The sequence below is a fragment of the Caballeronia sp. LZ008 genome (assembly GCF_031451435.1).
In the GTDB taxonomy this organism is placed as follows: Bacteria; Pseudomonadota; Gammaproteobacteria; order Burkholderiales; family Burkholderiaceae; genus Caballeronia; species Caballeronia zhejiangensis.
In genome coordinates this window covers 502,504-558,127 of the sequence record NZ_JARUXK010000002.1, presented here as the reverse complement: position 1 = coordinate 558,127, position 55,624 = coordinate 502,504, and the positions used below count along the sequence as shown (strand labels likewise).

55 protein-coding genes and 1 pseudogene (2 of these 56 running past the window's edge) are annotated in these 55,624 nt (G+C 63.8%); 31 read left to right on the top strand and 25 right to left on the bottom strand.

All coding sequences use genetic code 11. From position 1 onward, the window contains the following. From QCE49_RS16965 to QCE49_RS16945, 5 genes are all read right to left on the bottom strand, one after another. Window positions 1–542 carry the 5' portion of a hypothetical protein gene (locus QCE49_RS16965; RefSeq protein ID WP_250456970.1) on the bottom strand. It extends 262 nt beyond the left edge of the window, so only the first 542 of its 804 coding nucleotides appear in the window; the start codon lies at window positions 540–542; its stop codon lies off the left edge, out of view. 56 nt (window positions 543–598) lie between these two features. Beyond that, on the bottom strand, window positions 599–1,387 hold the full coding sequence (locus QCE49_RS16960; protein WP_175981577.1) for a MetQ/NlpA family ABC transporter substrate-binding protein: 789 nt from the start codon (window positions 1,385–1,387) through the stop codon (window positions 599–601). Next, window positions 1,387–2,427, bottom strand: a complete 1,041-nt coding sequence (locus QCE49_RS16955) for a formylglycine-generating enzyme family protein (protein WP_250456969.1) — start codon at window positions 2,425–2,427, stop codon at window positions 1,387–1,389. Before QCE49_RS16955 ends, QCE49_RS16960 begins: the two co-directional genes overlap by 1 nt. Window positions 2,428–2,434: 7 nt before the next feature. Further along, window positions 2,435–4,375, bottom strand: a complete 1,941-nt coding sequence (locus QCE49_RS16950; protein WP_250482025.1) for an arylsulfatase — start codon at window positions 4,373–4,375, stop codon at window positions 2,435–2,437. 288 nt (window positions 4,376–4,663) lie between these two features. After that, entirely contained in the window at window positions 4,664–5,857 is a 1,194-nt protein-coding gene (locus QCE49_RS16945; RefSeq protein ID WP_250456967.1) for a porin, read from the bottom strand. Between the two features lie 288 nt (window positions 5,858–6,145). On the opposite strand from QCE49_RS16945, the gene QCE49_RS16940 reads away from it, so the two are divergent. The 8 genes from QCE49_RS16940 (at window position 6,146) to QCE49_RS16905 (ending at window position 13,341) form a co-directional block, all read left to right on the top strand. After that, window positions 6,146–6,613, top strand: a complete 468-nt coding sequence (locus tag QCE49_RS16940) for a RidA family protein (RefSeq protein WP_008346786.1) — start codon at window positions 6,146–6,148, stop codon at window positions 6,611–6,613. 243 nt (window positions 6,614–6,856) lie between these two features. Then, on the top strand, window positions 6,857–8,077 hold the full coding sequence (soxC, locus tag QCE49_RS16935) for a sulfite dehydrogenase (RefSeq protein WP_250457055.1): 1,221 nt from the start codon (window positions 6,857–6,859) through the stop codon (window positions 8,075–8,077). Window positions 8,078–8,102: 25 nt separating this feature from the next. Beyond that, on the top strand, window positions 8,103–8,687 hold the full coding sequence (locus QCE49_RS16930) for a cytochrome c (RefSeq protein WP_250456966.1): 585 nt from the start codon (window positions 8,103–8,105) through the stop codon (window positions 8,685–8,687). A 141-nt stretch (window positions 8,688–8,828) separates the two neighbouring features. Further along, window positions 8,829–9,050, top strand: coding sequence for a hypothetical protein (locus tag QCE49_RS16925; protein WP_033535802.1), 222 nt, complete (start codon window positions 8,829–8,831; stop codon window positions 9,048–9,050). Window positions 9,051–9,215: 165 nt separating this feature from the next. Continuing rightward, window positions 9,216–9,566, top strand: coding sequence for a DUF3088 domain-containing protein (locus QCE49_RS16920; protein ID WP_250456965.1), 351 nt, complete (start codon window positions 9,216–9,218; stop codon window positions 9,564–9,566). Window positions 9,567–9,590: 24 nt separating this feature from the next. Next, window positions 9,591–10,919, top strand: a complete 1,329-nt coding sequence (locus QCE49_RS16915; protein WP_008346780.1) for an LLM class flavin-dependent oxidoreductase — start codon at window positions 9,591–9,593, stop codon at window positions 10,917–10,919. Continuing rightward, window positions 10,919–11,872, top strand: coding sequence for an aliphatic sulfonate ABC transporter substrate-binding protein (locus tag QCE49_RS16910; protein ID WP_250437304.1), 954 nt, complete (start codon window positions 10,919–10,921; stop codon window positions 11,870–11,872). The genes QCE49_RS16915 and QCE49_RS16910 overlap by 1 nt, the downstream gene beginning before the upstream one ends. A gap of 131 nt (window positions 11,873–12,003) precedes the next feature. Next, a complete protein-coding gene (locus QCE49_RS16905; RefSeq protein WP_250456964.1) occupies window positions 12,004–13,341 on the top strand; it encodes an LLM class flavin-dependent oxidoreductase in 1,338 nt (445 codons plus the stop codon). 42 nt (window positions 13,342–13,383) lie between these two features. Here the strand turns inward: QCE49_RS16905 and QCE49_RS16900 are convergent, their stop codons facing one another. The 3 genes from QCE49_RS16900 to QCE49_RS16890 are packed head-to-tail and all read right to left on the bottom strand — an operon-like array spanning window position 13,384 to window position 15,003. Beyond that, complete coding sequence (locus QCE49_RS16900) at window positions 13,384–13,824, bottom strand: OmpA family protein (RefSeq protein ID WP_160172872.1); 441 nt, start codon at window positions 13,822–13,824, stop codon at window positions 13,384–13,386. Continuing rightward, window positions 13,805–14,455: a M35 family metallo-endopeptidase gene (locus tag QCE49_RS16895; protein WP_175981589.1), complete on the bottom strand. Its 651-nt coding sequence runs from the start codon at window positions 14,453–14,455 to the stop codon at window positions 13,805–13,807. Before QCE49_RS16895 ends, QCE49_RS16900 begins: the two co-directional genes overlap by 20 nt. Beyond that, window positions 14,455–15,003 carry a PAAR domain-containing protein gene (locus QCE49_RS16890; protein WP_250456963.1) on the bottom strand — a complete coding sequence of 183 codons (549 nt, stop codon included), beginning with the start codon at window positions 15,001–15,003 and terminating at the stop codon, window positions 14,455–14,457. The genes QCE49_RS16895 and QCE49_RS16890 overlap by 1 nt, the downstream gene beginning before the upstream one ends. A gap of 165 nt (window positions 15,004–15,168) precedes the next feature. Between QCE49_RS16890 and QCE49_RS16885 the strand changes: the two are divergent. The 6 genes and pseudogenes from QCE49_RS16885 to QCE49_RS16860 all read left to right on the top strand — a co-directional run. Beyond that, window positions 15,169–15,357 (top strand): annotated as a pseudogene (locus tag QCE49_RS16885) (IS5/IS1182 family transposase); the annotation flags it as partial. A gap of 167 nt (window positions 15,358–15,524) precedes the next feature. After that, window positions 15,525–17,123, top strand: a complete 1,599-nt coding sequence (locus QCE49_RS16880; protein WP_008346773.1) for an ABC transporter substrate-binding protein — start codon at window positions 15,525–15,527, stop codon at window positions 17,121–17,123. Window positions 17,124–17,135: 12 nt separating this feature from the next. Then, window positions 17,136–18,116: an ABC transporter permease gene (locus QCE49_RS16875; protein ID WP_250437299.1), complete on the top strand. Its 981-nt coding sequence runs from the start codon at window positions 17,136–17,138 to the stop codon at window positions 18,114–18,116. A gap of 20 nt (window positions 18,117–18,136) precedes the next feature. Next, window positions 18,137–19,090 carry an ABC transporter permease gene (locus QCE49_RS16870; RefSeq protein ID WP_250456962.1) on the top strand — a complete coding sequence of 318 codons (954 nt, stop codon included), beginning with the start codon at window positions 18,137–18,139 and terminating at the stop codon, window positions 19,088–19,090. Window positions 19,091–19,104: 14 nt separating this feature from the next. Beyond that, window positions 19,105–20,793 carry an ABC transporter ATP-binding protein gene (locus tag QCE49_RS16865; protein ID WP_250456961.1) on the top strand — a complete coding sequence of 563 codons (1,689 nt, stop codon included), beginning with the start codon at window positions 19,105–19,107 and terminating at the stop codon, window positions 20,791–20,793. 34 nt (window positions 20,794–20,827) lie between these two features. After that, the gene (locus tag QCE49_RS16860) at window positions 20,828–22,030 is read left to right on the top strand and encodes an acyl-CoA dehydrogenase family protein (RefSeq protein WP_250456960.1); all 1,203 of its coding nucleotides are present in this window, start codon (window positions 20,828–20,830) and stop codon (window positions 22,028–22,030) included. A gap of 66 nt (window positions 22,031–22,096) precedes the next feature. Here QCE49_RS16860 and QCE49_RS16855 read toward each other — a convergent pair whose 3' ends face one another. Next, window positions 22,097–23,083, bottom strand: coding sequence for a sulfonate ABC transporter substrate-binding protein (locus QCE49_RS16855; RefSeq protein ID WP_250456959.1), 987 nt, complete (start codon window positions 23,081–23,083; stop codon window positions 22,097–22,099). Between the two features lie 266 nt (window positions 23,084–23,349). Between QCE49_RS16855 and QCE49_RS16850 the strand changes: the two genes are divergently transcribed. The 5 genes from QCE49_RS16850 to epsC all read left to right on the top strand — a co-directional run bounded on the left by QCE49_RS16850 (window position 23,350) and on the right by epsC (window position 27,010). Continuing rightward, window positions 23,350–24,171 carry an ABC transporter substrate-binding protein gene (locus tag QCE49_RS16850; protein ID WP_250456958.1) on the top strand — a complete coding sequence of 274 codons (822 nt, stop codon included), beginning with the start codon at window positions 23,350–23,352 and terminating at the stop codon, window positions 24,169–24,171. Between the two features lie 12 nt (window positions 24,172–24,183). Then, complete coding sequence (locus tag QCE49_RS16845; RefSeq protein ID WP_250456957.1) at window positions 24,184–24,915, top strand: amino acid ABC transporter permease; 732 nt, start codon at window positions 24,184–24,186, stop codon at window positions 24,913–24,915. Then, a complete protein-coding gene (locus QCE49_RS16840) occupies window positions 24,912–25,643 on the top strand; it encodes an amino acid ABC transporter permease (RefSeq protein WP_250456956.1) in 732 nt (243 codons plus the stop codon). The genes QCE49_RS16845 and QCE49_RS16840 overlap by 4 nt, the downstream gene beginning before the upstream one ends. A 53-nt stretch (window positions 25,644–25,696) precedes the next feature. Then, a complete protein-coding gene (locus QCE49_RS16835; protein ID WP_008346758.1) occupies window positions 25,697–25,999 on the top strand; it encodes a hypothetical protein in 303 nt (100 codons plus the stop codon). A 75-nt stretch (window positions 26,000–26,074) separates the two neighbouring features. Beyond that, a complete protein-coding gene (gene epsC, locus QCE49_RS16830) occupies window positions 26,075–27,010 on the top strand; it encodes a serine O-acetyltransferase EpsC (protein ID WP_309806199.1) in 936 nt (311 codons plus the stop codon). 83 nt (window positions 27,011–27,093) lie between these two features. Here epsC and QCE49_RS16825 read toward each other — a convergent pair whose 3' ends face one another. Together QCE49_RS16825 and QCE49_RS16820 are read right to left on the bottom strand one after the other, a co-directional pair. Beyond that, the gene (locus QCE49_RS16825; protein WP_008346754.1) at window positions 27,094–28,296 is read right to left on the bottom strand and encodes an acyl-CoA dehydrogenase family protein; all 1,203 of its coding nucleotides are present in this window, start codon (window positions 28,294–28,296) and stop codon (window positions 27,094–27,096) included. A 34-nt stretch (window positions 28,297–28,330) separates the two neighbouring features. After that, window positions 28,331–28,906 (bottom strand): peroxidase-related enzyme, encoded by a 576-nt coding sequence (locus tag QCE49_RS16820; RefSeq protein ID WP_008346752.1) that lies wholly within the window; start codon window positions 28,904–28,906, stop codon window positions 28,331–28,333. A 209-nt stretch (window positions 28,907–29,115) separates the two neighbouring features. Here QCE49_RS16820 and QCE49_RS16815 point away from each other — a divergent pair, with 209 nt between their 5' ends. Then, on the top strand, window positions 29,116–29,757 hold the full coding sequence (locus tag QCE49_RS16815) for a peroxidase-related enzyme (RefSeq protein WP_008346750.1): 642 nt from the start codon (window positions 29,116–29,118) through the stop codon (window positions 29,755–29,757). Window positions 29,758–29,826: 69 nt separating this feature from the next. On the opposite strand, the gene QCE49_RS16810 is transcribed toward QCE49_RS16815, so the two are convergent. Further along, complete coding sequence (locus QCE49_RS16810; RefSeq protein WP_008346747.1) at window positions 29,827–30,654, bottom strand: MetQ/NlpA family lipoprotein; 828 nt, start codon at window positions 30,652–30,654, stop codon at window positions 29,827–29,829. Between the two features lie 183 nt (window positions 30,655–30,837). Between QCE49_RS16810 and QCE49_RS16805 the strand changes: the two genes are divergently transcribed. Then, a complete protein-coding gene (locus tag QCE49_RS16805; RefSeq protein WP_250456955.1) occupies window positions 30,838–32,169 on the top strand; it encodes an LLM class flavin-dependent oxidoreductase in 1,332 nt (443 codons plus the stop codon). Window positions 32,170–32,266: 97 nt separating this feature from the next. Here the strand turns inward: QCE49_RS16805 and QCE49_RS16800 are convergent, their stop codons facing one another. After that, entirely contained in the window at window positions 32,267–32,905 is a 639-nt protein-coding gene (locus QCE49_RS16800) for an NADPH-dependent FMN reductase (RefSeq protein ID WP_033535800.1), read from the bottom strand. A gap of 248 nt (window positions 32,906–33,153) precedes the next feature. Here QCE49_RS16800 and QCE49_RS16795 point away from each other — a divergent pair, with 248 nt between their 5' ends. From QCE49_RS16795 to QCE49_RS16760, 8 genes are all read left to right on the top strand, one after another. After that, the gene (locus QCE49_RS16795; RefSeq protein ID WP_008346743.1) at window positions 33,154–33,741 is read left to right on the top strand and encodes a nitroreductase family protein; all 588 of its coding nucleotides are present in this window, start codon (window positions 33,154–33,156) and stop codon (window positions 33,739–33,741) included. Window positions 33,742–33,877: 136 nt separating this feature from the next. After that, window positions 33,878–34,669, top strand: coding sequence for an EAL domain-containing protein (locus tag QCE49_RS16790; RefSeq protein ID WP_250441472.1), 792 nt, complete (start codon window positions 33,878–33,880; stop codon window positions 34,667–34,669). Window positions 34,670–34,785: 116 nt separating this feature from the next. Beyond that, window positions 34,786–36,285, top strand: coding sequence for an ATPase domain-containing protein (locus tag QCE49_RS16785; RefSeq protein WP_250456954.1), 1,500 nt, complete (start codon window positions 34,786–34,788; stop codon window positions 36,283–36,285). Next, complete coding sequence (locus QCE49_RS16780; RefSeq protein WP_250456953.1) at window positions 36,282–37,952, top strand: ATP-binding protein; 1,671 nt, start codon at window positions 36,282–36,284, stop codon at window positions 37,950–37,952. The genes QCE49_RS16785 and QCE49_RS16780 overlap by 4 nt, the downstream gene beginning before the upstream one ends. Before the next feature lie 170 nt (window positions 37,953–38,122). Next, complete coding sequence (locus QCE49_RS16775; protein WP_008346736.1) at window positions 38,123–39,562, top strand: ATPase domain-containing protein; 1,440 nt, start codon at window positions 38,123–38,125, stop codon at window positions 39,560–39,562. Between the two features lie 13 nt (window positions 39,563–39,575). After that, a complete protein-coding gene (locus QCE49_RS16770) occupies window positions 39,576–39,962 on the top strand; it encodes a response regulator (protein ID WP_250456952.1) in 387 nt (128 codons plus the stop codon). 81 nt (window positions 39,963–40,043) lie between these two features. Next, window positions 40,044–40,424: a response regulator gene (locus tag QCE49_RS16765; RefSeq protein ID WP_008346733.1), complete on the top strand. Its 381-nt coding sequence runs from the start codon at window positions 40,044–40,046 to the stop codon at window positions 40,422–40,424. Window positions 40,425–40,461: 37 nt separating this feature from the next. After that, window positions 40,462–42,039, top strand: a complete 1,578-nt coding sequence (locus QCE49_RS16760; protein ID WP_250456951.1) for a PAS domain-containing sensor histidine kinase — start codon at window positions 40,462–40,464, stop codon at window positions 42,037–42,039. Window positions 42,040–42,062: 23 nt separating this feature from the next. On the opposite strand, the gene QCE49_RS16755 is transcribed toward QCE49_RS16760, so the two are convergent. The 5 genes from QCE49_RS16755 to QCE49_RS16735 form a co-directional block, all read right to left on the bottom strand. Beyond that, entirely contained in the window at window positions 42,063–43,205 is a 1,143-nt protein-coding gene (locus QCE49_RS16755) for an amidase (protein WP_250456950.1), read from the bottom strand. Beyond that, on the bottom strand, window positions 43,202–43,717 hold the full coding sequence (locus QCE49_RS16750) for a nuclear transport factor 2 family protein (protein ID WP_250456949.1): 516 nt from the start codon (window positions 43,715–43,717) through the stop codon (window positions 43,202–43,204). Before QCE49_RS16750 ends, QCE49_RS16755 begins: the two co-directional genes overlap by 4 nt. A 14-nt stretch (window positions 43,718–43,731) precedes the next feature. Beyond that, window positions 43,732–44,106, bottom strand: coding sequence for a tautomerase family protein (locus QCE49_RS16745; protein WP_250456948.1), 375 nt, complete (start codon window positions 44,104–44,106; stop codon window positions 43,732–43,734). A gap of 78 nt (window positions 44,107–44,184) precedes the next feature. Further along, window positions 44,185–44,685 (bottom strand): aromatic-ring-hydroxylating dioxygenase subunit beta, encoded by a 501-nt coding sequence (locus QCE49_RS16740; protein WP_175981619.1) that lies wholly within the window; start codon window positions 44,683–44,685, stop codon window positions 44,185–44,187. Beyond that, window positions 44,682–45,965, bottom strand: a complete 1,284-nt coding sequence (locus QCE49_RS16735) for a Rieske 2Fe-2S domain-containing protein (RefSeq protein ID WP_008346725.1) — start codon at window positions 45,963–45,965, stop codon at window positions 44,682–44,684. The genes QCE49_RS16740 and QCE49_RS16735 overlap by 4 nt, the downstream gene beginning before the upstream one ends. 168 nt (window positions 45,966–46,133) lie before the next feature. On the opposite strand from QCE49_RS16735, the gene QCE49_RS16730 reads away from it, so the two are divergent. Then, window positions 46,134–47,054, top strand: coding sequence for a LysR family transcriptional regulator (locus tag QCE49_RS16730; protein ID WP_008346723.1), 921 nt, complete (start codon window positions 46,134–46,136; stop codon window positions 47,052–47,054). A 6-nt stretch (window positions 47,055–47,060) separates the two neighbouring features. Here QCE49_RS16730 and QCE49_RS16725 read toward each other — a convergent pair whose 3' ends face one another. The 7 genes from QCE49_RS16725 to QCE49_RS16695 all read right to left on the bottom strand — a co-directional run bounded on the left by QCE49_RS16725 (window position 47,061) and on the right by QCE49_RS16695 (window position 54,328). Then, window positions 47,061–48,029 carry a PDR/VanB family oxidoreductase gene (locus QCE49_RS16725; protein WP_008346721.1) on the bottom strand — a complete coding sequence of 323 codons (969 nt, stop codon included), beginning with the start codon at window positions 48,027–48,029 and terminating at the stop codon, window positions 47,061–47,063. A gap of 94 nt (window positions 48,030–48,123) precedes the next feature. Beyond that, window positions 48,124–49,434 carry an MFS transporter gene (locus tag QCE49_RS16720; protein WP_033535799.1) on the bottom strand — a complete coding sequence of 437 codons (1,311 nt, stop codon included), beginning with the start codon at window positions 49,432–49,434 and terminating at the stop codon, window positions 48,124–48,126. Between the two features lie 129 nt (window positions 49,435–49,563). Beyond that, window positions 49,564–50,484: a LysR family transcriptional regulator gene (locus QCE49_RS16715; RefSeq protein WP_033535823.1), complete on the bottom strand. Its 921-nt coding sequence runs from the start codon at window positions 50,482–50,484 to the stop codon at window positions 49,564–49,566. Window positions 50,485–50,528: 44 nt separating this feature from the next. After that, on the bottom strand, window positions 50,529–51,203 hold the full coding sequence (locus QCE49_RS16710) for an ethyl tert-butyl ether degradation protein EthD (protein WP_250456947.1): 675 nt from the start codon (window positions 51,201–51,203) through the stop codon (window positions 50,529–50,531). 2 nt (window positions 51,204–51,205) lie between these two features. Beyond that, window positions 51,206–51,724, bottom strand: coding sequence for a flavin reductase (locus tag QCE49_RS16705; protein WP_250456946.1), 519 nt, complete (start codon window positions 51,722–51,724; stop codon window positions 51,206–51,208). 28 nt (window positions 51,725–51,752) lie between these two features. Beyond that, window positions 51,753–52,943, bottom strand: a complete 1,191-nt coding sequence (locus tag QCE49_RS16700) for an acyl-CoA dehydrogenase family protein (protein ID WP_008346712.1) — start codon at window positions 52,941–52,943, stop codon at window positions 51,753–51,755. A 32-nt stretch (window positions 52,944–52,975) separates the two neighbouring features. Continuing rightward, window positions 52,976–54,328, bottom strand: coding sequence for an MFS transporter (locus QCE49_RS16695; protein WP_250457054.1), 1,353 nt, complete (start codon window positions 54,326–54,328; stop codon window positions 52,976–52,978). A 343-nt stretch (window positions 54,329–54,671) separates the two neighbouring features. Between QCE49_RS16695 and QCE49_RS16690 the strand changes: the two genes are divergently transcribed. After that, window positions 54,672–55,624: the 5' portion of a porin gene (locus QCE49_RS16690; RefSeq protein WP_008346709.1), read on the top strand. Its footprint extends 250 nt past the window's final position; the window shows 953 of its 1,203 coding nt (coding positions 1–953); its start codon is at window positions 54,672–54,674; the stop codon falls past the right edge of the window.

Here is a 55,624-nt window from a genome sequence, read left to right as displayed (position 1 = left end):
ACGCTCGCAATGGTGCGATAACCGTCGGAAGGAAGCATCGCGAGCGCGCGGCGCGGATCGGCGAAATCGCGTCTCAGGACATCGAACAACGGCGCGGCCCATAGCTCGCGCTCGATGCCTAGCGCGTGCCGTCTGCGTTGCACGGCCGCCTTGGCCTCTTCATCCACGATCTCGCCAGCCCTGAGGAGCAACGCACCCGGATGCTCGCCCGGGCGGATGCATTGCGCGCCGATCCATCCCGCGCCATGCGAGCGCTGCGCAAGCACCGCATGTTGCAGGTGATCGGGCACGAGCGGGTCGAGCGGCACCGCGATGCACTGATCCGGCTTGCCCTTTGCATGAAGGCCGCACAACCCGTCATGCGCGAGCGCGGGACAGCGGCCGAGCGACGGGTAATCGAGCGCAAGCGTCGTGATGGTGATGGCACTGGCCTCATCGACGGGAAACGCGTGCAGTGGCGTGTCTGCGCCTCGCGGCATGCGTCCGAGCGCGATGCAGCCGACGAATACGTCGCGGTGTTCGAACAGTTCGCGTAGCGACATCGCCGGCGGACTGTTGCAGCATTTGCCGCACGCGGTGCAGTCGAACGAGTAGCTATTCACCAAGGCCGGCGCACGGAATCCTGATACTGCGTGAGGATGAAATGCGCGACGTCGTCGGAATGAAAGACACGAACGAGTCGCCCGACCCAGGCGGCCTTCGCGTCGCGCGTACGCACGGCGAGAACATGCTGATAAGGCGAGCGCGCATCTTCGATGCCGATGCTGTCGCGGCCCGGCTTCAGCTTGTTGCGCGCGGCGTCGTCGGCGTTCATCGCGACGAAGCTCGCCGTGTCGAGCGCTTCGTAGAGCTTCGCGCGTTCCACCCGGCGGATCTTCAGACCGAAGCGATTGCCGGCGATATCCCCGAGCGTCGGATGAAGGCCCGCGCCGTCCTTCAGCGTGATGAGCGCATAGTTCTGCAGGAGGATCAATGCGCGCGCGGTGCCGGCGGCATCGGCCGGAACGGCGACGGTCGCGCCGCGCGGCAAGTAGGCGATCGATGCGAGCTTGCGCGAGTAGAGCGCCATCGGCAAGGTCACGGTCGCGGCGACGCTTTCGATCGCGTAGCCGTTGCGCGCGCTGCGGGCGGCGAGGCTGGCTTCGTCCTCGAAACTGGCGGCATCGATCGTGCCGTTTGCGAGCGCGGCGTCGATGCGCGCGGCATCGTCGAAAGTCACGACGGCGAGCGGCAAGCCCTGCTTCGCGGCGACTTCACGCACATGCGCGACGATCGTCGCTTCCTCGCCCGGCATCACGCCGATGCGAACCGTCTGCTCCGCGGCATGCGCCGTCGTCACGAAAGAGGCTGCCAGAACCGCCCGCGCGAAAACGAATCGCGCGCGCATCAGCCGTCCCTCAGCACGGTGCGAAAGCCGATATGCGACGCGGGCAAATCCGCTTCCTGCTGCTCGCGCGACGACGCCCGGTAGCGCACGCAATAATCCTGCGCGCACAGGAACGAGCCGCCCTTGATGACCACGGCCGTGTCGTGCTTGCGCGCTGGGATCACCGCCGCCGTGTCGCCGTTCGAATGCGGCTGACGCGGACCGGTGTAAGGATCCTTCGTCCATTCCCATGCGTTGCCGATCATGTCGTACAGCCTGAAATCGTTCGCCGCATAGCAACCGACCGGCGCCAAACCCGCATGGCCGTCTTCGGCGGAGTCGAGCACGGGAAACACGCCTTGCCAGTAATTCGCCGATGGCTTGCCGCGCGCATCGCGCGGAGCGGCGTCGAGCTGCGCGCCTTCCCGCCCGGCCTTGCCCGCGTATTCCCACTCGGCCTCGGTCGGCAGATCGCGGCCGAGCCAGTGCGCGTAGGCGAGGGCGTCGGCGAGCGTCACCATCGTCACCGGACGATTTTCGTGCCCTTTCCATGTGCTCGACGATCCCGTGGGATGCTTCCACGACGCACCTTTCACCCACGACCACCACGCGAGATCGCGTGCGTTCATTTCTTCGCGCGTCGGGACATGGAACACGACAGCGCCGCCCTGACGCTCGGCTTCGGTCACATAGCCCGTCGCGTCGACGAAAGCGGCGAACTGCGCGTTGGTTACATCGGTCTGGTCGATCCAGAAGGCTCCGACCTTCGTCTTGCCATCGCCCACCGGGCGCTCGTCGTCATAACCCAGTGTGCTGCCGAAGACGAATTCGCCGCCGCGCAGGTGCACCATGCCCGCGCGCGGATCGTCGCGCCACTTGGCGGGAATGCCCGAATAGCGTTCGCATTGCTGCTCGGAGCCGAGCGGCGCCAGCGTGCGCGCGAGATTGCGCGGATCGAAGCCGTGCTCCGCGTTCACGGCGAGCGCCCCGCCGAAGCCCGCGCCGAACAACGCGAGCGTCACGGCGCCGGCGCCTGCAACGGATGTCCATCTACGACTCATCGCGCGCTCAATAGTAGCCGCGCGGCCGCAGCGGTTCGACGCCGCCCACCGTGCTCATGTAGCTGTTCCACTGCTGCACGAGACTGTCGATGACGGACGGATTCTGCGCCGATACGTCGTTGTTCTCGCCGCGATCGGCCTGCAGGTCGAAGAGCTGCCAGTGACCGTCGACGGGACCGGTCGGCGGCTCGGTCCAAAGCGCCTTCCAGCGGCCATCGGAGCTGCGCAGATAGCCGCGTCCATAGGCTTCGTCACCGAACGCGGCGGTGTGCACTTCCGCGGTGCCGTCGCCCTTGAGAATCGGGAGCAGCGACTGTCCGGTGACCGGATAGACGTAGCGGTTGTTATAGACCACCTTGCCCTTGTTCGAATCGACGCCCGTAAGCGTATTGATCGAAGCCGGCGCGGGCTGCGTCGGCGGCGTGATCTGTGCGACGGCGAGGAAGGTCGCGGTGTTGTCGGTGACGTGCGTGAAGGCGCGCAAGGTGGGCAACTGCGCCGTCTGTCCGGGCAAATGTGCGATGAGCGGTGTCGATACGCCGCCTTCGCCCGCGTAGCCCTTGGTGAGGCGGAACGGCGTCGCGCTGACTTCGGCCCAGCGCAGGCCGTATTGCAGACGCCGCGCGTTCTGCTGACCGTTGTCGGTGCCGAGCGTCGAATAGACCGCATCGGATGCGTTCGCGGTATCGGTCGCGGTCGGATCCGCGCCCGAGTCGATCGGCCAGCCTTCCGCGCCGTTATCGGACTGAAACAGGATGAACGTGTTGTCGTATTCGCCGATGTCTTTCAGATGCTGGATCAGCAGGCCGATGTTGTGATCGAGATTCTCGACCATGCCGGCATAGATTTCCATGTAGCGCGCTTGCGCCTTCTTCTCGGCGGCGGACAGGCTGTTCCACGACTTGTTGACCGTGCCGGGACCATAGTCGCTGTAGCCTTGCGCGGCGTTGTGCACGGCGCTGATGTATTTCGCGTCAGCGCTGCCATTGTTCGCCGTGGCGGGCGACGAGGTCAGCGTTTCCGGCGCGCCCTGATACGGATTGAAATCGGCGGGAATGATGCCGAGCGCCTTCTGCCGGGCAATCCGCGCATTGCGGATGACGTCGTAACCTGCGTCGTACTTGCCCGCATAGTTGTGCAAGTAAGGCTCGGGCACCTGCAAAGGCCAGTGCGGCGACGTGTAGGCTGCGTAGGCGAAGAAGGGCTTGCCGTCGCCCTTGTTCGAATCGATGTAGGAGATCAAGCGCTGCGTATAGAAGTCGGTCGAATAGAAGACGCTCGGACTGCCGCCTGCGCCGCCTGGCTGGCCGGGCTGTCCCGGCTGAACGTATTGACCGTCTTCCGTGTAGTTTTTCGAGCCTGCGGGTTCGTGCGCGAAGTGATTCGTCGCGGCGCCGCCGAGCAGCGCATAGCTATGCTCGAAGCCCCACTGATCCGGCGTTTGCCCGCCGCCTGTGGTGCTGCCTACGATTCCCGAGCCGATGTGCCACTTGCCCGCCATGTACGTGTGATAACCGCCATCCTTCAGCAACTGCGCGACCGAGAGCGCCCGGTCGTTCAGATAGCCTTCGTATCCCGGCAGGCCCTTGCGTTCGTCGGTTGGCGTGCCCATCGTGCCTTCGCCGACGAGATGGTGGTCGGTGCCTGAGATCAGCATGGCGCGCGTGATCGCGCAGACCGTGCCGGTGTGATGGTTCGTGAGGATGCGGCCCGATGCGACGAGCGCATCGAGATTCGGCGTGTTGATTTCGCCGCCGAACGCGTGGATATCCGAGTAGCCGAGATCGTCGGCCATGATGTACAGGATGTTCGGCCGTTTGGCGGCGGCGACCGGCGCGGTCGTCGGCGAGCTGTCGCTGGAAGAGCCGCACGATGCCAGCGCGAAGAGGCTGGCGACGGCGAGCGCAACGGCGGCGCGGCGGGTAGCGATCGAGCGGTGCAAGGTCATTGTCGTTATGGCGGTCCGTTGAAAGCGAGCGGCGATCTTAGCAACCGGCTCAAGGCCGCCAAAGATCGATTTCTGCTTTGCTTGTCGCCTTCAGAGATTTGAAAGAACCGCGATTGCGCGTCGCGCGAATGCGCTCGGCGACGCTCGAAGCACGAGGCTTCGAGCGTGCCTTCCGGATGCGCCCGATTCGTAAGCGCGTAGGAAAACGGTGTGAGCGCAGCGTATCGAGGGTGTCGTTCCGCGCTTTCGCCGCGGGATTTTCACCGGTTCGATGCGGTTCTTCGCAGCTCAGAAGCGCACGCGCACGCCGCCGAACGCCGCCACTTGCCGGTTCGTCGACGACGGCGTGCCCGCGTCGGCGATAGCCGCGATCTTCTGATAGCCGTTGCCGACGCGCGTCGAGGCATCGCCCGCCGCGAGCTGATAGACGCCGGAGAGATAGAGGTCGGTGCGCTTCGACAATACATAGTCGACGCCGAGCGTGAACTGATGCCAGCGCGGCTTGAGTGTCGCGCCGCCGGTGCCGGGCAGACTGTTGGCGCGGCCATCGGTGAAGGTGTACACGCCGATCAGCGTCGTCGCCGGCGTAATGTTGTAGCGGCCGTTCACATCGTAGTTGTTGAACTTGCGCGACGAGCCATCGTTGTAGTCGAGCTGCGTGTGGCTCCATGCGAAGCCGACTGTCGCGACCGATCCGATCGCGTAGTTGCCGCCCGCGACCGCCACTTGCTGCCGCGCGACGCCGCCGTTCAGGCCATAGAAGAAGGCGCCGCTGTAGTCGTCGCCGGACGTGGTCGATGCACCGCCGACCGCGCCGCTCGTGTTCGACGCGACATTCGGATGATCGAGCAGCAAATAGCCCGCGCCGAGTTGCAACGGCCCGCTGGCGTAGCTCGCCGATACGCCCCAAGCGCGGTTGTTGCCGAAGCCCGCGCCCGCGCCGTTGCTCGCCTGATTGCTGAACCCGTAGAGCGCATCGACAGTCACGCCCGCGAAGGTATCGCTCTTGAACTTCACGGCATTGTTGATGCGGAAGGTCTGATTCAGATTGTCGTTATCGCCGACGTGCGTGGCGGGCGACCAGAATCCCGGCCCCGCGAAGAGCGCAACGAGATCCGTGTTCGGATCGTACTGACGCCCGAGCGTCAGCGTGCCGATGCCCGTCTTCGCCACGCCCACATAAGCTTGCCGCCCGAATTCGCGTCCGCCTTGAGCGAGTGTGCCGTCGTTGACGCGATAGCCGCTCTCGAGCGCGAACAGCGCCTTGTAGCCGCCGCCCAGATCTTCGACGCCTTTGAGGCCCCAGCGGCTGCCGTTGAGCTTGCCGCTCGTCGCCTGCACGTTGGATGCGCCACGCTGATTGTTCGTATAGGCGAGGCCGGCGTCGATGATCCCGTACAAGGTGACGGAACTCTGTGCCTGAACGATGCCCGGAAGGGCGGCCAGTATGCCAGCGGCGCCGGCGAGTGCGACTCGTTTCATTCGCTTCCTTAGGTATTAACCATGAGTTCGAGGAAGCCGGATACTACGGTCGTGCTTACCGAAGTCCAACAAAGGATTTTTCGTTTGTAATGGTCGGAGCGTCTGATTTGGATTCCGGATTACATCGGAGAAGCGATGCAGAAATCGCGAGCAGGCGCGCAACGAACGCTTCGCGCCGCGCGAGGCCGGTCATATCGATATGAGGCTTCGTTGGTTAGCGCGCCGGCCGTTGCTGCATAACATGAGCGGCTGCGCGTGATGTCACGCATTCATACCGACAGGAGCACCATGAGCGCTGACGAAAGACTCGACCGTCTGATCGACCCCGAACGCACTTCGAGCAACCCGAAGGCGAACTATCGCAATGCCACCCGCTGGGGCGATCTCGTGTTCGTGTCGGGCAAGTCGGCGGGCGCCGCCATCGACGGTAAGCCGTCCAAAGGCAGGCTGGGTGACACGCTCACGCTCGAAGACGGCGTTTCGTTCGCACGCGAGGCGGCACTGGAACTGCTGCTCGTGCTGCGCGATGAACTCGGCTCGCTCGAGCGCGTGAAGCAGGTGCTCGACGTGCAGGGCTTCGTGAACGCCGACGCCGCCTTCGAAGACCACGCGAAGGTGCTCGACGGCGCATCGGATCTGCTGGTCGAGGTTCTGGGCGATGCCGGCGTGCACGCGCGCTCGGTGTTCGGCGCCGTGTCGTTGCGCGGCGGGCAGCCGGTGATCCTGCGCGCCGTCGTCGGCGTGAGCGACTCATGATGTCATCGCATTCGCAGGAACGCGTTAGACGATGGCGCTTAAGCAACCCTTGTCATTTGCATAGTCGCAATCGCGATGGGGCATCCCGAAACCGCGACCTATAATCGGGCGCCCGACTGCCTGTCTTCTCTGCCCGACTCATCGAGCATGCCGAAAATCCCGCGTTTCTCATCGTTTTCCGCCACACGGCCCGGCGATCCCGCGAAGCCGGAGCAACACGCTCCCGCGTCGCCGCGACGCCGGATGCTGGGCGGCCTCGCGCTGTCGGCAGCCGTGGCGCCTCACGCGAATGCGGCGTCCGGACTCTTGCAGCCGCTCAGCGTCGAGCCGTGGACGCGCATGCCTGGCGCGCCGATTCTCGATCATCCCTATGGCCTGCCATCCCCGCGCGAATCCGAGGTCGTGCGTCGCGCGGCGCGTGCGTGGCCGGTGCCGGGCGCGGCTTCGTCGCTGACGCCGCTCGCCGATCTGCACGGCGCGATCACACCGAACGGGCTTGTCTACGAACGCCATCACGCCGGTGTGCCGGATATCGACCCGGACCAGCACCGGCTCGTGATTCATGGCCTCGTGCGCGAGCCGAAGCTCTTCACGATGGACGATTTGCTGCGGCTGCCTTCCGAGTCGCGCGTGCACTTTCTCGAATGTTCGGGCAACACCGCGAGCGAATGGAAGGGGCCGAGCGGGCTGCCCGTTCAGCTCACGCACGGGCTTCTGTCGTGCTGCGAGTGGACCGGCGTGCGGCTTTCGACGTTGATCGAGGCGGCCGGCGGGCTCGCTGCGAACGACGGCCACGCGCCGCGCTGGATTCTCGCGGAGGGCGCCGATGCAGCCGCGATGACGCGCAGCCTGCCGCTCGATCGCGTGCTGGATCGCGCGCTCGTCGTGTATGCGCAGAACGGCGAGCGGCTGCGGCCGGAGAACGGCTATCCGCTGCGGCTTCTGGTCCCCGGCTTCGAAGGCAACACCAACGTGAAGTGGCTGCGCAGGCTGAAGCTCGTCGACGCGCCGCTCGAAACGCGAGAGGAAACGTCGAAATACACGAACTTGCTGGCCGATGGTCGCGCGCGCCAGTTCGTGTTCGAGATGGATGCGAAATCGGTCATCACGCGGCCATCGCCCGGGCACAAGTTGACGACTCACGGTTACTACCCGATCGTGGGGCTCGCCTGGTCGGGACGCGGTGCGATCCGTCAGGTCGAAGTATCCGTCGATGGTGGCCGCTCATGGCAAGCGGCGCGGCTCGATGGCACGCCCGGCGATCGCGCGCTCACGCGCTTTCATGCGGGATGGGTGTGGAACGGTGAACCGGCCACGATCCTCTCGCGGGCAACGGATTCGACCGGATACATCCAGCCGACGCGCGAGGCGCTCGTCGCCGCGCGCGGGCTGAACTCGAACTACCACTACAACGGCATTCAGCAATGGCGCGTCGACGCCGATGGCAGCGTGAAAAATGCATAGGGAATCAACTCGACAACTTCGCGCCGTGCGCCCGGTGATCGTGGGTCTGACGGCGCTGTGTCTTACCGCCTGCTCGGGGCCGTGGCGGGACGGGCGCGCGTCGCAGGCCGGGTTGGACGATGCAACGCATCGCGCGGCTGTCGGCACGATCGGCACGATCGGCACGCCCGTGAGCGCGGCGGACATCGCCGCGTGGAACATCGATGTCGCGCCTGACGGTCGCGGCCTGCCCGCGGGCAGCGGCGACGTGGTGACCGGTGCGCGGATCTTCGCGGCCAAGTGCGCCTCGTGTCACGGTGCGAAAGGCGAGGGCGTGCTGGGCGACCGGCTGATCGGCGGGCGTGGCACGCTCGCGAGCGAGAAGCCGGTGCGCACGGTCGGAAGCTACTGGCCGTACGCGACGACACTCTTCGATTACATTCGCCGCGCGATGCCCTATAACGCGCCGCAATCGCTGAGTGCGGACGAGGTGTATGCCGTGAGCGCGTGGATCCTGAATCAGAACGGCATCGTTCCCGACGACGCCCGCCTCGATGCCCATTCGCTTGCCGCCATCCGCATGCCGAATCGCGATGGATTCGTTCCGGACCCGCGACCGGGACGCCTTTGACATGCATGGCATGACGTAATGACGAATCGATGCGGCCGGTGATTTGCAAACGTAAAAGGATTGGTTGGCCATGCGTTCGTCGGCCCCTAGCATGAAGCGGTTCGGGCAATGTTGCCTGAATTTGCCGCGAGGACTCGCTCCATGCAATACAAAGGTTATGAGGTTGCACCCTCCGCTCAGGCCATGCCGAGCGGCTTGTATGCGGCCAACCTGACGATCGAACATCGCCGGTACGCGCACGGTGCGAGCTTCACTTTCGATGCGCTCGATTACTTCTTCGAGCGCGATCATGCGATCGCCTATGCGGCACGCTGGGCGCGGCTGTGGATCGATCAGCGCAGCGCGCGCAAGAAGCGCGGATAACGTCGACGAAGCATCGGATAGCCGCATGAGCTGTCGGTCCGGAAGGCGCCCGCGATCCGTCTTTCGTCATGCGCGCCGCAGATTTGGTTAGCAGATCCAATTCGTTCCAATCTCCGCGCGGGATGGTTACGCTGTGGCGGCTCTCAACCACGCATGACGCCGACCATGACCCAACGCGATCTACTCATTCTGCTGGAACCGGGCTTCACCGATCCGAAGCGCCCGGGCGAAGTGTTCATCTGCCCGGACGGTGCGCCGATCGAAGGTCTGCTCGCAAGCGATCCGGCGCGCAACGCGCGCCTCGATATCCGCCGCGTGCCCTTCGAGCGTCCCCGCAAGGCCGCGGTCGAAGCACTGAGCGATGCGCATCAAAGTCTGCCGGTGCTGGTGCTGGGCGATGCGTACCCCGCGCCGTCCGACGCGCAAACCGTCGGCGAGAAACGCTTCGTCACCGATACGCGCCGCATTCTCGCGTTGCTCGCCGAGCGCCACGGTTTTCCCAAAGTGCATGACTGATCCGGCAAACGAGACTATTCGCTCATGCCCCGACCTATACATCTGAATCTCTTCGTTCACGGACGCGGCCATCATGAAGCAGGCTGGCGTCATTCCGGCGCGACGCGCCAGGCGCTGACCGATATCGACTATTTTCGCGATCTCGCCGTCAGGGCCGAGCAAAGCCTGTTCGATTCCGTGTTTTTCGCCGATGCCCTCGCGCTCGGCGATGGCGCGCAATTCGTCGCGTCCGGCGCGCTCGAACCGATCACCACGCTCGCGGCGCTTTCGCAGGCGACTTCGCGCATCGGACTGATCGCGACGGCATCGACCACGTACACCGAGCCGTTCAATCTCGCGCGTCAGTTCGCTTCGCTGGATCACATTTCGCGCGGGCGCATCGGCTGGAACATCGTGACCTCGTGGGTCGGCGGCGCGGGGCCGAACTTCGGCTACGAGCAGCAGATCGAGCATGCGGAGCGCTACGCACGCGCGCACGAGTTTCTCGAAGTCGTCACGCAACTGTGGGATAGCTGGGCCGATGACGCCATCATCGATGACGCGTCGAGCGGACGCTTTCTCGATCCGGCGCGGGTGCGCAAGATCGGCTATCGCGGGAAGTTTCATCGCGTGGCGGGGCCGCTGAATCTGCCGCGCCCGCCACAGGGGCATCCGGTGCTGGTGCAGGCGGGCTCGTCGGCGACGGGCAAGGCGTTCGCCGCGCGCCATGCGGAAGCCGTCTTCACCGCGCATCTGACGAAGCAATCCGCGATCGACTTTTATGCCGAGCTCAAGGCGGGCGCGAGGGCCGCGGGCCGCTCGGAGCAGGACATCGTGATCCTGCCGGGCATCAGCGCGGCGATCGGTTCGACCGAAGCCGAAGCCAGCGCTCTGCTCGACGAACTCGACTCGATCACCGATGTCAGCGTGGGACTCGGCCGCCTGTCGAACCGCTTCGGCGGCTACGATTTCTCGACGCTGCCGCTCGATCAGCCGCTGTCCGTCGATGACTTTCCGGACCCGTCGACGGTGCAGGCCGCGCAAAGCCGCGCGGCCGTCATCACGCAACTGGTGGCGCGCGAGCGTCCGACCTTGCGCAGCCTGTTGAGGAAGCTCGCGGCGGCGCGCGGGCATTTCACGCTGTCCGGCACGCCCGAACAGATTGCAGATGTCATTGCCGACTGGACCGAAAGCCGTGCCGCCGATGGCTTCAACGTGATGCCGCCCGTACTGCCCGCGCAGCTCGAGCACTTCACCGAGCATGTCGTGCCGATTCTGCAAAGGCGCGGCCTGTTCCGGCGCGAGTACGAAGCCGCCACGCTGCGCGGTCACTACGGTCTCGCACGTCCCGCCAATCCTTATTTCAAGTCTTGATGCCGATCCGATTCCTGAAATCCATCATCGCCGCCGGTTGCTTCGCCGCCGCGTTTGCCGCGCACGCTGACGAGGGCTATCCCGCGCAGATCAACATCGGTATCCAGAAGGGCGACGGTCTCGTCGCGCTGCGGGCATCGGGCAAGCTGGAGCAGGCTTTCGCTTCGCATCACGTCAAGGTTTCGTGGCACGAGTTCGTGTATGGCGCGCCGCTCGTCGAAGCCATCAATGCGGGCGACGTCGATGTAGGCACGGTCGGCTCGACGCCGCCGATCATGGCGCAGGCGGGCGCGGCGCCATCGGTCGTGTATGTGGCGTATGCGCCGAGACTCGTCAAAAGCTATGCGATCGTCGTGCCGAAGGATTCGCCCGTGAAGGACCTGCGCGATCTGAAGGGCAGAAAGATCGCCTTCGCCAAGGGCTCGCAAGGGCACCTGTTCGTGCTGAAGGCGATGCAGGATGCCCACATGGACCCGAACGCCGCGCAGTTCACGTACCTGTCCTATGGCGATGCGCGCTCGGCGTTCGAGCGCGGCTTCATCGATGCGTGGGCCGTGCCCGATCCGCGTTACGCGGACACCGAACTGACCACCGGCGCGCGGACCATTCTCACCATCGGGGATCTGTCGGTGCCGCAATACGGCTTCTATATCGCGACGCGCGACTTCGCGCAAAAGTATCCCGCCGCGCTGCGTCTGCTGTTCGATCAGCTTGCACGTCAGACGAACGACAGCCTCGCGCATCCGCAGGATACGGCGCGCTTTCTGTCCGCCAATACGGGCGTGCCGCTCGCCGTATGGAACCGGGCGATCTCGCGCCTGGAGTGGGGCGCGAGCTATCCGATTCCCGACGACGTCCTTAGCGCGCAGCAGGACTCGGCGAATCTGGCTTTCGATACGAAGGTGATTCCGCGCCGCATCGATGTGCGCCAGGCGGTGTTGCAGATCAGGTAAGCATCGACGCGCGCGCTACGCGAGCCTTATCCGTTTAGCGCCGCTTTTCATATGCTTCGTCGAATTCGTTCGTGGCGTCGTTCGCGTCGCCCGTACAAGATGGAGAGTTATCCCTTTCTGTGGAGCTTTCCATGAGCGGCGATGCCCCGCGCCAACTGCATCTGAACATCAACGCGCTTCATTCCGGATTCGTGCCGTCGGCATGGCGTCTGCCGGATTCGGATCCGAACGTATTCCTCGACGTGAGCCACTATGTGCGCCTGGCGCAGCTGGCGGAACGCGCGTGTCTCGATGCAATCTTTCTCGCCGATAGCGCCGCGATCTCCGATCAGCTCGACATGCGCCCCATCACGGCGCTCGAACCGACAATGCTCCTCACGAGCATTGCAGCCGCGACCACGCATCTTGGGCTGATCGCGACGGCATCGACGAGTTACAACGAGCCGTATAACATCGCACGCCGATTCGCGACGCTCGATCTGATCAGCGGCGGGCGCGCGGGCTGGAACATCGTGACGACGGCGGACCTGCCGTCCGCGCGCAATTTCGGTCACGACACGGTCCCCGACCATGCAACGCGCTATGCACGCGCGGACGAGTTCGCGGCGCTCGTCAAGACGCTGTGGAATAGCTGGGATGACGACGCATTCATCGCGGACAAATCGAGCGGGCGCTTCGTCGATCTCGACAAGGTGCATCCGGCCGATCATCGTGGGCGATTCTTCAGCGTGCGCGGCGCGCTGAATCTGCCGCGCTCGGCACAGGGTCATCCGGTTCTGGTGCAGGCGGGCGCATCGGGCGACGGACGCGAGCTTGCCGCGCGTCACGCGGAAGCGGTGTTTTCGGCCTCGCAATCGTTCGATGAATCGCGTGCATATCGCGAAGATCTCAACGCGCGCTCGGCGCGTTACGGACGCGGCGCGAACGCGGTGAAAGTGCTCGCGGGACTGACGACGATCATCGGTTCGACGGAAAGCGAGGCGCTGCGACGCCGTGACGAACTCGTCGATCTGATTCCGGTGCAGTACAGCCTGAACCGCATCGCTGGCACGCTCGGCGTGCCCGTCGATTCGCTTTCGCTCGACAGGCGTTTGCCCGACGACTTGCCGCTGCCCAATGGCGGCAACGGCAATCACACGTTCTTCAACGCGACGCTCGCGCAGGCGCGCACGCATGGCTACACGGTGCGCGAGCTCATCCGTGCGCTGGCGGGCGGCGGCGGACATCGCGTGATCGTCGGCACGCCCGAGCAAGTCGCGGATGACATCGAGCACTGGTTCAGGAACGGCGCCGCCGACGGCTTCAATCTGATGCCCGACGTGCTGCCCGATGGTCTCGAAGCCTTCACGGAAGGCGTCGTGCCGATACTTCAGCGGCGCGGCATTTTCCGTCGCGCGTATGAGGGCAAGACCTTGCGCAGCCATCTGGGGTTGTCGGTGCCCGAGGGCGCGGTGCTCGACATGCATTAGGCGGGTGGTGGGGGAGCGGTGCGCGTGGCGTAGCGATCGCCTCTAGCGCGTGCAACAGTTGTTCGGGCATCCGGGACCGAACGTGATTTCCACCCGCTGCCCACCCGGCTCGGAAAACCTTCGTGGCTCACGCACGGTATAAACGCGCCCAGTTACCCACAAATGCGAACTTTGTAAGCCGAACTGCTGCATGGCGCTCCACACCTTTTGGGCCCGCTGCTCTGCCAGCTTCCTCGGCATAACCTCGATTGATTCCGCGAGGCCGACCACTTGAATAACGTCCGCGTATTCAAACTTTCGCATTTCTGCGGACCATGCCGAGAGCCGTGCCAATTCCTTGACACTGAGCGACGCAGAATTTCGCGCGAAGAGAACATCGATATTTTCTCCACGTTGATTCTGTGGGCCATCACAGGCCAGTGCTGAACCGAACCACGCGAGCAAGAGCGCCGGAATCAGGAGCTTAATTTTCAGAAAAGACACAGTACCCCGCCACGCTGTCAGCATTCACTATTGCAAGATCCGGATGCGCCTGCCCCCATTCCTTTAGCCTGAAAGTTATCGTGTACTGAGGGTCGCCCGTTGCCATCGTGTCGAGAAAATGAGTCGCCTCATGGATGATAGTTGATGCCTGCGAGTCACCTGTGCCGCTCCACGGCCGCATCGTGCAAAAGTTCAGATCGATTGCCATTGTGTGCGTGGCGGTATCCGGGGCGCATACGTGCGCCGCAACGCCATCCGTGCGTGAGTTCGGAAGGCAGCCTGTTGCATGGTCTGCTTCGCTCCCACTTCGCACTACGTTTTCGGGCCCGAAGCCGCGCACTACCTCAAGGACTTTCGTGAGTCCATCTCGAAGCCGCCTATGAGTGGCCTCGTCGTTGCGGCCGAACCATCGCCATACACGAGCCTTTTCGCTGGCGCTCCAGACATCTAACGCAGCCAGGCGCATTTCAATCTTCTGAACTGCTTCGTCCTGCGCCGCAGCGAACATCTTTCTGAATTCCGCATTCGTCATATTCGGGCAAATGCGCTCCGTGTTGACATACACATCCACGGACGAACCCTCGACCGTGTTAGTCATCGACGAATGAACTTCGAAGAACTCCTTTGCCATTACTTCACATCCTCCACCGCGACCGTCACACGCTCGGCCGCATTGGTCCTGATGCGTTGCGTCCTGCCGGCTTCGTCGGTCACGCCCTCGATGAGCGTTCCGCTTTCGCCAATCAGGCGATACGCCACGTTAGAGAGTGGCTTGCCGTTCATCTTGCTGCGAAGAACGTACGCTTCATCGAACACGGACGCCAAAGGCGCGGCAGCGATGTCGTCACTTCCAGTCGCGCAATGACGGATGGCCCCGAGACTCTCGACAAGATCTTCGTACCAAGCTTCCCCCGCGAGTCTTGCGAAGATGCGCGGATGGTCCGGACAGTCGCATATGACGACATCATTTTCTAGCGCTATCTCGCTTGCACCTAACGTCATGCGGCGCGGACCGCCTTCCTTCGCGATATAGCCGGTTGTCTTGCAGACGGGACAATATGCGGCACCGTTGATAAGCGCGGCTTGATGGCCGCTCAACGTGAAAAAGGGCCCTTTGTAATCGCAAATCTCACCGTTGTTACTTAGCTTATCGCCGACCACAGCAAACCGGCGCATCATGATTGGGCCCTGCTACCTGTTTGGTTATTCTTGCTTTTTGGCATATGTTTTCAGGCTTTTGGAAAGACGCCACTCGGTTGAAGTAGTGACGTCAGCATACGAACTCGTTGGAAAAGTTCAACGGGATGCTGGTAAAAAAATCTTCGAATCTACAAACTTCAACGTATTGCTCCGTTAAGCACGCGCGTCGAGCCTTGGTAGTACGACCGGATAATGTACGAACGTCGCAACGAAGTGGCGCGGCTGTTCCGTCGGTTGAAGGGCTTTCGTCGGATTTTCTCGTGCTTCGACAAAGTCATTCTGATGTTCATCGGCTTTATCAACTTCGCCCTCATCGTGGAAACACTTCGATAGTGTGAACACGCCTCTCGGCATTGCACCCAACGTCACATGCTTTTCGCGCCGCCATGCTTTCCATATGCATAACCGTTCGTTCACGCGCGCGCGCTGCCGTTTTATCGTGATCGCCGCGGCGCGTCATATTCGGCCGTCGAACAACGAACAGAGAGGAATGGCATCACATGGCAGGCTTCAACCGACGCGATTTTCTGGTCTCATCAGGCGCGGCGCTCGCGTCCGCCGGCCTGTCTTCGCTCGCCTTCGCGCAGGAAGCGGCACCCAGGCGTGGCGGCACGCTCAACATGTTGATCAATCCCGAGCCGCCCGTGCTCGTATCGATCTTCCAGACGACGGGCCCCGCGCTCGTCGCGAGTTCGAAGGTGCTCGAAGGTCTGCTCGCCTATGACTTCGATCTGAAGCCGAAGGCGCAGCTCGCGACCGCGTGGAACGTGAGCCCGGACGGTCTCAAGTACACGTTCACGCTGCGCCAGAACGTGAAGTGGCACGACGGCGAGCCGTTCACATCGGCGGATGTGGCGTTTTCCATCGACTTGTTGAAGTCGATCCATCCGCGCGGGCGCAGCACCTTCGCCAACGTGACGCGCGTATCGACGCCCGATGCGCGCACCGCGATCATCGAATTGTCGAAGCCCGCGCCGTATCTGCTGAAGGCGCTGTCGGCGGGCGAATCGCCGATCGTGCCGAAGCATCTCTACGCGAACGGCGATCCGCTGACGAACCCGCATAACAACGCGCCCATCGGCACCGGGCCGTTCCGCTTCAAGTCGTGGACGCGGGGCGCGAGCATCGTCTACGAGCGCAATCCGGATTACTGGGACGCGGGCAAGCCGTATATCGATTCGCTCGTGTTCAAAGTGATTCCCGATGCCGCCGCGCGCTCCGCCGCGTTCGAAACCGGCGCGCTCGATCTCGGCGGCGAGAATCCGGTGCCGCTTTCGGATCTGCCGCGTCTCACGCAATTGCCGCAGCTCGCCGTGGAAACGCGCGGTTATCGCTTTCTGGAACCGCTCTCGGAGATCGATTTCAATCTCGCGCATCCGATCCTGAAGGACGTGCGCGTGCGTCAGGCGATCGCCCATGCGATCAATCCGCAGATCGTGCAGAAGACGATCGCCTACGGTTACGCCGACATTTCTCCGACGCCGATCACGCCCGCCTCGCCGTATCACGACGCGAAGCTCGCGCCTTACGCATTCGATATCGCCAACGCGGAAAAGCTGCTCGATGCCGCGGGTTATCCGCGCAAGAACGGCGGCCCGCGCTTCCAGTTGACGCACGATTTCCTGCCTTATGGCGACATGTACCGGCGTCAGGCCGATTACGTGAAGTCGGCGCTCGCGCGTGTGGGCATCGACGTGACCGTGCGTTCGCAGGATCTGCCTTCGTTCCTCAAGCGCGTGTATGCGGACCGTCAGTTCGACTTCACGAGCATCGGCGTGAATACGTTGTTCGATCCGAGCGTGGGCGTGCAGCGTCTCTACTGGTCGAAGAACATCCGGCCCGGCGTGCCGTTCTCGAACGCGCCGCACTACAGCAATGCGGAAGTCGATACGCTGCTCGAATCGGCATCGATCGAAACGGATGAGAAGAAGCGCGTGGCGCTCTATCAGCAGTTTCAGCAGATCGTGTATCGCGACCTGCCGATCCTGAATCTCGTCGCGCCGCGCATGGTCACGCTCGCGAACCGGCGCGTGCGCAATCACACGGTGTCGGCGCAGGGGCTGGAAGGCAATCTCGCCGATGTGTGGCTGAGCGCCTGAGGACGGACGCCGATGAACCGACGCACGCGCTTCGCCGCCATCGCGCGGCGCACCGCATGGCAGGCCCTGCCGACGATGCTCGCCATCGTGGTCCTGAACTTCTTCCTGCTGAAGCTGATGCCCGGCGACGCCGCCGATGTGCTCGCGGGCGAAGCGGGCTCCGCGACCGCCGAAACGCTGCAGGCATTGCGCGCGAAGTTCGGCCTCGATCAGCCGGTGCTGCATCAGCTCGGCGCGTATCTGTCGCATCTCGCGCACGGCAGTCTCGGCTATTCGCCGCGTTACGACGCGCCCGTCATGCAGCTGATTCTGTCGCGGCTGCCGAACACCTTGCTGCTGATGGGCACGGCGCTCGCCCTTGCGATCGTCGCGGGCATCGTGCTCGGCGCGGTCATGGCGCATTGGGCGGGCAAGTGGCCGGATCGCGTGCTGTCCGTGCTCGCGCTCGTGCTGTATTCGACGCCCGGCTTCTGGATCGGCCTGCTCGCCATCGTGCTGTTCTCGGTGCATCTCGGCTGGCTGCCGAGCGGCGGCGATATCACCGTCGGCGCGTCCTTGCACGGCTTCGCGTATGCCGCCGATGTCGCGAAACATGTGCTGCTGCCGGCCGTGACGCTCGCGACTTTCTTCGTCGCCATCTACGCGCGTCTCACGCGCGCCGCGATGCTCGAAGTGAAGCGCCAGGACTTCGTGCGTACCGCGCACGCGAAGGGGCTGCATCCGCTGCGCGTCACCGTGCGTCATGTGCTGCGCAACGCGCTGATGCCGCTTACGACGATGGTCGGCATTCACTTCGGCACGCTGCTCGGCGGCGCGGCCGTCACGGAAACCGTGTTCAGTTGGCCGGGCCTCGGGCGTCTTGCGCTCGATGCCGTCATGGCGCGCGATTTCAGCGTGCTGCTCGGCGTGTTGTTGCTTTCGTCGCTGCTCGTGATCGTCGCCAACGTGACGGTCGATCTGCTGCAGGCGTGGCTCGATCCACGCATCGTCTGACTCATCGAACCTGAAAACGCATGGCTTCCGATTCCACCGAACTCGCTTCATCCGGCCACGGCTCGGCGTGGCGGCGCCAGCTCGCCGGTGCGCTATTCGGCGCGCGGCGCGCTCAACGTGCGCCTTACGCTCGCGCCTCGCGCGGCGTGTGGCGCGCGCTGCTGCGCAATCCGTCCGCGCTCGCGGGCATCGTGCTGCTGACTGCGTTCATCGCGCTTGCGCTGAGTGCGCCGTATCTTTTTCCCGGCGATCCGCTCGATATGGTCGCCGCGCCCTTCGAATGGCCGGGCAGCGACCCGCTGTATCGCCTCGGCACCGATTCGCTCGGCCGCGATGTCGCCGCCGGCATCGCGCACGGCACACGCGTGTCGCTGCTGATCGGCGCATCGGCGGCGGCGATCGGGCTCGTCATCGGCACGCTCGTCGGCGCGATCGGCGGCTTCTTCGGCGGCGTCATCGACGATCTTCTCGTGCGCGTCACCGAGCTGTTTCAAACCGTGCCGTCGTTTCTGCTCGTGATCGTGATCGTCGCGATAGGGCGGCCGAACGTGACGGTGATCGCGCTGGCCATCGGCATCGCTTCGTGGCCGACGGTCGCGCGTATCGTGCGCGCCGAGTTCCGCACGCTGCGTTCGTCGGACTTCGTGCTCGCCGCGCGCAGTCAGGGCTTTTCCGACGCGCGCATCATCTTCGGCGAGATTTTGCCGAACGCACTGCCGCCGGTGATCGTGACCGCATCGGTGATGGTCGCGAGCGCGATCCTGATCGAGTCTTCGCTGTCGTTTCTGGGCATGGGCGACCCGAACGTCGTCACATGGGGCGGCATGATCGGCGCGGGGCGCGATTCCTTGCGCACCGCGTGGTATCTGACCGCCGTGCCGGGCGCGGCGATCGTGCTCGCGGTGCTCGCGCTCAATCTGCTCGGCGACGGCCTCAACGACGCACTCAACCCGCGCATGCGCGAACGTTCCTGACCCGAGACCTGTCCGTGGCGAATCTTCTTGAAGTGCGCGATCTGCGCGTGAGTTTCGGCGCGCATCGCGCGGTGCGCGGCATCGATCTGGACATAGCCGAAGGCGAGACGCTCGCGCTCGTCGGCGAGTCCGGCTGCGGCAAATCGGCGACCGCGCTGTCGCTCATGCGGCTCGTGCCGGAGCCGGGCCGCGTGACGGGCAGCGTCCGCTTCGACGGACGCGACGTGCTCGCGCTGAGCCCGCGTGAAATGCGCGATGTGCGCGGCCGCGACATCTCGATGATCTTTCAGGAGCCGATGACATCGCTCAATCCGGTGCTCACGGTCGGCGCGCAGATCGTCGAGACCTTGCGACGGCACGAAGCGCTGTCGAAGCCAGCGGCGATGAAGCGCGCCGTCGAACTGCTCGATCTCGTGCGTATTCCGGAGCCGCATCGACGCGTCTTCGACTATCCGCACGAGCTGTCGGGCGGACAGCGCCAGCGCGTGATGATCGCGATGGCCGTCGCATGCCGTCCGCGTCTGCTGATCGCGGATGAACCGACCACCGCGCTCGACGTCACGATTCAGGCGCGCATTCTCGAACTGCTTGCCGAATTGCGGCGCGATCTGTCGATGTCGCTGCTGCTCATCACGCACGATCTCGGCGTCGTCGCCGAACATGCGGATCGCGTCGCCGTGATGCTCGCGGGCGAAAAGGTCGAGGAAGCGCCGGTGCGTCAACTCTTCGAGCGGCCGCGGCATGCGTACACGCGCGGGCTGCTGGGCGCATCGCTGAACGTGGCGACGGAGTTGCATTACCGCGACTGGAAGCTGCCGGAGATTCGTCACGTGCAAGGCGCCGATGACAAGCCCGCGTTCAACGTGACGCCGCTTGCGCCCGTCAGCGCGCCGGAAACGCGATTCGACAACGACGCGCCGCTGCTCTCGGTGCAGCATCTGACGGTCGATTATGTGCATCGGCATGGCAGGGGCGCGTTGCGCGCCGTCGACGACGTGTCGTTCGATATCGCGCGCGGCGAAACCGTGGGTCTCGTCGGCGAATCCGGCTGCGGCAAGTCGACCCTTTCGAAAGCGATCCTGCGTCTCGTGCCGGCGTCGGGTGGCGCGATCCGCCTGCGCGGCGTCGATCTCGCGCCCCTGAGCGAACGCGCGTTGCGCCCGCTGCGGGCGCAGGTGCAGATGGTGTTTCAGGACCCGTATGCGTCGCTGAATCCGCGCCGCAGCGTCGGCGACATCCTCGATACGGTGATGATCGTGAACGGCATCGCCGATGCCCGCGAACGCCGCCGACGCGCAAGCGCGATGCTCGATCGCGTCGGTTTGCCGAGCGCCGCGCTTGATCGCTATCCGCACGAGTTTTCGGGCGGTCAGCGGCAGCGCATCGGCATTGCGCGCGCGCTCGTGCTCGAGCCCGCGCTGCTGATCTGCGACGAACCCGTCTCCGCGCTCGATGTGTCCATTCAGGCGCAGATACTCAATCTGCTCGTCGAGCTGAAACGCGACCTCGGGCTCGCTTATCTCTTCATCTCGCACGATCTCTCGGTGGTGCGCTATATCGCCGACCGCGTCCATGTGATGCATGGCGGGCGCATCGTCGAAAGCGGCGATCATCGCGAGATATGGCGCGCGCCGAAGCATGCGTACACGCGCACGCTGCTCGAAGCGATTCCCGGCAAACGATTCGACGCGCAGGCCGCGTAGAGCACGCATCAATACCATAGGAACGTCACGTCATATGTCGAATAAAAATCAGAAACTCGAAGCCGCGCTCGCCGCGCTGCCTGAGCTGGCACAGGCCATCGGCGAAGATGCGGCCGCGCGCGAGGCGCGCCGCGAACTGCCGTTCGATGCCTTTGCGCTGTTTCGTCGATCGGGCCTCGGGACGTTGCGCTTTCCGCTCGAATGGGGCGGACTCGGCGGCTCGCTCGAAGACGTCTTCGACGTGATCGCAACGCTTGCCGCGCACGAAAGCAACGTCGCGCACGCGTTGCGCATTCACTTCGACCAGACCGAAGCGCTGCTGCTTGCGCCGCGCACGCCGTTCAATGCATTGCAGATCAAGCGCGTGGCGGAAGGCGCGATCTTCGGCGGCGCATCGACCGAAGCGGGCACGTCGCGCCCCGGCGAAATCACGACGCAACTTCGGCGCGAAGGCGATCACTTTCGTCTGAGCGGCCGCAAGTATTACGCGACGGGCACCGCGTTCTCCGACTACGCGCGCCTGAACGTGCAGGACGAACACGGCGAGGCCGCCATAGCCGTCGTGCCGGTTCAACGCGAGGGGCTGCGCGTGCTCGACGACTGGGACGGCATGGGGCAGCGCATGACCGCGAGCGGCAGTCTCGAGTTCGACGATCTGATCGTGTACGCGGACGAAGTCACGCCGCGCGTGCAGACGACGCTCACGGGCCGTCACGGTGGCGCGCTGCGTCAGTTGCATCTGGTGGCGGTGGCGGCGGGCATCGTACGCAACGTCGTCGCGGATGCGGAGCGCTATGTGCTGAAACACGGACGCCCCGTGCTGCATAGCGCGGCGCCGTCGGCCCGCGAGGATGCGTTCATTCAGCAGGTCGTGGGCGAATTGAGCGCGAACAGTCACGCGATCGATGCGCTCGTGCGCGACAACGCGCGCGTGCTCGAACGATCGTCGCAAGCGATCCGCAACGGCGATGCCGACGCCGACGCGCTCGTGCTGGAAGGCGCGCTCGCGACGGCGCGCACGCAGATCGTCGTCAGCAAGCTCGCGTTGAGCGCGGCGGAGCGCATGTTCGAAGCGGGCGGCGCATCGGCGACGGCGCGCGCGCATAACTTCGATCGCCACTGGCGCAATCTGCGCACGATCTTCAGCCACAATCCGCTGATGCATAAGGCGCGCGTGATCGGCGATTACGCGCTCAACGGCGTGACGACGCATCTGACCGAAGGGCGGGTGTTCTGACGTCTTGCGAGGATCGCTACACGATGCCGCGGCTTTCAGGCGCGGCGCCCGAGGCATCGACGGCCGTCAAGCAAGACCGGGCGGCGCGGCCCTCAGCACGTCGACATGTTTCGGCACCAGCCCGAGCTCGACGAAGGTGTCGGCGATCTGCTGCTGCTCCGCGATGATCGCCCGCGTGATGGCTTCCGTACCGAAGACCTGCCGGCTCACCGCGAGATCGACGACAGGTTTGGGCAGGCCCCAAAGCCGCGCGAGTTCGCTCGCGAGTTCGTCCGGATGCTGCTTGCCCCATTGATCGACGGCCTTGATCTCCTCGATGACGATCCGGATCACGTCGGCATTCTTCGCCACATAGCCTTGCGACGAAAAATAGTAGGCGCGGTTGCCCACGACGCCGCTCGCGTCCGCCACGACGCGCGCATTCAGCGACTGCTGCGCGGCGGCGAAGTACGGGTCCCAGATGACCCACGCATCGATCAAGCCGCGCTCGAAGGCGGCGCGCGCGTCGGCGGGCGCGAGATAGGCGAGTTCGACGTCGCGATACTGAAGGCCATGTTGGCGCAGCAGCTTCACGAGGAAGTAATGGACATTGCTGCCCTTGTTCAACGCGATGTGCTTGCCTTTCAAATCCGCCACCGTTTTGACGGACGATTGCGCCGGCACCAGCACGGCTTCGGAATGCGGCCGCGTCGGCGTGGCGGCGACGTAGGCGAGCGGCGCGCCGGCCGCCTGCGCGAAGATCGGCGGCGCTTCGCCCACGTCGCCGAAATCGATCGAGCCGACATTGAGCGCTTCGAGCTGCACCGGACCCGCGGAGAACTCCGTCCAGCTCACGGATACGTTGAGCGGAGCCAGACGCTTCTCCAGCGTTGCACGTCCCTTGAGCAGGTTCAGATAGCCTTTCTGATTGCCGATGCGCAACACGCGCGGCTGCGCTTGCGCGGCTTGCTGGGCGAACGATGCCGGCGTGACCGCGAGCGCGGCGGCGCCCGTCGCGGCCCGCGCGGTCAGGGAGAGAAAAGCGCGGCGATCGGTGGTTTTTGTTTTCGACATGGCGGAAGCTCTGGTTGGCGAAAGCTTCCGATGCTAAGACGAGCGCCCATTCGGACCAACGTAGCGATGCACATATCGCTATGGCAACGGAAGTCATAAGCATGTGCACGCGACGGCAATGCGGGCGTCGCGCCAAATCTCCACGCCTGCTTTCTTCGTGACAAAAACTTCGTTCCGTCGGAGCGGCGGCACCGATAGAGTGCCAGCCTCGCCATCGTGCCGCCGCCCGGCGACGCACACCGGCGCAACGAACAAGGAACTCACCAATGAAAATCAGGACCTGGGGCGCGGTGCTCGCTGCACTGCTGGCAGTGGCTTCGAATGCCGCGCATGCGGACAGGCTCGACGACATCAAGAAAGCCGGCGTGCTGCGCGTCGCGGCGTTCGACAGCAATCCGCCGTTCGGCTTCGTCGATCCGAAGGACAATCAGATCGTCGGTCTCGATGTCGACTATGCGCGCGCGGTGGCGAAGAGCCTGGGCGTCAAGCTGGAAGTGCAGCCGACCAATCCGGCCAACCGCATCGCGTTTCTGAAGTCGGGCAAGGTCGATCTCGTCTTCGCCAACTTCACGATCACCGACGAGCGCAAAAAGGAAGTCGATTTCAGCACGCCGTACTTCGCATCGGGCACGCAGTTCATCGCGAAGAAGGGCGTGCTGAAATCGCCCGATCAGATCAACAGCCTGCGCATCGGCGCGGACAAGGGAACGACGAACGAACAGCAGGTGCGGGCGAAATTCCCGAACGCGACCATCGTCGCCTATGACGACACGCCGTTCGCTTTCGCCGCGCTGCGCACGGGCAACGTGCAGGCGATCACGCAGGACGGACCGAAGCTGGTTGCGTTGCTCGCGCGCGTGCCGGACAAGGCCAGCTACGAAATTCCGGCCTTCACGATCTCCAACGATTACGAAGGCGTCGGCGTGCCGAAGGGCGAGACGCGCCTGCTCGACGCCGTGAACGGCACGCTCACCAAACTCGAAACGGACGGCGAAGCGACGCGCATTTACGACAAGTGGTTCGGCCCGAAGAGCGCCGCGCCGCTGCCGCGCCTCTTCAAGATCGGCGATCCGCAGAAGAACGGTTGATCGCCGTCGATCATGCATAGCTGGCTCGATCCGAAATATCTCGCGTGGCTGGAGCAGGGCTTCGCCGTCACGCTGATGTTGTCCGCCTGCGCGGCGATCTGCGCGACGCTGCTCGGCTTCGCGCTGGCCGTCGCGCGCACGTCGGGCAATGCGGCGCTCGCACGCGTCGCGGCATCGTATGTCTTCGTCTTTCGCAATTCGCCGCTGCTCGTCCAGTTGCTGTTCTGGTATTTCGGGGCGGCCGCGTTGCTGCCGTCCGAATGGATGACGTGGCTCAACACGCCGCATGCCGCGACGTTCGGGCCGTTCGTTTTGCGTTGGCCGAGTTTCGAGCTGTTCGCGGGCTGGATCGGATTGACCTGCTACACGACGGCGTTCATCGGCGAGGAGTTTCGTGCCGGTATGCGTGGCGTGAATGCGGCGCAAGAGCAGGCGGCGGCCGCGCTCGGCATGAGCCGCTATGCCGCGCTGCGCTACGTGATCCTGCCGCAGGCGCTGCGCATCGCGACGCCGCCGCTCGCCGGGCAATACATGAACGTGGTGAAGAACTCGTCGCTGACGATGGCGGTAGGCGTCGCGGAGCTTTCGTACATGTCGCGTCAGGTCGATACCGAGTCCTTCAGGACATTTCAGGCATTCGGCACGGCCACGGTGTTCTATGTGCTGACCATCGCGGTCATCGAAGCGGCGCTGGTCGTGTGGCAGCGCACCGGCGTGCGCGCGTTGCGGCGAGTCCACGCATGAACGAGGTCGACTGGTTCGCGTCGCTGCGCTATCTCCTGCTGGGCGCGTTTCCTTCCGGACCGCTCGGCGGCGTTGCGCTGACGCTCGCGCTTTCCATTTCCTCCGCGATTCTTGCGGCGATCATCGGGCTCGCGGGCGGCATCGCGCTTTCGATGACACGCGGCGTCGCGCAGATCCTGCTGACCGCGCTCGTTGCGTTCTTTCGCGCGATTCCCGTGCTGATGCTGATTTTCTGGACCTTCTTTCTGATGCCGATTCTGCTGCACGTCAATGTGCCGGGCCTCGCGACCGTCGTATGCGCGCTCGCGCTGATCGGCGGCGCGTATCTGTCGCATTCGGTCCATGCGGGCATCGTGTCGATCGGCAACGGGCAGTGGCAGGCGGCGATGTCGCTCGGCCTCACGCGCTGGCAGGCGCTGCGCGAAGTCGTGCTGCCGCAGGCCGTGCGCGTGATGATGCCGTCGTTCGTCAATCAATGGGTCTCGCTCATCAAGGATACGTCGCTTGCCTATATCGTCGGCGTGCCGGAATTCACGTTCCTCGCCAATCAGCTCAACAACCGGTTGATGATCTATCCGGCGCAGATCTTCCTGTTCGTCGGCTTCGTCTATCTGATGCTGTGCGGTGCGCTGCAAGCGCTCGCGCACGCACTGCTCTCGCGCCGCTCCGCAGAGCGCAGCCGGGTCCGCACGATGCCTGCAATGCAACGCAGAAAAGCTCGTTTGTGAAACGCGTCGCGCGGGCCTAGATTGATGTCATCGTCATTCGAAGGTAGCGAGTCATGGCGCATATCCTGACGTCTTGCTGGCACATGCTGTCCAACCGTTTCGAACGGTCGCGCGAGCGCCGCTTTCTGCGTGAAGCCAGACGCGCGATGAATGCGTGCGGGTGCGAAGCGCCGCGCACTTCTACGCGCGGCGACGGAGAGGCGAGCCGCGCGGAGCGGCTCGAACACATCGCGTTATTCGCGCAGGCGGGGTACTTCAACATGGGCAATGCGGTCGACATGTTTCAGCCGCCGGTCGAACCGCCGCTGTTTCGCTGCGATGCAGGCGGCGCGTCGACCGCTCGCTCCCATCGATGAGCGCGCGCGACGAATTTACCGCTCGCGCATCGCGCGCCCACGCGAGCTGACCCATTACATAGAAAGGACTGCACTGTGGCTGTATTCGACATCGACGACATCGTCCAATCGCTTCAGACAGTCCGCCAGCAGTGGCGCGAAGCCCAGAAGCGCTCGCTCGAACCGGGCGGGCGCGAGCTTCCCGCACGCGAGGCGCTTGGCGACATCATCGGCGCACTGAAAGGCGCGCTCTTTCCGATGCGGCTCGGACCGCCCGACCTGCGACAGGAAAGCGAAAACTTCTACGTCGGCCACGCGCTCGACTTCGCGCTGCAAGGGCTGCTCGTGCAGGCGAAGCTCGAACTGCAATACAAGGCGCGTCATCTGCCGCGCGACGATCACGCCGTCGAAACGCGCGCGAGCGATGCGATACGCGCGTTCGCGAAAACCCTGCCGCGCATTCGCAGTCTGCTCGACAGCGACATCCTCGCAGCCTATCAGGGCGACCCGGCGGCGGGCAGCGTCGATGAAGTGCTGCTCTGCTATCCCGGCATTCTCGTGATGATTCACCATCGCGTCGCGCACGAGCTCTACCGGCTCGGGTTGCCGCTGCTCGCGCGCCTCGTCGCGGAACTCGCGCATGGGGAAACAGGCATCGACATTCATCCGGGCGCGCGCATCGGCTCGGGCTTTTTCATCGATCACGGCACGGGCGTGGTGATCGGCGAGACGGCGGTCATCGGCAATCGCGTGCGCGTCTATCAGGCGGTGACGCTCGGAGCGAAACGCTTTCCGCGCGACGCGGAAGGTCATCTGGAGAAGGGCCTCGCGCGTCATCCGATCGTCGAGGACGATGTGGTCATCTATGCGGGCGCGACGATCCTCGGACGCGTGACGCTCGGACGCGGCGCGGTGATCGGCGGCAACGTATGGCTCACGCACGACGTCGCGCCCGGTGCTTCGGTGACGCAGGCGCTTTCGCAAAGCGGTGAGGAAGGCGCGCGTGCGTCCGCAGTGGAGGTTGCGCGGTAAGCACTATGATTCGCGAAGCGCAAGCCTGAATGCAGAAGTTCAAGCGCGCAACGCATGGAAAAGTCAACCATGCGCCGCGACGCTCACGCCTGACCGAGCACCCCGAGCCAAGCCTGACCGATGACTTCATGCGCCGCATCCGCGTTCGGCGGATGAAACGCGCCCGCGCGCACATCGCGATACAGCCGTTCCAGCTCGCTATGACGCGACAGCGAAGCCGCGCCTGCGATCTTCAGCGCGAGGTTCACCACGCGCAACGCGCCATCGACGGCATGCTGTTTCGCCGCAAGCAAGTGCGCGATCCACGGTTCGCTTTCGCCATAACCCGTCCACCAGCGCTCGGCCGCGCGCTCGACGAGCGCCTCGATGCTCGCAAGCTCGATGGCCGCCTGCGCGACCGCCTGCTGCGTCAGCGGCTTGTACGCATAAGTCTTGCCGCCGATGGCCGGCGATGCACGCTGCTTGGCCGATTCCACCGCGATGTCGAACGCGCGCTTCGCGATGCCGTAATAGACCGCGCCGAGGCCGGGCAGCACCGCGCCGAGAATGCCATCGACGAAAGGATCGTCGGGAATGCCCGCGGGCAGCACGCGGATCACCTTGTCGCGCGGCGCGATGGCGCCTTCGAGCCAGGTATCGTCGCTGCGCGTCGCGCGCAGGCCGAGCGCATCCCAGGTCTGCACCGTGCGATGTCCCGCCGCGTCACGCCGGATGAACGCATGCACGATCTTCGGCGCCTGCGGATCGGAGTCGTCGATGCCATGCACGCCGAGCCAGTCCCATGCGGGCGCGAGCGAGGTGAAGATCTTGCGGCCGTCGAAGCGATAGCCGCCGTCCGGCAACGGCGTCGCCTTCACCGACGACCACGCGAGACCGAGATCGTTGCCCGGCTCGCCATGGCCTGCCGCGAACACCTTGCCCGCGCCCGCTTCCTCGAGAATCCATTGCGCGGACTTGTCGCCGCGCCGATACAGATGCAGCGCCGCGCCGACCCAGTACAGATGCATGTTCAGCGCAAGCGCCGTCGATGGCGCGCGGGCCGCGAGCCGCACCTGCTCGCGCAGCAGTTGCGGCAGCGTGAGGCCGAGTCCGCCGAATTCGATCGGCACCGTGGCGCGCAGGAAACCGGCTTCGTGAAGATCGCGCAGGTCGTCGGAGAAGAAGCGATTCTCGCGGTCATAACCGGCGGCGCGCTGGCCGATCGCATCGAGCAGCGCGTCGGACAGCAGATGCGAGGCATCGCCCGGCGCGGGCGACGCGATGACGGGTTCGAGTACGGCGCTCATCGAAACTCTCCTGTGTGCGGATGCGGGATCGGCATTACGCGAGCGCCGAGAAATACTTCTCGTCGGGCACGACGCCGGCCGCGATAAAGATGCGGTTCGTATGGTTGAACCACGACGCGGTTTCGATCGCTTCGAGGATATCGGCGTCGTCGAGGCCGAGCGTGCGCAGGCGGTCGAAGTCCTTACGGGTAATCGCGCGCGGCGATGTCGTGATGGTCTCGGCGATTTCGGCGAGCGCCAGTTGCCGCGCGGACAGATCCGCGAGGTGATAGTCGAGCGCAATGCGCCGGGCCTGCACGCGGTCGCCGAGCGCCTCGCCGAGCGCATGCGCGTGATGGATTGCGCACAGCCCGCAGCCGTTCGTGCGCGACACGATCACCGCGATCAGCTCGCGCTCGTCGAGCGGCAGTCGTCCGCCCGTCGCGCTGAAAAGTTTCTCGAAGTACTGCGTGAAGCGGCGCGCGGTATCGGCATTCAGGGACAGCGCCCGAATCCAGTTGTCGCCGCCGTGCTGCTCGACCAGTTGCCGGAGATCGTCGCTCAGCGCATCGTGCGTCGGAACATCGAGCCGTCCGATGACGTGCGTCTCAGTGCTCAGAACTTCTGCCATGTCACATGCCTCGCCTGGAAGGAGTGAAGAGAAGCTGCGGCTCATTATGCGCAGCGATCTTTCGTGCGATCCAATATCGATTTGCGATTTGCAATTCGGCGAGCGCGATGTGTCCAAACACCGATTAGCTTATGAAAAATCAGTCACACCGCTCGTCGGCGAGTGCGTTAATTTGGATGCCCGAGCATAGCGCCAGGAGACTCCATACGATGTCCACTCTTGCACCTTCAGATCCGTTCGCCGATCAGCTGAATTCGGATGCCGATGCAATACGCGAACCGGTTTCCCGTTTCGGCTTGCCCGACGAGGCCCGCTTGCCGCCGCACGTCGCGGCGATCCACGCGAAGTTTCGCCGTCAGTATGGCTTCGTGCCCAACTGGCTTGCGGCGCTTTCCGTCAACCCCGATACCGCGTACCGGCTCGTCACGTTCTACGAGCATCTATTCGATCCGCACCGCAGCCATCTCACGGCAGCCGAGCGCGAGTTGATCGCGGTGGTCACGTCGGCCGTGAACGAATGCAGCTATTGCGTTTTCAATCACACGCAGGCGCTGGCGGCCGTCTCGGGCGATACCGTGCGTGCGCAGCGCATCGCGCAGGGCTTTCGCCATGTGCGCCTGTCCGTGAAGGAGGCGGCGCTCGCGGAGATCGCGGAGCGCCTCACGCGCGAGCCGGGCAGCATTCGCGATGAGCATCTGCAATGGCTGCGCTCGATCGGCTTCACGCAGCAGGCGGTGACCGAAGTGCTGGAGATATCGGCGTTCTTCAACTATGCGAACCGGCTGACCATCGCGTTGAATGTGGTGCCGGACGAACAGTTCTTTGCGGGCCGCGATCCGGCGACACAATGAAGCCGGGGCCTGTTTCCTTCCGAAAACAGGCCCCGCGTCCCGATGATCGGCGATGCTTCGCCGTCGCGTTCAATGCTGCGGCGCGTCTTCCCACGCCGGCAACGTCGCCCCGTGATACACGGAAAGAATCGACGACGCGACATTCGCCTGCTGATAGCTCTCGACCAGTGCCTTGACCCACGGCGCCTGCGCATCTTTCGCGTTCACCGCGATGAAGTTGCGATACGGATTGTTCGTCACCTTTTCCTGCGCGATGCGCTCCTGCGGAATCTGGATGCCCGCCTTGATCGCCCAATCGGTATTGACGACGGCGGCGTCGACATCGCCGATCGCGCGGCCGACGATACCCGCGTCCAGTTCCTTGATCTGCACATGCTTCGGGTTGCTCGCAATGTCACGAGCGGTCGGCAGCAGGCCGACGTTCTCGCGCAGCTTGATGACGCCGTTCGCCTGCAGGAGCAGCAGGGCGCGGCCTTCGTTGCTCGGGTCGTTCGGCACGCCGATCGACGCGTTCTGCGGCAGCGCGTCCACCGACTTCACCTTGCGCGAGTAGAGGCCGATCGGCTGCACATAGGTGAAGCCGACCGGCACGATGTCGTAATGGCGCGCCTGGATCTGCGCATCGAGATAAGGCTTGTGCTGGAACGAGTTGGCGTCGAGATCGTGCTGCGCGAGCGCCTCGTTGGGCTGCGTATAGTCGGAGAAGGTCGTGACCTTGACCGTGATGCCGCGCTTCGCGGCGTTGGCCGCGACGGTGCGCCAGACATCCTCGTCCTCGCCGGACATGATGCCGACCCGCACGGTCTGGTTCGCCGCGAACGACGGCTGCGCGCTCACGACGGCGCACGCGAGCAGGACCGGGAACAGGACAGTCTTGAATGAATGCTTGATCTTCACGAATGGACAGGCAGGCTGGTTGAAAGAAGCCGATGCTAGAGGCGCGGCGCGTGCGCGGCAAATAATATCGGGCGCTATGGATATGTCCCGTCGCATGATTTGCAAATGGTCAGCGCGATCGAGCGTGTTTGCGCGAGTTGGAGTAAGTTGACGCGGTTCGCCACTCCTTCATTCATCGACGCGATGCCACAGTCCCGACAACTCCATCTCGGCGCATTCATGCGTCCGGTGAGCCTGCACACCGGCGCGTGGCGCTATCCCGGCGCGTATCCCGATGCGAACTTCAACTTTCGACATCTGAAGCGGTTCGTTCAGACGCTGGAGAAAGCATGTTTCGATGCGTTCTTCATGGCCGATCATCTTGCCGTGCTGAACATGCCGGTCAACGCGCTCAAGCGCAGCCACACGGCGACATCGTTCGAGCCGTTCACGCTGCTGTCCGCACTCGCTTCGGTGACCGAGCGCATCGGCCTGATCGCTACTGCATCGACGACGTTCGACGAGCCGTATCACATCGCGCGGCGGTTCGCATCGCTCGATCATCTGAGCGAAGGGCGCGCGGGCTGGAATCTCGTCACCACGTCGAACCCGGATGCCGCGCTGAATTTCGGCCGCGACGAACACATGGAGCACGACGAGCGCTATCGGCGCGCGCACGAGTTCTACGATGTCGTTACCGGTCTCTGGGATAGCTGGGCCGACGACGCCTTCGTGCAGGACACGCAAAGCGGCCTCTTCTTCGATCCCGCGAAGCTGCACGTGCTCGATCACAAGGGCGAATATCTGTCGGTGCGCGGGCCGCTGAACATCGCGCGGCCGGTGCAGGGCTGGCCGGTCGTGGTGCAGGCGGGATCGTCCGAAGCGGGCAGGCAGCTCGCCGCCGAAACCGCCGATGCCGTCTTCACCGCGCAGCCGAATCTCGCCGCGGGCAAGCGCTTTTATGCCGATGTCAAAGGCCGGATGGAGCGCGCAGGCCGCGCGCGCGAGCATCTGAAGATACTGCCGGGCGCGTTCGTCGTAGTGGGCGACTCGCGTGACGAAGCGCAGGAAAAGCGCGCATTGCTCGACACTTTCGTGCATGACGACAGCGGTTTCGCGTCGCTGTCGATCGCGCTCGGCCACGATGTCTCGTCGTTCGATCCGGACGGCCCGTTGCCCGAGATTCCCGAAACCAACGCGAGCAGAAGTGCGCGCGAACGCGTCATCGACATGGCGCGCGCGGAGGGGCTCACCGTGCGGCAACTGGCGCAGCGTGTCGGCGGCTATTCCGGCTTGCAGATGGTCGGCACCGCGACGGATATCGCCGACGAAATGGAACAGTGGCTCGTCGAGGAAGGCAGCGACGGCTTCAACGTGATGTTCCCGTATCTGCCCGCGGGACTGGATGATTTCGTCGCCAAGGTGGTGCCGGAGTTGCAGCGGCGCGGCATTTTCCGTCGCGCTTACGAGAGTTCGACACTGCGTGAGCATCTCGGCTTGCCGAGGCCGGCCAACCGTTTCTTCGCGCGCGGCTGATGCGCTCGGCATCGCGCGGAACGTGCGTCGGGATACCAAGCATCGTCCATCGTCGAAGCGCACGGATCGACCGTATGCTTTCGACGTCTTGCCTGCCTCAGCGCTGTGCGAGCGCCACTTCGCGAGTCACTGCATGCCACGCATCCGGCCGGTGCGAAGCGAACGCGAGTGCGAAGTTCGACGCCTGTTGCCCGACGGTAAACAACTGCTCGACGACCTTCGGATCGGAACAATGGTCGGCGCTTTCGAAGCGCGTTTCCAGCGTGTTGACGGCGGCGCCGAAGGGCGTCGGCCAGCCGCGCAGCGCATGCACGATCGAGCGCAGCGAGGTCAGCACCGTGCCCGCCGCCTGCCAGCCATAAGCGGTGACGATGCTGCCGACCGCGCGGCCGTCGAGATAAGGGCGCTCGTCGTTGCGCAGTTCTTCGAGTGTGTCGAGCGCGTTCTTCACGAGCCCGGAGATACCGCCGTGATAACCGGGCGTCGCGATGACGAGCGCATCGGCGTCGCGCACGGCTTCGATCAGTTCGCGCTGGGCGTCGGTGAGATCGCGCGTTTCGGGCGCGTAGTGGGGCAGGCTGTGCAGAAATGCGCCGCCGAACAGGCGCACGCGAGCGCCGGATTCTTCCGCGCCTTTGAGCGCGAAGCCCAGCGCGCGTTCGGTGGACGAGGCAGGGCGCGTAGTGCCGCCGATGCCGACCACGAGCGGCCGGCGAATGGGTTCGATACGGGACAAGATAACAACTCCGGATAAGGCGGAACAGCGCGCAGCGACTATTCAGCGGGCGGCTAAGACTGACCATGATAGTCGCCCGGATCGCCAAGCGGAAAGCACGAATCGAGCTAAGGATATGCGTGTACATGCCCGCGGCGCGGGAAGGCGGCTTATCGTCGGCGCCGATTTAATCAGCACGGGAAGTCATATCGCGTTCGCGCCGCACGGCTTATGCTGGAAGCCCTTTTTTATTTCGATCGCCAGAATCCATGACGCACCGACCCGCACCGACCGATATCGACATTCATCCTTTGCTCGCCGGACGATGGAGTCCGCGCGCCTATGGCGAACAGCCCGTCGCGCACGCCGATGTGCTTGCGCTGCTCGAAGCGGCGCGCTGGGCGCCATCGGCGTATAACGTGCAGCCCTGGCGCTTTCTCGTGTTCGAGAAGACCCGGAACGCTGCCGCATTCGAGGACGCCTTCGCCACGCTGGTTCCGTTCAACCAGACGTGGAACCGGAACGCGCAAGTGCTGATCGCGGTGCTGGCGGATACGCTCAACGCCAAGGGCGAGGTCAATCCGAACGCGAGCTACGATACCGGCGCCGCGGCGCTGGCGCTGCTGCTCGAGGCGCATGCGCGCGGCCTCGCCGCCCATTCGATGAGCGGCTTCGACGCGAAGGCCTTGCGGGACGCGTTCGGCATCGCGGAGCGCTACACGCCGCTCGCCGTGATCTCGGTTGCGCATCATGGCGATGTAGGCGTGCTGTCCGACGCGTTGGCCGAACGGGAGCAAGCGCCGCGCAAGCGGCTGCCGGTGGTCGACATCGCGCAGTTCGGCGGGTGGAAGAACTGAGTAAAGCGGGAGCGCGCCGCGACATGGCGCGCGACTGTGCAGCGCACGGTTTCTCGTCCGGGGTGTAAAGCCCATGTCGATTCGTGTCGATAATGACTAGTCAAAACGTGCGCCGCGTGCGCGATCCGAAAATTTCATGAAAGATAAGCCAGCCATCCAGCTCGCGCACGGCGATGCGTCGCACAAGTGCACGGGTTGCCGCGTCCCCGATAGCGACGTCATCGATCTGGCCTTCGCGTTCCAGCCTATCGTCGATACGCGCAATGGCGTCGCGTATGCCCATGAGGCGCTGGTGCGCGGCCCGAACGGCGAATCGGCGGGATCGGTGCTCGCGCGGGTCGACGAAGCCAATCGCTACCATTTCGATCAACGCTGCCGCACCGTGGCGATCGAACAGGCCGCGTCGCTCGACATGAGCGGATTCCTGTCGATCAATTTCATGCCGAACGCGGTTTATCAGCCTGAAGCGTGTATCCGCAGCACGTTCGAGGCGGCCGAGAAATTCAAGTTCGCGACCGATCGCATCATCTTCGAGACCGTAGAGGGCGAGAGCGTCATCAGCCGCTCGCATCTGGTCGAGATATTTCGTGCGTACAGACGCTTCGGCTTTCAGACTGCCATCGACGATTTCGGCGCCGGCTACTCCGGGCTCACGCTGCTCGCCGAATTCCAGCCAGATTTCATCAAACTCGACATGGAACTGGTGCGCGGAATCGACACGGATTCGGTGCGGCAGAGCATCGTGCGGGGCGTGTTGTCCATGTGCGGCGATCTCGGCATCCGCGTGATCGCCGAAGGCATCGAAACCCGTGGCGAGCGGGACTTCTTCTTCGCGCAGGGCGTCACGCTGATGCAGGGATATTTCTTCGCGAAGCCCGCGTTTCGCTCTCTGCCCGCGCCGACCGAAGACTGGACAGTCCAGTCCTGAGCGCGCGAAATTGCCGTTTCAGCCGTGCTTTTCGCAAAGCAAGCTGACTTGGCGACCAAAACTCTTCAAGGCCGAAAAATTGCTAGGAGGTAAAAAACACCACTCAAAGGTCGGTTATGCCAGAGATCGTTCCACTGCCGCTCACGAAGACAGGAATCCCCGAACTCGATGTCGTTCTGCGCGGCGGGCTGCCGACGCATCGGCTGCATCTCGTCGAAGGGGCGCCCGGCACTGGAAAAACCACGATCGGCATGCGCTTCCTCATTGCGGGCGTCGAGAAAGCTGCGAAGTGCCTGTATGTCACCTTTTCGGAGTCGGAGCAGGAGCTTCGAAGCGCGGCAGCCACGCATGGCTGGGACATGTCCGGTATCGATATCTTCGAACTGATACCGGACGAGGCCAACGCATCGCGTCAGCAAACGGTGCTCTTTCCGTCGGAGGTCGAGTTCGACAGGACCATCGAACGGATCATCCGCCGCGTGGAGGAGACAGGCGCCGAGAGGGTCGTCATCGACAGCGTGTCGGAGTTGCACATGCTCGCGCAAAACAAGCTCGCCTACCGGCGGCAGATGCTCGAACTCAAGCGCTTCATGCAGGGAAGGGAGGTCACCGCCATCCTTCTCGACGACCTTCTGAGCGGAGAGGACGGAGAACTTCATAGTTTTGTCCATGGCGTCATCACGCTTCAACTGATCGAGCGCGACTACGGCGCCGCGCGCAGGCGGCTGCGGGTCGCAAAAATGCGCGGCATGAACTTCCAGAGCGGATGGCATGACTACATGCTCGTGCCGGGAGAAGTGCTCGTGTTTCCGAGCCTGATCGCCGACGAACATGCGAGTCTTCCCGGCGGAGCGCCGCTCGAAAGCGGCTTCGCGGACCTCGATCGCTTTCTGGGCCACGGACTCGATCGCGGGACGACCACGATGATGATCGGTCCATCGGGTGCGGGAAAATCGTCGATCGCCTTGAGCTATGCGCTGTCGAGCGCGAACAACGGCGAGTTTGCGTCCTACTTCTCGTTCGATGAGACCTACGAGACATTCCTGCGACGCGGCCACAGCCTGGGCCTGAGCGCGGACGAGGCCATGGCGAGCGAGCGATTCTCGTGGCGGCGGATGAACCCGTCGCGTCTCTCGCCGGGCGAATTCGTGTGGGCCGTGCGCCGCGATGTCGAAGACCGCAACGCTCGCGTGGTCGTCATCGATAGCATCAATTCGTATCTGAGCACGATGCCGGAAGAGCGTTCGCTCGTGCTGCATCTGCATGAGTTGCTCACCTATCTGAATCGGCGCGGCGTCGTGACGATCATCGTGCTCGCTCAACAGGGCGTGGTCGGCGATGTCCAGAACCCGATCGACCTCAGTTTCCTCAGCGACACCGTGTTGCTTCTGCGCTTTTTCGAAGCCGCGGGCCGTTTGCGGCGCGCACTTTCGGTCATCAAACAGCGAACGGGCCTGCACGACAACGCGATCCACGAATATCAGCTTTCGTCGATTGGCGTGGAAGTCGGGCCACCGCTCGAAACCTTGCGCGGCATTTTCACCGGCGTTCCGACCTACGAAGGCGCCCGCGAAGAATTGATCGGCGAGGGCGACCAACCGGCTGACGCGTCATGATGCGTGACGAAGCGCCGACGACGGTGCAGGTGCTCGCGCCGGTCGGACAGGATGCGCGGATCATCGTCGAGACGCTGCGCGCCGGCGGCATCGATGCGCTCGAAATCGGCACATTGGCCGATATCTGCAAACAGCTTCGGCAAAACGACGGCATGAGCATCGCGGGGCTGCTGTTGACCGAAGAGTCGCTTTCCGAGCTGGCGCCGTCGGGCGATTTTGCCGACTGCCTCGAAAAACAGCCGCCGTGGTCGGACATTCCTATCTGCATTCTGACCGTGCCGGGCGATCGTCCGAGCACGGTGCAACGCTGGCGTCTCTTCGAAGCGCTCGGCAATGTCACGTTGCTCGCACGACCGTTGACCGCGGAAGTGCTTCAAAGCGTGGCGCGCGGTCTGATTCGCGCGCGCGCACGGCAGCTTCAGACGAAACGGCATCTCGACGAGCTCAAGGACGCCGCGCAGCTTCTGGAACGGCGGGTCGCCGAGCGCACCGAAGAGCTGATGACGGCCGAAGAAACGCTTCGGCAAGCACAAAAGATGGAGGCGATCGGTCAGCTCACGGGCGGCATCGCGCACGACTTCAACAACCTGCTGCAGGTCATCAACACCAACATGGAGTTGACCAAGCTGCGCATGCGCCAGGGCCGTTTCGCCGACATCGAACGCTTCGTCCAAAGCGCGCACGATGCGACGCAGCGAGCCGGCGCGCTGACGCATCGGCTGCTTGCCTTCGCACGCAGACAAACGCTCGACCCCAAGGCGATCTCGCCGAACCGCCTGATCGACGGCATGCTCGATCTGATAAGGCGCACCTTGGGACCGTCCGTCGAAGTGAATGCGCGGCTCGAAGAAACCCTGCACACGACGTTGAGCGACCCGGTGCAACTGGAGAACGCCGTGCTCAACCTGTGCATCAACGCACGCGACGCCATGCCCGCGGGCGGCACGCTGACGATCCGCACGAACAACGTCTCCTTCAAGGGACGCCTTGCGCGCCTGCACGGTTTGAGCGATGGCGATTACGTCGTGATCGCGGTCGCCGACACGGGATACGGCATGGCAGCGGAAATCATCGACAAGGCGTTCGATCCGTTCTTCACCACGAAGCCCTTGGGGCAGGGCACGGGCCTGGGCTTGTCCATGGTGTACGGATTTTCGCGTCAGTCGGGGGGCAAAGTGTCGATCGAGTCGCAGGTCGGCAAGGGCACGACGGTGAGCATCTATCTGCCGCGACTGACGGATTCGACACCGGAAGCGGAAGATTTGCCGGCGACGATCGTCCTGCCTGCTGTCGGAAAGCAGCGCACGGTGCTCGTCGTCGATGACGAAGCCGATATTCGCCTGGGCTGCACCGAAGTGCTGAGGGATGCGGGTTTCAACGTCATCGAAGCCAGCGACGGTCCGTCCGGGCTCGACATCCTCAATTCGAACGCGGAGATCGACATCCTGGTTAGCGACATCGGCATGCCGGGCATGAACGGGAAGGAGATGGTGGACCGGGCGCGGTTCAGGCGACCTGCCTTGCCGGTCCTTTTCATGACGGGATATGCGGAGAAATCGGTGTTCGGCAACGGCAGGGTCGAAGAGGGCGCGCACCTGCTGACGAAGCCGTTTGCGATCGAAGAGCTCGTGCTGAAAATCAACGACATGATCGACGCAGAAGACTGACGCGCTCGACGTCGAGCCTGCGAGACGGGAACGCCGGAGCGTCGTCTTGCCCTGTCATTTCGAGTACACTGCCGACCTGAAGTGGCGGGATCGGAACCGACAGGTACGGAACGGCGGCGGCAAATGGGTAGCGATGCCCGGCTTGCCACCCAACATAATGGATCGACGCAATGGACAAACTCGCGCGGCTACGCAGCGAAGTTCCGGGACTTGACGATATCTGCGACGGCGGACTGATAGCGGGCTCGTCTTATATCGTGCAGGGACGGCCGGGAGCGGGAAAAACCATCCTCGCCAATCAGATTGCCTTTGCGCAAGCCCGTCAGGGACACAAGGTTCTCTACATCACGCTGCTCGCGGAATCGCACGACCGGCTGTTCCAGTCGCTATCGGCGCTGAGTTTCTACGATGCAAGCCGCCTCGGCAAGGATCTGACTTACCTCAGTCTTTTTCGCACGCTTCGCGAGAAGGGACTCGATGCGCTGGTCGCATTGCTGCGCTCCGAGCTCGCGCGCACGCAGGCCAGCATTCTCGTGCTCGACGGATTGCTCAATGCCCGCGAAAGCAGCGAAACCAATCTGGACATCAAGACCTTCGTCGCGGAATTGCAAGGTCATGCTGCGTTCACCGGTTGCACGGTTCTCTTCCTGACCAGTGCCCGGATCGACGAATCCAGTCCCGAACACACGATGGTCGATGGCGTGCTGCACCTCGAGGAGAACCTGTTCGGGTCGCGCACCGTACGGCACATTCGCGTTGCGAAATCGCGCGGCAGCCGTGCGCTGAGCGGCTTGCATCTCTATGAAATTTCGGAGCGCGGCATCGCCGTATTCCCTCGCCTCGAAGCCGCTCTCGCTCGACCGTCCACGCAAGAGACCGTCGGGTTGACGAAGGTCGCCACGGGTACGGGCGGGCTCGACGAACGGCTCGGCGGCGGTTTGCCTGCCGCCTCGATGTCCGTCGTGGTGGGGCCAGCCGGCAGCGGCAAGACGACCTTCGGAATCGGCTATCTCAACTGCGCGACCGTCGAGCGGCCTGCCGTGCATTTCGGTTTCTATGAAACGCCGGAGCGGCTGTACGCGAAAGCGAAGGCACTGGGTCTCGATCTGCAAACGCTCGTCGAAAAGAAGGCGCTGTGCATGTTGTGGCGCCCGCTCACCGAAAATCTTCTCGACAAGCTCGCCTACGAGCTGCTCGACGCGGTTCGCACGACGCGCGCAGAACGTCTGTTCATCGACGGCCTCGCCGGTTTCGAACGCGCGACCGTCGATCCGCATCGCATGGTCGAATTCTTCGCCGCGTTGAGCAACGAGCTGCGCGCGATTGGCGTGACGACGGTGTGCACCTGGGAAACGAAGGAGCTGTCGGGGCCGTGGCGCACCAATCCATCGCCGGAAATCCTGTCGCAGATCGACAATGTGATCGAGATGCGCCATCAGGCGGCGGGTGGTCCTTTGCGACGCAGCATCACGGTGCTCAAGGTGCGCGACAGCCTCTTCGATACATCGACCGCGGAAGTGCAGATTTCCGGGCTCGGCGATGGGCTGCACGTCACGGGAACGATGTCCACGGCGCGAGGCGCAATGGGCGACGACGCGAGCGGACGATAGCCAGGCTGCGCGCATGGCTAATCTTGTCGTCGTGGACGATGAACCTCTCGTTACCGATTTCCTGAAGTTCCTGCTGCAGGACTTGGGGCACGTCGTGCATGCTGCTTCGAACGGCGCGGACGGGTTGCAGACGATTCAGCGCATCAGACCGTCGCTCGTGGTGACGGATTTCATGATGCCCGTCGGTTCAGGCGTGGACCTTGCGCGAGCGCTCAGCGGCGACGATGACTTCCGGCGGATTCCGATCGTCCTGTGCAGCGCCGCCCCGCACGCGATCGATCCGGCCGATCGGGCGTTGTTCGCGGCAATACTGCAAAAGCCTTATCCGCCGTATCGTCTGATCGAACTGGTGACATTGCATGTTGAAAGAGGCGGCGCCGGATTGCGCGGCCAGCCGTAGTGACGAACAAGCAGGATACTGAAGATTTGACTCAGTCCCGCGCCGGGATTCCAACCGTTTTTGTATGGCTGTGAGCGGTCCATGACGCGTGTCCTTCTCGTTGATGACGAACCTGATCTGCTCGAAGCGTGGAGCTTCGCGCTCGAATATTCCGGCTACGAGGTGGAGCGCGCGCGCGATGGACGAGAGGCCATTGCCGCGATGCAACGCTCGGTGCCCGACCTGCTCATCACAGACCTGATGATGCCCGGCATGGACGGAGAGGCATTGTGCCGGGCCGTTCGCGAGCGGCCGGAATGGGCGGCGATTCCCATCGTGCTGCATACGTCCGCCCATGTGGCTCGGCCAAGCGGCATCGTTCTCTGGAACGCCTTGCTCAGAAAACCGGCCTCGATGGACCAGTTCCTGAAGACCGTTGCCGAACTCACGCAGGGATTTGGACAAGGAGAGGATCGATCGTGACGAAGCGTCCTCTGGCAACATCACCACGGCTCTTCCGATGACCGACTCGACTTCCCGTTCGGCGGAAGCGAGCGCTGTCGGCACGGCCGACCGGGCGATCTTCGACCGCTTGATCGAGCCGTATCTCATGCTCGACCCGGGCCTGAGAGTCGTGTTCGCGAACCGGGCATGGCTTGCGATGTTCGGCGAGACCGAAGCGGCTTTGGGGCAATGCGAACATCTGATCCGCGCGCTCGTGGCTAATCTGCACCCGGGTCAGCGCCGCCTCTCGCCCGCTTTCAGCCTGGACACGCCGGATCGCGCCGCCGCCACGCACGAACAGCCGTCGCGGTACTGGCAGATCCACGTCTCGCATCTTCCCGCGACCGCCGATGAACCGCCGCTCATCCTGCTGCGCTTCGATGACGTCACGATGCACACGCTGGCGACGCGCACGGAACGGCGAGAGAAAGCGCGACTGCGCTCGCACGCGCGGCTCCGGCAGATTCTTGCGAGAGAAGCCGAGCAGCGCCTGCACGATCATCGCGTTCGGTTCGAACGGGCGTTGGCTTTCGCTGGCGTGGGCGCGTGGGAGCTCGACGTCGGAACGGGCGCGGTGCATTGCAGCGAACAATGCGTCGAAGATCTCGGCTTGCCGGACATCGCCGGGCTGGATCGGCAAAAGCTGTTCATCGAGCAGCCCGATCCGGTTGCGGAGCACTGGCAGGCGCTGCAAGCCAAACGAAGCTTCGAGTGCGAACGATGCATCGATGGAGCGCGTGGCCGGCGCTGGGTCCTGATTCGCGGCACAGGGCAGTTCGCGGACGACGGCACCATGCAGTCGGTGATGGGCTTCACGCTCGACATCACGTCGCGCAAGGAACGTGAGCTCGAGCTGTCCGCGACGGCCGGCGAGGAACGTTCGGGGCGCGAGCGCAGCGAAGCGCTCGCCAAGACAATGGATCATTTCATCGCGGCCGTCAGTCACGAGTTGCGCTCGCCTTTGAACGCGATCGTCTCGTGGGCGGAACTGCTGCAGGTCGTCGCCGATCCTTCACACGTCGCGCGGGCGGGCGAAGCGATCCGCCGCAACGGCCGCCAGCTGTCGCATATGGTCGACGATCTGCTCGATAGCGGCGCGGTCGTTACCGGCAAGCTCTCGGTTCATCTGCAGCCGGTGGATATCGGTGCGCTCGCGCTCAACGTCGTCGAAGACATCCGCAAGACCGCGGAGCACAAGGGCCTGCGATTGCAGACGCCGCACGTCGAGCCGTGCATCGTCATGGCGGATGAAAGCCGCCTCGAGCAAGTCGTCTGGAATCTGCTCACGAACGCGGTGAAATTCACGGACGCGGGCAGCGTGTCCATTTCCGTGAGCACATCGGACGGGCAGGCGGTGCTGACCGTTCAGGACACGGGGCGCGGCATTGCACCCGATGCGCTGCCGGACGTCTTCGACCGCTTTCAGCAGATCGCGCCGCAGTCGAGCGGACGCGTCGGCGGCCTGGGGCTCGGACTGTGGCTCGTCAAGAACATCCTGAGCCTGCACGGCGGAACGGTCGATGTTGCGAGCGCCGGACGCGGGCAGGGCGCGACTTTCACCGTGCGTCTGCCGCTCGACTCGAACTTGCGTTGAGAGGCGCACGGCTCGTCGGCTCGTTACGCATGCGGAGCGAGCATCGCTTCGATGTATGCGGCCACCGCGCACACCGTCTCGTCATCGCCTTTGCCGCCGACAATCTGCAATCCCGCCTTGAGCGACGCCCCTTCAACCGGAACCGGTAACGTAAGCGCCGGATGTCCGCTCAGGTTGAAAGGCCGGATAAGCGACGACATTGCGATCACCGGAGTGCCCGCGCGCGCGGCCTCGATCGTGATCGGCAGCGATGGCATGGTCGGAAGAATGAGGACGTCGGCGTCCGCCAGCACGCGATCGACCTCGTCCGTGAAGTCGCGACGTATGCGCTCGGCTGCATCGAGCTCGGATACCGGCGTGTTCGCGGCGGCGCTCAACCGCGCCAGGATATCCGGGCCAAGCTTTCCGCTGCCGACGAGATGACCGAACGCGCGCCACGTCTCGGCGTTGATGACGGCGAGACCGGCCGTGAACGCATCCTGAATGGATTCGAGCTGCACGGCGCGCGACGCGAGTCCGCTGCGCGCGACCGCGCTCGCCACCGCGTCGCGGATCCGACCTTCGGCTTGCACATCGGGCAACGCGACGCGTATCGCAGTCACGTCGCGGCGCGCACGGCCGCCCTGAAATGACGGATCGATTGCGAGCATTACGTCGATGACCGTGTTCATCTCCCGTGCAAACGGGCCGACACAGTCGAGCGACGTCTGGCGCGGCGCGACACCTTCACGCGACACGCGCCCGAAAGTCGGCTTCAGGCCGATCACGCCGCAGCATGCCGCGGGGCAACGCACGGAGCCGCCGGTATCGGTGCCGAGGGCGGCATCGACGAGCCCGAGCCCCACCGCCGATGCCGAGCCGCTCGACGATCCGCCGGGAATGCGCGCCGGATCTTGGGGATTGACGGGCGTGCCGCTGAAGTCGTTGAGGCCTGTCATGCCGAACGCCAGTTCGTGCATGTTCGCCTTGCCTGTAATGCGCCAGCCCGCATCGAGCAGCCGCTGCACGACTTGCGCGTGGCGCGGTGCGGGCGGCGCATCGGCGAGTGCGCGGCTGGCCGCGGTCGTCGGATAGCCGGCTATGTCGATACTGTCCTTGATCGCGATGGTCGGTGCATCGGCGGCGGCATGCGTCGCGAGATCGAATTGCTGCAAAAAGGCGCTCATGCACGGACTCCTCGCGCGGGGTTGAGTTGCCAGGGCGCGTCGAAAAGGCGTTCGGTGCGGAAGTGGCGAATCAGCCAAACGTCTTCATCGTGAGGCGACGGAGTGAAATCCACATCGAGCCGCGCCGAGATGAGCTCGGCGTTTGCATCGACATATCCGGATGCCTGCAACATGATCCAGCGGCCCTTCGCCGTATCGCCTTGTACTTCGATATGCTCGCTCGTCAGGAAGTGGACGTTGGTCGCGAAGTGCGGCGTGGGCGGCAGGTAGCGTTGCAGCATCGCGACGATAGCGTTCGGCCCCGCCAAGCGGCCGAACTTGTCCGCATACTGTGGACCGATGCCTTCCCACACGGCGTCATCGCTGAAGAGTGCCGTCAGCGATTCCCCTTCGAGCGCGCGTGCCGGCACATCGCAGAGCGCCATGTATCGGGCGATGGTCTTGCGCACCGCGTTCTGCGCTTCGAGCACGCGCAAGCGCGCCTGCAGGCTCTCGATGATTTTGTCCGTCATGGCTTCACGTATTCTTATCGGCCCAAGGCGCGAGCGGTCTTTCCGCCCAGGCCGAAATCGGTATTCGGAATGTCTTTGATCAACACGCGCGTGGACTGCAAGGGCACATTCAGCACGGAAGCGCCGGTCTCCGACAGATACGCGATCAGCGCTTCTTTCTGCGTCTGCGTGCGGCCAGCAATCAGGATCGCGATGATGACGGGCAATCCCGCCGCGCTGACTTTGCCGCCGAGGCCGCTGTCGGATGCGGGCAACTCCGACAGCAGAATGCGCACGGATTCGGCCGGCGCACCGATCGCGTCGACGGTCGCTTGCGTGAGCCCTTGAATGAGCGATGCCTTGCGTTCGTCGGCGTGACCTTGAGGCAAATAGACTTCGAGTGTTGGCATGAACGTAGCGAATGGATAGCGCGCGCATCGCTGAAGGCAATGACGGACGACCGACATCGACACGACGCGCGCATGACTTCAAAGCAGAAAGCCGATGGCGCTCAGCGCCTCGGTCGAGTCGATCAGGCGGATCACCTTCTCCGACAGACGCGGCTCGCCGCTCGACATATCGATCTTGTGCGTCAGGTCGGCAGCAAAGATCGTGGACAGACCGCGCTTGTAGGCAATCACGATCTGCGAGGACTTGACCTCGACGAGGTCCGCGCTGTCGCCAGAGAGCGTGAAGCGCGACACCGTGCGTACCGTGCGCGCCGCATCGGAGGCCGACGCCGAAAAGCCGGACGTCATGCGCTGCACGCGCAACTCGCGCATGTGATGGTCATCGTATGCGTAGTTGAGCGTGGACGCGTAGTCGGTCGTCCGCGGATCGATCGGCACGACGTAATGGCCTTTCGGGTCCCACAGATCCAGCCAGGCGCGATAGTCCCGGCGGTCGAGCAGTTCCGCTTCCCGCCAGATGAATGCGATCGCGCGCGCCAAGGTCTGGTCCGTGAAGAGTGCGTTGCGTTCGTCCATCATGCTTGCTCCATCATCGCGCGCCATTGTCTGTACGCTTCGCGCATGCCGGTTTCGTCGGTCGAATGCGCGGTCTTCTCACCGTTCGGTGCGGTCGTTTCGCGGTTGAGGCCGCGGTTCACGAGGATAGGTACGTCAGGGCCGGCGTATGAGCCGCGCTGCACGCGCTCCCACGCTTCGGCGTCGTCAGGGCTGCCGAAGCCCAACGGGCCCTGGAAGTGCTCGTGCATGCGCAAGCGCGCGCGATTGGCTTCCTCGGGGCCGCCGTCCATTCCCAGCGCGACGTGGCGGATTTCCGTTTCCACCGCGGAGATCGGGCGCAGCACGCGGAAGAACGCCATCGAAAGCGCGAGGTTCGGAAACAGATTGAGGTTGAAGCCGACGCCCATCAGCGAACGCACGATGCGGCGCACTTCTTCTGGCGTGTGTTTCTCTGCGAGTTGCGCGGCGAGTTCATTGAAACGTTCGGGCAGCGGCGCGCCGTCGTCCTGATCGAGATCGACGAATTCCGGCATCAGCACGGCAAGGCTGTGACCATTGCCGAGCGATCGGCAGAACGCCTTGTCGCTCGTCATGAAGCTCGTGATGACGGCGGCCGTTTCATCGTCGATGGACTTCATCCATGACTTATGGACGACGGGAAAGTGATACAGGTCCGTCGTGTTCTCGAGCTGGATCTTCCAGTTGCCCTTGAACCTGAACTTGTGCTCGCCATTCGCCTTGATGGGGTAGCCCGCGCCCTGCTTCATGAAAAGATCGATCCACGGTTTGGCGCCGCCGAGGAAGTCCTCGAGCGGTTCGATCGATTCATCGAAGCTCGCGAAAATCAGCCCTTGATAAACGCCCACGCGCAGCTTCTTGAGCGGCAGATCGCCTTTCTCGCACACGCCTTCATAACCATCGCCGTAGGGCAGGGCGCGCAGCGTGCCGTCGAGCGCATAGGACCAGCTGTGATACGGGCATGTGAAACCCTTGGCGTTGCCCTTGTGCTCTTCGCAGACGGTCGCGCCCCGATGACGGCAACGGTTCTGCAACACGTTCACGGTTCCGGTCTTGTCGCGCACGACGATGACCGGCTGACGGCCGATGGTCGTCGTCACGAAGTCGCCGGGCTTCGGCAACTCGCTGTCATGCGCAACCCACACCCACGTCTTGTAGAAGATGCGTTCGAGTTCGGCCTCGAACAACTCCGGATCGTAGTAAAGCGAAGGCGCAATGCGATCGGACTCCGCGCGCCTGGCGAGCGCGCTGGTGTCGATGGTCTGATAGGTCGGCGTACTCATCGTATTCCTCGGAGAAGTTGAGTGGCTGATCGAACGACTGACGCGAGCTTGGCTGGGCGCTCGGCAAATCCTCTCGTTGACATCAGTCTCGCTTTTCGAGGATCATGCGTCAAATCGATTAAAAACAGGTCGTTCAATCAGTGCGGCCTATATCTCGGACGGCCCGTCATGACATCCATCGACCATATCGATCTGAATCTGCTGCGCGTTTTCCAGGCTATCGTGGAAGAGCGCAGCCTGACGCGCGCAGGCGAGCGTCTCGCGCTCTCTCAACCGGCGGTCAGCTATTCGCTCGGGCGATTACGCACCTTGTTCGACGACGCGCTATTCATCCGCACGCGCACGGGCATGCAGCCCACGCCCGTCGCGCTGGAATTGGCCGAAATCGTCGGGCGCGCGCTCGACACCGTGCGGCAGGCGTTGCGTTACGCCGAGCGTTTCGATCCGGCGACGAGCACGCGTACCTTTCGCCTGTCGCTCTCGGATGCGGGGGAGATGGCGTATCTGCCGGCGATCTGCGCCGCGTTGCACGATGCCGCGCCGCGCGCGAAGCTGGTGGTCGAGCCGTTGCCGGTCGAAGAAATCGAAGAAGCGTTGCGCGCGAGCCGGCTGGATTTCGCGATCGGCAACTTGCCGTCGCTATTGCCGCGCACGCGCCATTGCGTGCTCTTCGAGGAGTCGTATGTATGCATGACCCGCAAGCGCGACGATCTGCCCGAAGGCACGAAGCTGAAACTCGCGCAGTTCCTTGCCGCGTCGCACGTTCAGGTTCGCTCGCTCGAACACAGCCATGACGCGCTCGACGATGCGCTGCGCGGACGAGGCGTCGGACGCAATATCGCGCTGGCGTTGCCGCATTTCGTGGCGGTGCCCGGCGTGCTGGCTGCAACGGATCTGTTCGCCACGCTGCCGGAAAAGCTCGCGCATATCCTCAACAGAGGCGAGGCGTTCAACATTTACGCGCTGCCTGTACCGTTGCCGAGAGTGGCCGTGACGATGCACTGGCACGAACACTTTCACGACGACGAAGGCAACGCGTGGATGCGCGCCCTGATGACCGACACCCTCGCGAGCTTCAAGACGATGTGATTTCGCTCAGAGATCGAGCACCAGCACGGGCGAACGGGAACGCGACACGCAGCAGCAAATCACGCTGTTGCTCGCGCGTTCCGCTTTGCTCAAACAGTGATCGCGATGCTCGGGCTCGCCGCTCACGACATCCACCATGCACGTACCGCAAACGCCTTCGCCGCATGAGGTATCGACTTCTATGCCGATGGAGGCGAGCGCATCGACAATCGACGTGCTCTTGTCCACGCGAACCGTTTGTCCGCTGCTTGCGAGTTGCACCTCGAAGCTGTCCAACGAGGCTTCGGCCGTGGCAATCGGCTCGGCTTTGAAGCGCTCCAGATGGATCGCGTCCGCGGGCAGGCGAGCTTGCGCCGTCTCGACCACGGCATCCATGAAGGCGCTCGGCCCGCATGTGTAGACGTGTGCGTTCGGACCGGCATCGCGGATACATTCGTCGAGCTTGTCGCGCTGCTCGTGCCGCTCGACGCCGAAATGCAGCTTCACGTACGCGTTGAACGGGGCACGCGTCAGCAAGGTCATGAATGCCGCATGCGCCTCGCTGCGCGCGAAGTAATGCAGCGTGAAGCGCGCATTGCTCGCGACGAGGCGATAAGCCATCGACAGCAAGGGCGTGATGCCGATGCCCGCGCCGATCAGAATGTGCTCGCTTGCGGCCGCGTGAAGCTGGAACAGACTGCGCGGCGCGCCGACGGAAAGCTCGGAGCCCACGGTCACTTCCTCGTGAAGCGAGCGTGAACCGCCGCGCGATTGCGCTTCCTTCTTGACCGCGAAGATCTGCGTCCGGAGACATGCCGGATCGCCGCAGAGCGAGTACTGACGCGTGACACCCGAGGGGCCGGTCACATCGATATGCGCGCCGGGCTCATAGGGTTCGAAGGGCGCGCCGTCGATTCGCGAGACGCTGAACGAGCGCACGCCGTGCGCTTCCTCGCGCAACGCGTCGACTCGGACTTTCACGGTTTGAGCTTGCATGATCGCCTTCCTTTCGATGTGTTTCCCACAACCATGCATCGATCTTAGAGCCGCACGCCGAATAAGAAAAATAGGCTAAAAATCGTGTATCGCATCAATGTGACTGATGACGCGTTTCGTGCGTGAAGCGCAGCGTGACGACCGTCACGAGACTGAGCGCGATGAGAAACACCGCGACGGGCCAGGACGCGTGATAGTGCGAAAGCAACGCGGTCGCGAGGAGCGGCGACAGACCGCCAGCGAAAATCGAAGCCACTTCATGCCCGAGCGCAACGCCCGAGTAGCGCACTTCCGTGCTGAACAATTCGCCGACGAGCGCAGGCAAGGTGCCGATCATCGCGCCGTGACAGACGGCCGTGCCAAGCACCAGCGCAAGCCAGATGAGCGGCGTCGAATGCGTGTCCAGCAGCCAGAAGAACGGGAAGGCCATCGCCGCGAGCGATGCGGCGCCGATCATATACACGGGCTTGCGTCCGATGCGATCGGAGAGCTTGCCCCACAGCAGCATCGCGATCATTTCGACGACCATCGCGAGCATGACGCCGGTGAGCATCGTCGAATTCGGAATGCCGATGAACTTGCCGTACACCAGCGAAAACGCGAGAAAGATGTACGCGCCGCCGTTCTCCGCGACGCGCAGGCCCATCGCCATCAGTATTTCCTTCGGATGACGCTTGATCGCTTCGAGCACCGGCATATGCGACGTCTTGCCCGCTTCTTCCGCGTTCTCGAAGTCGCGACTCTCAGGCAGGCTATGACGAATGTAGACGCCGAGCGCGAAGATCACGATGCTCGCGAGAAACGGCAGGCGCCATCCCCACGAGATGAACTGATCGTGCGGCAAGGCCTGCACCGCGAGAAACGCCGCCGAAGAAAGAACGAAACCGCCGCCGACGCCGAGCTGACTCCACGCCGCGTAATAGCCGCGCTTTTCAGGCGGCGCGTTCTCGCTGATCATCAGCACGCCGCCGCCCCATTCGCCGCCGGACGCGATGCCTTGCAGCAGGCGAAGTGCGACGAGCGCAACAGGCGCCCACAGACCGACGTGATCGTAAGTCGGCAACAGGCCGATGCCGAACGTCGCGAAGCCCATGATGAGCAATGTCCAGACGAGCGACGCGCGCCGTCCATAACGGTCGCCTATATGGCCGAACACGATACCGCCGAGCGGCCGTGCGACGAAGCCCATCGCGAATGCCGCGAACGCGCCGAGCGTGCCGATCAGCGGGTCCGCATTGGCCGGAAAAAACAAACTGCCGAACACGAGTGCGGCCGCCGTTCCGTAGACGAAGAAGTCGTACCACTCCATCGCGTTGCCCGCGACCGACGCAATGACGATACGTCTGAGCGTGCGATCCGGCATTGCTGCGCTGGTTTCGGCGGTCGAGGTATGAACTGTTGCCATGTCTGCTCGCATTGAATGAGAAGGGCTGCAGCCTTCTTGAGGCTTCGCATGACAAACAGTGTCGTGGCGACACTCACCCCGGTCAAATTCGCCGAAAAGAACGCGTGATATCAGCGCAGCAAATGAGCGTCACGCGTCGGGCTGGCGAAACATCGAATGGATCGTATTGCGCAGCCACGCCACGCCCGGATCGCTCGTGAATTGCGTGTGCGAGTGCACCTGAATCTCGATGGGCGGCAGCGCAAAAGGCAATGGCAGAATGCGAAAGGCCTTACTACGATTGAAGCGCAGCGCGATGCTCTTGGGGAAGAGCACGGCAAGGTCCGTGTTCATCACGATTTCGGGCGCCACGACGAAATGCGGCAGCCGGACCGCGACATCGCGCTTGAAATTCAGCTCGTCGAGCCATTGCTCGACCATGCGATGGCCCGTCGCGTTGGTGCTCGCGTAGACGTAGCGCAAGGCGGTCAGGTCGTCGCGTGTCGGCCGCGACTTGCGTAACGGATGATTGGCGCGCACGACGCATACATGCTCGTCGACGAATAGCGTCTCGCTCACGCATCCCGCGTCGAGACCCGGCACATAGCCGAGCGCAAGATCGATTTCTCCGGCGCGCATGGCGCTGCTTACGGATTCCACCGGAACATTGACCGCTTCGATTCGAATGCCGCGCGCCTCGCGGTCGAGCAGCGCGACGAGCGGCGGCAGAAAAAAGAATTCCGACATGTCCGACATCGAAATGCGAAACACGCGCCGGGCGGTCGCGGGATCGAAGCTGGCGAGTTGCTGGACCGCCTCGTTGATGATCGACAACGCCTGCGCGAGCGGCGGATACAGCCGATGCGCGGCATCGGTCGGCACCATGCCGGCGGGCGTGCGCACGAAAAGCGGATCACCGAAGATCGTGCGCAAGCGCCGTAGCGCATGACTGACCGCGGGCTGCGTCAGTTCGAGACGTTCGCCGGCGGCGGTCAGGCTGCGCAAATCCCAGATGGCGAGGAACACGCGCAGCAGATTGAGATCGGCGATACCGGAGTTGAGCTTCGTCATACACGGTTGACTCACGAACGAGCGCTGGTCGCGCCATGCGGCCATCAATGTGTGGCGAGATTACCGTATGTGCTGTGCATTGCAAAATGCGGCGTGGCTCCGCGATAGGGCGGCAAGGTATGGAAATCGCGCCGCATCGATTCGCGCACCGGCGAGGCGAGTGCGTCGGCGAGCGCGGACGCATCGTCGAAGACGACCTTGTTGCGTTGCATCGCACTCGCGCGCGTGCAAGGCAGGCCGATGGTGCAATCGATGCGCGTGTAGATCTCCAGCTCGCGCAATCGCGGCAAGGTGGACATCAACGGCGCGTGATGCCGCAGGTAATGCGCGAGCCATGTGTCGAAGTCCTCGGCCGGCCCTTCGTACGCGACGAGATAGGTGCAGCGCTGAATGCGCGCTTGGGTGGATGGCGCGTGCGAGGCCAGCGCGCGCACGGCCATGACTTGCTGCATGAAGCGCCCGGCGATCAAAGGTTCTCGAAGCGCGCGATGGATCGGGCCATCGAGTCTCGCGGCAGCTTCGAGCGCGGCGAGTTCATCGAAATACAGTTGAAGCACGCACGATGGCGCATCGGCCGCGGGCGGAATGCGCGGATCGACGTGTTGCGCCATCGGCTCGTGCACGACCAGACTGCGTAAGCCGTCGATGCGCTGCAATGGTGCAATATCGACCAGCGGGCGCTGCCCGCCCGCATCGATCAGAAACAGGCAGATTTGCATACTTACGCCGCCTCGCAGGAAGCAGCCGCGCGCGCGAGCCGATGAAACTGCCGGCCGAAGTACACAAGCCCATCGCCGTCTTCGCGCGAGCCGATGTGTTCTACCTGTACGAAAAGCACTGAATGCGAACCGACCTGCTTGCTGTCGACGATACGGCCTTCGAGACTCGCGATTGCATCGTCGAGCACGGGAAGTTGCAATGCGCCAGGCCGCGAGCCGCAGCGCGCAAAGCGCTCGTCCATCGAGCCTCCGTCCATGCCCGCGAACGCGCGCGCCAGTTCCTGCGCGTGCGCGCCCAGCACGTTGATGCACGCCCGGCCGTTACCGAGCAGCACATCGTGAACGTAACTCGACTGATTGATGCAGACGAGCATCGTGGGTGGCGTATCGGTCACGGAGCACACGGCGCTTGCCGTGATACCGCAGCGTCCGTGCGGGCCGTCGGTGGTAATGACGTTGACGGCGGCGCCGAGCGAGGCCATCGCGTTGCGAAACTGTGTGCGCGCTTGATCGTGTGTCATGGCAGATGTCCTTTCAGGATTCGCGGGTTCAGGGATACGGCGTAACGGGCGGAATGCCGACGAAGATCGCGCCCGATGCGTCGTAATTGCCTTCGCCGAGAAAGGCGTGTTGCGTGACGACGATCGAATCGCGTACCAGACGCTGCATCCGGTTCTCGCGGTAGATCGCGCCGATGCCCGCCATCTTGTACGCCTGCATCACGATATCGGCGCAGGTGTGGGCGGCGTGCGTCGCCGACAGACGCAGCAAGTTTGCTTCGGCAGGCAACACCGGGTCGCCCGCGAGCACCGTGCGCCACGATGCTTCCGCGCACTCGAAGAAGAACGCCCGCGCGCTGCGCAGTTGTGCTTCCGCCTGCGCGAGCCCGGAACGATAGTAGGCGCGATCGGCGAGACGCGGCGCACCGGTCGTGGTTTTCGTCACGCCGGACATCCCCGCCAGCAGGTCGAGCGCCGCGCGCGCCAGGCCGATGTTCACTGCCGCATGCACCTGCGCCTGATACGCGACGGCGGGATACCGGTACAGCGGTTCATCGATCAGCGGCGTGCCGCCGCGCACGAAGGTCCATTGTTCCTCGACGTATTTGTCCTTCAGGCGCAGATCATGGCTGCCCGTGCCCTGCATGCCGACCACGTTCCAGTTATCGACGATCTCCACTTCGCTCGCCGGGAAAACCGCAGTAAAAGGCTTGCCGGCGTTTTTGTCGTCGGTGCCGGCCGGTGCCCCGCCGATTCCCACGCCGATCCAGTCCGCGCCCTTGCAGCCGCTCGCAAAGCGCCACTGTCCCGACACGAGGAATCCGCCGGGCGCGCGCTCGGCCTTTTGCAGCGGATACAAGCCGCCCGCGAAGACCTGATCGGGACCGGCCGCATAGATTCGCGCCTGGGTCTCCACAGGCAGTGAAGCCAGGTACGTGTTCGCGGAGCCGAACGCCGCGACCCAGGCGGCCGATCCGTCCGCGATCGCGATACGTTCGAGCATCTCGAGGAAGCGCGCGGGCGGCAGCGCATCGCCGCCGAAACGTTTGGGCGTGCTCGCGCGGAAAATCCCCGCGCGCTTCATCTTGCCGACCATATCGCGCGGCACGTGGGACAGGGCGTCGAACTCGTCGCGGCGGCGCTCGACTTCCTCGATCAGCGTATCGAGGTGCAGCGGTCCGGCGTACTCGGGATAGTCGTTTTGCGAATCGATGATGGCTTCGCTTCGAAGGGCTTGCATAGGTGATACCTCTCGGTCGATGTGTGTCGATGTCATTCGGGCTGACGGCGTGCAGCGGCGCGCATCGCTTTGGGATACGTCTCGCGTGCGAGCAGCGTGGCGACGACGGTGATCAGGCCCAGTACGCCCAGATAAATGGCGACTGGCACGGCGCTGTGATAGTGGGCGAGCAACGCGGTGGCGATCATCGGCGAGAGGCCGCCGCCGAGTACGGAAGAGACTTCCCGCCCAATGCCGAGTCCCGAGAAACGCAGGTGCACCGGCAACATCTCGCTGATGAACGCGGGTTGCGCGCCTTCGAGAATGCCAAGCGTGATGCTGTTCGCGAGGACGAGCGCCGCAACCACCTTCCAGTACTCGCCCGAGCCGAGCAGCGCGAAGTACGGCCACGCGACCAGTACGATGGCGATTGCGCCGGCGAGATACACCGGCTTGCGTCCGACCTTGTCGGTCACCCAGCCGAAGAAGAGCGAAACGGGGATCATCAGCAGCATCGAAATGCACAGGCCGCTCAGAACCCAACTCGACTTGATGCCCAGAAACTGCCCGTAGGCGATCGAAAATGCGAAGAAGAGGTAGGACGCCGCGCCCTCGCCGAAGCGCAGGCCGAACACGGTCAGCACTTCGCGCGGACATTGGCGCAGCACTTCGATGACAGGCATCCGGCTTTCGTGGCGCGTCGCCTTGACTTCGGCGAATGCGGCACTTTCTCCGACGGAGCGGCGCATCCACAAGCCGAGAAGAACGAGTGCGGCGCTCGCGAGAAACGGAAGGCGCCATCCCCAGCTCTGAAAGTCGCCCGCCGGCAAGTTCTGCACCAGCAGGAACGCACCGGTGGACAGGACGAAGCCGAGTGCCGCGCCACACGGGCTCCACGCCGCGAGCGCGCCGCGCTTCGATTGCGGCGCGTTCTCGTGGATCAGCAGGATACTGCCGCTCCATTCGCCGCCGGCGGCCAGTCCCTGAAGAATGCGCAACAGAACGAGCATCACGGGCGCCGCAATGCCGACCTGCTGATAGGTCGGCAAAACGCCCATCAGGACCGTGGCCGTGCCCATCGTGAGAAGGGTCAGCATCATCACGACCTTGCGGCCGTAACGGTCGCCGATATGTCCGCATAGCACGCCGCCGATGGGTCGCGCGATGAAGCCGACCGTGAAGCCGCCGAATGCGGCGATGGTGCCCGTGAGCGGATCGGTGCCGACCGGAAAGAACAGCTTGCCGAAGACGAGCGCGGCGGCGGTGCCGTACAGAAAGAAGTCATACCACTCGAGGATCTGGCCGAGCACTGCCGTCGTGACTGCACGGCGCACGTTGCTTGGGCGACGAGCCGATCGGGTTTGAGCGAGCGCGCTCAGGTCGGAATTCAGAGCTTCAGGGTTCATGGTTGGGGAAGACATGAGGTGATGGTTCCCGCTTCCCTGATGCTCAAGAAGCGGTGCGAGTCGTATCGATGCGATGCGATGGGCCCACGATATGAGCCTCGATAATCGCGGTCAAATTCGAGACAAAAATGCGCGACATGAATCTGGTGCATGTGCCGTTGCATGTCGTACGGAATAGCCCTTGCCTCGCATGACATATCGATCGCGCTTATCGCCGGTCATGCTTTTGGCTTATTTGCCGCGTGAAACGAGCGGCCGCAGACTGCGTGGCGCATCGCATTCATCACCGCAATGAGCCTTCATTGCGTCAATCAACAGAACGACTCGCATGGAACACGCACGTATGAAACTCGCCTTGGGAACTTCTCTGGCGCTGCTTGCAGTTGCAGGCACGGCGCATGCACAAAGCGCGGTGACGCTGTACGGCATCGTCGACGATGGCTTCAACTGGACATCGAACGCCGGCGGCCACAATCTCTACAACCTGTCGAGCGGCGTCATGCAGGCCAGCCGCTGGGGATTGAGGGGCAGGGAAGAGCTTGGCGGCGGGCTTGCTGCGCTGTTCGTACTCGAGAACGGCTTCGACCTGAATAACGGCTCGCTTGCGCAGAAGAACCGCGGCAGCACGCAAGGTCTGATGTTCGGCCGGCAGGCGTACGTGGGCTTGTCCAGTGCTTACGGCACCGTGTTGCTCGGGCGGCAATACGATTCGGTCGTGGATTATGTGGGCCCGTTCGAGTCCGGTACCCAGTGGGCGGGATATATCGGCGCGCATCCAGGCGATCTGGATAACCTCAACAACGCGTATCGCGTGAACAACGCGATCAAGTTCGTCAGTAAGGCTTACTACGGCGTTACCTTCGGCGGCGTCTACAGTCTGGGCGGCGTCGCGGGTGCGGTCTCGCGCAACCAATTGTGGTCGCTCGGTGCGGGCTATGCGAACGGCCCGCTGACGTTGGGCGTCGGTTACCTGAACGCGCGCAATCCGAACGTCGGCTTCTTCGGCGACAACGGCGCAAGCACGCCGCCCGCTGCGAGCGCGAACTTCATCTCTTCGCCCGTCTATAGCGGCTATGCATCGGCTCGTACCTATCAGGTGGTCGCGGCAGGCGCTGCTTATGCATTCGGCGCGGCCACGGTGGGTGCAACGTATTCCAACGTGCAGTTCAAGAACCTCGGCGATACCGCGAACTCCGGTCCCAATCCGCGCGGCTATTCCGGCAATGCGAACTTCAATAACGTCGAAGTCAACTTCAGGTATCAGCTCACGCCGGCGCTCCTGCTCGGCGCGGCATT

What these genes read in the sequence shown, in the direction of transcription:
- QCE49_RS16880 (WP_008346773.1), top strand. Translation starts at nt 15,525, where the DNA reads ATGGCAGGCTTCAACCGACGCGATTTTCTGGTCTCATCAGGCGCGGCG.
- QCE49_RS16955 (WP_250456969.1), bottom strand. Translation starts at nt 2,427, where the DNA reads ATGAGTCGTAGATGGACATCCGTTGCAGGCGCCGGCGCCGTGACGCTC.
- QCE49_RS16755 (WP_250456950.1), bottom strand. Translation starts at nt 43,205, where the DNA reads ATGAGCGCCTTTTTGCAGCAATTCGATCTCGCGACGCATGCCGCCGCC.
- QCE49_RS16840 (WP_250456956.1), top strand. Translation starts at nt 24,912, where the DNA reads ATGAACGAGGTCGACTGGTTCGCGTCGCTGCGCTATCTCCTGCTGGGC.
- QCE49_RS16915 (WP_008346780.1), top strand. Translation starts at nt 9,591, where the DNA reads ATGCCCCGACCTATACATCTGAATCTCTTCGTTCACGGACGCGGCCAT.
- QCE49_RS16875 (WP_250437299.1), top strand. Translation starts at nt 17,136, where the DNA reads ATGAACCGACGCACGCGCTTCGCCGCCATCGCGCGGCGCACCGCATGG.
- QCE49_RS16775 (WP_008346736.1), top strand. Translation starts at nt 38,123, where the DNA reads ATGGACAAACTCGCGCGGCTACGCAGCGAAGTTCCGGGACTTGACGAT.
- QCE49_RS16730 (WP_008346723.1), top strand. Translation starts at nt 46,134, where the DNA reads ATGACATCCATCGACCATATCGATCTGAATCTGCTGCGCGTTTTCCAG.
- QCE49_RS16850 (WP_250456958.1), top strand. Translation starts at nt 23,350, where the DNA reads ATGAAAATCAGGACCTGGGGCGCGGTGCTCGCTGCACTGCTGGCAGTG.
- QCE49_RS16725 (WP_008346721.1), bottom strand. Translation starts at nt 48,029, where the DNA reads ATGCAAGCTCAAACCGTGAAAGTCCGAGTCGACGCGTTGCGCGAGGAA.
- QCE49_RS16905 (WP_250456964.1), top strand. Translation starts at nt 12,004, where the DNA reads ATGAGCGGCGATGCCCCGCGCCAACTGCATCTGAACATCAACGCGCTT.
- QCE49_RS16720 (WP_033535799.1), bottom strand. Translation starts at nt 49,434, where the DNA reads ATGGCAACAGTTCATACCTCGACCGCCGAAACCAGCGCAGCAATGCCG.
- QCE49_RS16745 (WP_250456948.1), bottom strand. Translation starts at nt 44,106, where the DNA reads ATGCCAACACTCGAAGTCTATTTGCCTCAAGGTCACGCCGACGAACGC.
- QCE49_RS16705 (WP_250456946.1), bottom strand. Translation starts at nt 51,724, where the DNA reads ATGACACACGATCAAGCGCGCACACAGTTTCGCAACGCGATGGCCTCG.
- QCE49_RS16790 (WP_250441472.1), top strand. Translation starts at nt 33,878, where the DNA reads ATGAAAGATAAGCCAGCCATCCAGCTCGCGCACGGCGATGCGTCGCAC.
- QCE49_RS16795 (WP_008346743.1), top strand. Translation starts at nt 33,154, where the DNA reads ATGACGCACCGACCCGCACCGACCGATATCGACATTCATCCTTTGCTC.
- soxC (WP_250457055.1), top strand. Translation starts at nt 6,857, where the DNA reads ATGCTGGGCGGCCTCGCGCTGTCGGCAGCCGTGGCGCCTCACGCGAAT.
- QCE49_RS16740 (WP_175981619.1), bottom strand. Translation starts at nt 44,685, where the DNA reads ATGATGGACGAACGCAACGCACTCTTCACGGACCAGACCTTGGCGCGC.
- QCE49_RS16950 (WP_250482025.1), bottom strand. Translation starts at nt 4,375, where the DNA reads ATGACCTTGCACCGCTCGATCGCTACCCGCCGCGCCGCCGTTGCGCTC.
- QCE49_RS16695 (WP_250457054.1), bottom strand. Translation starts at nt 54,328, where the DNA reads ATGAACCCTGAAGCTCTGAATTCCGACCTGAGCGCGCTCGCTCAAACC.
- QCE49_RS16805 (WP_250456955.1), top strand. Translation starts at nt 30,838, where the DNA reads ATGCCACAGTCCCGACAACTCCATCTCGGCGCATTCATGCGTCCGGTG.
- QCE49_RS16945 (WP_250456967.1), bottom strand. Translation starts at nt 5,857, where the DNA reads ATGAAACGAGTCGCACTCGCCGGCGCCGCTGGCATACTGGCCGCCCTT.
- QCE49_RS16765 (WP_008346733.1), top strand. Translation starts at nt 40,044, where the DNA reads ATGACGCGTGTCCTTCTCGTTGATGACGAACCTGATCTGCTCGAAGCG.
- QCE49_RS16940 (WP_008346786.1), top strand. Translation starts at nt 6,146, where the DNA reads ATGAGCGCTGACGAAAGACTCGACCGTCTGATCGACCCCGAACGCACT.
- QCE49_RS16750 (WP_250456949.1), bottom strand. Translation starts at nt 43,717, where the DNA reads ATGACGGACAAAATCATCGAGAGCCTGCAGGCGCGCTTGCGCGTGCTC.
- QCE49_RS16895 (WP_175981589.1), bottom strand. Translation starts at nt 14,455, where the DNA reads ATGGCAAAGGAGTTCTTCGAAGTTCATTCGTCGATGACTAACACGGTC.
- QCE49_RS16815 (WP_008346750.1), top strand. Translation starts at nt 29,116, where the DNA reads ATGTCCACTCTTGCACCTTCAGATCCGTTCGCCGATCAGCTGAATTCG.
- QCE49_RS16770 (WP_250456952.1), top strand. Translation starts at nt 39,576, where the DNA reads ATGGCTAATCTTGTCGTCGTGGACGATGAACCTCTCGTTACCGATTTC.
- QCE49_RS16890 (WP_250456963.1), bottom strand. Translation starts at nt 15,003, where the DNA reads ATGATGCGCCGGTTTGCTGTGGTCGGCGATAAGCTAAGTAACAACGGT.
- QCE49_RS16760 (WP_250456951.1), top strand. Translation starts at nt 40,462, where the DNA reads ATGACCGACTCGACTTCCCGTTCGGCGGAAGCGAGCGCTGTCGGCACG.
- QCE49_RS16910 (WP_250437304.1), top strand. Translation starts at nt 10,919, where the DNA reads ATGCCGATCCGATTCCTGAAATCCATCATCGCCGCCGGTTGCTTCGCC.
- QCE49_RS16925 (WP_033535802.1), top strand. Translation starts at nt 8,829, where the DNA reads ATGCAATACAAAGGTTATGAGGTTGCACCCTCCGCTCAGGCCATGCCG.
- QCE49_RS16735 (WP_008346725.1), bottom strand. Translation starts at nt 45,965, where the DNA reads ATGAGTACGCCGACCTATCAGACCATCGACACCAGCGCGCTCGCCAGG.
- QCE49_RS16780 (WP_250456953.1), top strand. Translation starts at nt 36,282, where the DNA reads ATGATGCGTGACGAAGCGCCGACGACGGTGCAGGTGCTCGCGCCGGTC.
- QCE49_RS16845 (WP_250456957.1), top strand. Translation starts at nt 24,184, where the DNA reads ATGCATAGCTGGCTCGATCCGAAATATCTCGCGTGGCTGGAGCAGGGC.
- QCE49_RS16710 (WP_250456947.1), bottom strand. Translation starts at nt 51,203, where the DNA reads ATGCAAATCTGCCTGTTTCTGATCGATGCGGGCGGGCAGCGCCCGCTG.
- QCE49_RS16920 (WP_250456965.1), top strand. Translation starts at nt 9,216, where the DNA reads ATGACCCAACGCGATCTACTCATTCTGCTGGAACCGGGCTTCACCGAT.
- QCE49_RS16715 (WP_033535823.1), bottom strand. Translation starts at nt 50,484, where the DNA reads ATGACGAAGCTCAACTCCGGTATCGCCGATCTCAATCTGCTGCGCGTG.
- QCE49_RS16825 (WP_008346754.1), bottom strand. Translation starts at nt 28,296, where the DNA reads ATGAGCGCCGTACTCGAACCCGTCATCGCGTCGCCCGCGCCGGGCGAT.
- QCE49_RS16960 (WP_175981577.1), bottom strand. Translation starts at nt 1,387, where the DNA reads ATGCGCGCGCGATTCGTTTTCGCGCGGGCGGTTCTGGCAGCCTCTTTC.
- QCE49_RS16700 (WP_008346712.1), bottom strand. Translation starts at nt 52,943, where the DNA reads ATGCAAGCCCTTCGAAGCGAAGCCATCATCGATTCGCAAAACGACTAT.
- QCE49_RS16785 (WP_250456954.1), top strand. Translation starts at nt 34,786, where the DNA reads ATGCCAGAGATCGTTCCACTGCCGCTCACGAAGACAGGAATCCCCGAA.
- QCE49_RS16870 (WP_250456962.1), top strand. Translation starts at nt 18,137, where the DNA reads ATGGCTTCCGATTCCACCGAACTCGCTTCATCCGGCCACGGCTCGGCG.
- QCE49_RS16860 (WP_250456960.1), top strand. Translation starts at nt 20,828, where the DNA reads ATGTCGAATAAAAATCAGAAACTCGAAGCCGCGCTCGCCGCGCTGCCT.
- QCE49_RS16855 (WP_250456959.1), bottom strand. Translation starts at nt 23,083, where the DNA reads ATGTCGAAAACAAAAACCACCGATCGCCGCGCTTTTCTCTCCCTGACC.
- QCE49_RS16835 (WP_008346758.1), top strand. Translation starts at nt 25,697, where the DNA reads ATGGCGCATATCCTGACGTCTTGCTGGCACATGCTGTCCAACCGTTTC.
- QCE49_RS16820 (WP_008346752.1), bottom strand. Translation starts at nt 28,906, where the DNA reads ATGGCAGAAGTTCTGAGCACTGAGACGCACGTCATCGGACGGCTCGAT.